The following is a 56483-nucleotide window of genomic DNA, read 5'->3' as shown; positions in this document are numbered from 1 at the left end:
GCCGAGCAGCCCGAGCCCGACCGTGATCATTCCGACCACACCGCCGGTACGGAAGGCGATTTTCGTCGCCCGGTGCGAAACGGCGGTGAGATCCTTCTCCGGTTCGCCCTCTCCCGGAGTCGCCTCACGCGCGGCGGCGGCCACCCGCACATTGCTCCGTACGGCGAGTCGCATACCGATGTATCCGGTCGCCGCCGAGAAAAGCGCACCGACCAGGAAGAAGAGCGAACGCCCTGCGCGCTGCGACCAGTTGTCGGCCGGCAGCACCAGCAACAGGAAGAACACGATCACGGCGAACACGCCGACCGTCCGCAGCTGCCGGGCCAGATAGGCGTTGGCGCCCTCTTGGACCGCCGCGGCGATCTCCTTCATACGCTCGGTGCCCTCGCCGGCCGCCAGCACCTGGCGTACCAGCAGCCTGGCGACGACGAGCGCGGCGACGGCGACGACCGCCACGATGATGACGATCAGCCGGTTGTCGTCGGTGAGGACCGCCGCCGCGAGGGAAGCGGGCCCGTCGGAAAGTGCGGATTCCTGCGTCGGTGCAGCCGATGCGGCCGGTGCAGCCATTGGGGTGGTGAAGAACTCCGCCATACGTCCTCCTTGACGCTCAGCGCTCAAGACGTGGACGGATTGTAGGGAGCGGAACGGGATCAAAACAGTGGTCCGGAAGAGAATTGATCGCTCTCCCCCCAACGCCGAAAGATCACCGGATAATTTTCCCCGAACGCAGTAACGGGACAGGCGCATTACGCCGATGCATTACCGGGGAAATCGCATGGGAAAGCGGCGCAAGGCCACAGCGAAAAGGCCCTGCTCAGCACGGCAGGGCCCGGAAAGGCGGCGCCGACAGGCACGCGGCGGGAGCCCAAGGCGTACGTACGCCTTGGGCTCGCGTCGCACGGGACGGAGCGGTTCCGTGCCGTACAGGGCGGGGCGGGGCGGGGCCCCGGGGCCTGTGCCGTACAGGACGGGGCGGGGCCTCGGGGGCCTGTGTCGTACGGAGGCGGGGTGAACTCACACGTACGGATAGCGCGGGCTTACGCCGTACGAGGCAGACCGGCCGGCCTGCCTCGCGACTCGCGCACCCCGCGTCCTACGCGCCGGCCACGCCTCAGGGGCGTACCCCGGCGAGAGCTGCCGGCCAGCTCATGCGGATGGTCCCGCCGTTCGCACCGGACCGGACCTCCACCTCGTCGACGAGGCCGCTGATGACCGCGAGACCCATCTCGTCCTCGCCGCCGTCGCTCCCATCGCTCTCGGGCTCGTCCGGCCCACCGGACGAGCCGCCGCGCGCTCCGGTCGCGGCGGAGCCGTTGCCGGGATCGGGGACGCTGTCCCCGACCTCGATGGAGAACGCCTTCTCCTCCTCGGTCAGCACCACGCTGACCGGCTCGGTGATGCCATGGCTGCGGTGCAGTCCCACGGCACGGCTGCAGGCCTCGCCGACGGCGAGCCTGACCTCGTCGAGCACCGCCTCGTCGACGCCGGCCCTGCGCGCCACGGCGGCCGCCACCAGGCGGGCCGTCCTGACATGTTCAGGCTGGGCACTGAAGCGGAGTTCAACGGTGGCCATGCGATCCCCCTGGAACGTTCGGGCGTACGCGTCAGAGGTTCCGGGCCTGAAGCCCGGCACCCCTGCTCTCCTCCTCCGGAGGCCGACAGGATCCACGGATCCGCAGATCCGCGGGATCGACGGAACCGACAGCCGACCCGAAGGCCGACCGTCCGCCCGTCGCGGCCCGGTCGCTGCCGGTCCGTCCACTGCCTGACGACCGGCCCGCGGGCCGGTCGGGAAGCCGACCTCAGTCGGTGGCGGCGACAGCCTCGTCGACCGTGGTGTGAATCGGGAACACCTTGGTCAGGCCCGTGATCCGGAAGATCTTGAGAATACGTTCCTGGTTGCAGACCAGGCGCAACGAGCCCTCATGGGCCCGGACACGCTTCAAGCCGCCCACGAGCACGCCGAGGCCGGTGGAGTCGAGGAAGTCGACACCTTCCATGTCGACAACCAGGTGGTAGCTGCCGTCATTCACCAACTCGACCAACTGCTCGCGCAGCTTGGGCGCGGTATACACATCAATCTCGCCACCGACCTCGACAACCGTACGGTCGCCAACATTGCGAGTCGACAGGGACAGGTCCACGGATCCTCCAGCACCTTGCTATCGAGCGGTCGCCCCTCGGTCTCCCCGACGGAGGCCAGGGGACGGATCGCCAGCCGCGATGGCATTCAATCACTTACCAGCAGCCATGCACGACGCCTTGGGACCATTGTCCGTCACGCCAGTGACACACTCGGTGCCGATGGCCAAGAATCACCGTCCCGGACGACCACCCGAGAGTGGGGACACGCGCCCCCCTCCCAGCATGATCCTCGACCGGCTCGCCACAGGGGCGGGCCGGGCCGCGCGCATCACTCATACGGAGCACCTGCCCCCTAGATCGGGAACCCATGCCATCTGGCCGGATCGCATCCGGCCAGAAGTGATCTCGGCGATCGAAAGAGCCGGAATCGACCATCCGTGGGCCCACCAGGCGGCCGCCGCGGAGCACGCGCTGGACGGCGAATCGGTCGTGATCGCCACCGGTACGGCGTCGGGCAAGTCGCTCGCGTACCTCGCCCCGGTCCTCAGCACCCTGCTGGAGGGCTCCGAGGCCCCCAACGGCCGCGGGGCGACCGCCCTGTACCTCGCGCCCACCAAGGCTCTGGCCGCCGACCAGCGGCGTTCGGTGAAGGGCCTGGCGGCCCCCCTCGGCAACGCGATCCGGCCCGCGGCCTACGACGGCGACACCCCGGTCGAGGAACGCGAGTGGGTGCGGCAGTACGCGAACTACGTCCTGACCAACCCCGACATGCTGCACCGCGGAATCCTGCCGTCCCACCCGCGGTGGTCCTCCTTCCTGCGCGCGCTGCGCTTCGTCGTGATCGACGAGTGCCACACGTACCGGGGCGTCTTCGGCTCCCACGTCGCCCAGGTCCTGCGCCGGCTACGCCGCCTCTGCGCCCGCTACGGGGCCGAGCCGGTCTTCCTCCTCGCCTCCGCCACCGCCGCCGACCCCTCGGTCGCCGCCGGGCGCCTGACGGGCCTGCCGGTCGAGGAGGTGTCCGACGACGCCTCCCCGCGCGGCGAGCTGGTCTTCGCCCTCTGGGAGCCGCCGCTGACCGACCTGCACGGCGAGAAGGGCGCCCCCGTACGCCGTACCGCGACGGCCGAGACCGCCGACCTGCTCACCGACCTGACCGTCCAGGGCGTCCGCTCGGTCGCCTTCGTACGCTCCCGGCGCGGCGCCGAACTGATCTCGGTCATCGCGAAGGAGCGCCTCGCGGAGGTGGACCGCTCGCTGCCGCAGCGGGTCGCCGCCTACCGCGGCGGCTACCTCCCGGAGGAGCGCCGAGCCCTGGAGCGCGCGCTGCACTCCGGTGAACTGCTCGGACTGGCGGCCACCACCGCCCTCGAACTCGGCATCGACGTCTCCGGTCTCGGCTCCGTCGTCATCTGCGGCTATCCGGGCACCCGGGCCTCCCTATGGCAGCAGGCGGGCCGCGCCGGCCGTTCGGGGCAGGGTGCCCTGGCCGTGCTCGTCGCCCGGGACGATCCGCTGGACACCTATCTGGTGCACCACCCGGAAGCGCTGTTCCGGCAGCCGGTGGAGTCGACCGTGCTGGACCCGGACAACCCCTACGTCCTGGCCCCCCACCTGTGCGCGGCCGCCGCCGAACTGCCGCTCACCGAGCCCGACATCGCACTCTTCGGCCCCGCCGTGCCAGAGCTGCTGCCGCAGCTGGAGGCCGCGAAGCTGTTGCGCAGGCGGGCATCGGGCTGGCACTGGACCCGCCGCGAACGGGCCGCCGACCTGACCGACATCCGGGGCGGCGGCGGGCGCCCCGTCCAGATCGTCGAGGAATCCACCGGGCGCCTGCTGGGCACGGTCGACGCGGCCGCCGCCCACACCGCCGTCCACGAGGGCGCCGTCCACCTCCACCAGGGCCGCACTCACCTGGTCCGGAAACTGGATCTGGAGGACTCTGTCGCCCTGGTCGAGCGCGCCGACCCGCCGTACTCCACCGTCGCCCGCGACACCACGGCCATCTCCGTCCTGGAGACCGACACCGAGATCCCGTGGGGCCGGGGGCGGCTCTGCTACGGCTCCGTCGAGGTGACCAACCAGGTCGTCTCCTTCCTCCGCCGCAAACTGATGACCGGCGAGGTCCTCGGCGAGACCAAGCTCGACCTGCCTCCCCGCACCCTGCGCACCCGCGCCGTCTGGTGGACGGTCACCGAGGACCAGCTCGACGCCGCCCGGATCAACCCGGAGATCCTCGGCGGCGCCCTCCACGCGGCCGAACACGCGTCGATCGGCCTGCTCCCGCTCTTCGCCACCTGCGACCGCTGGGACATCGGCGGCGTCTCGATACCGTTGCACCCGGACACCCTGCTGCCGACGGTCTTCGTCTACGACGGCCACCCGGGCGGCGCCGGTTTCGCGGAGCGCGCCTTCCACACCGCTCGTACGTGGCTGACGGCGACCCGTGAAGCCATCGCGTCCTGCGAGTGCGAGGCGGGTTGCCCCTCCTGCATCCAGTCCCCCAAATGCGGCAACGGCAACGAGCCCCTGCACAAACGCGGCGCCGTGCGCCTCCTCACCGAACTCCTCAAGGGAGCGCCATCGGACCCACCGCCGACCGAGCCACCGCCCGCGGAGAACGGGTCCGAGACCTGACAGCCAGGGCGAAGGCACGAGCCGGCGGCACGGCGACGCAGGTCAGGCCGGCAGCAACGGTGTGACCAGCTCCTTCAGTTCCGCTTCCCCGCCGGCTCCGGATCACCGGCTGGCCGGCAGGGGCGAAGGCGCCCTGCTCGAAGGCAATGGCTTTACCCGCCTGCCTGCTGGAGATCGGCGCTTCGAAGTCCTCCTCCATGAGAAACAAAAAGGCTGACCACTCGAACCCGGAGATGAACTCCGCCCCGCATCAGAGCTCTTGGAGAGGTCCCCATAAGGACAGCCGCCTCAAAGGGCAGCGGAATGACCCGCATTCAGAGCACTTGACCCCATGCCATAGCGTGTCGCACGACCACCTCTCCCGGAGCGGGAAGACGACTGCTGACCATGCCTGGCAAACGCACAACCCTCCCTCTGGCGGCGGCAGTCGTGGCCGTCGCCGCCGTACTGATCTTCGTCGTGTCCAAGGAGCCGCACTACAACGTCCGGCCGGGCGCCCAGGCCGACAACGCCCACTGCGGACGCATCACGGAGAACGCTCCCGGCAAGCTGGCAGGGCACCCCAAGCACGACACCGAGCTGGCCGGCGTCGCGCTCTGGGGTGACAGCAACATCGTCCTGCGCTGCGGTGTCACCGATACCGGGCCCACCGCGGACCCCTGCTTCGCGGCTGACGGCATCGACTGGGTCATCGACACCACGCGATCCAGCGACAACCAGAAGGTGATCATCACCTACGGCCGCACCCCGGCCACCGAGGTCACCGTCACCAACTCCCCCAAGACACCGGACGAGATCCTTGTCGAGCTCTCGCCCCTCATCACACCGATAGCGCAGACCTCACCGTGCCTCCGGTCGTAGAGGTATTCCGCCGCCCAGGGGTGAGTTCAGCCGTCCCAGCAGGTGAGTTCGGCTCCCTCGAGAACGGGTTCGGCCTGCTCGGGACCGAGTCCGGTCGGCCTACTCAGGACCGAGTTCGGTTCGGCCTGCTCGGGCGCAAGATCGACCGGCTCACCCTGGGAGCGCCGACCGTAAGGCGGCACCGACCGGGCGGTCCTGCGCCCGCCCCTGGTACGGAACCGGCGCAAGCCGCGCCGTCATGCGGCAGCAGGCCCCAAGGCGTCTCCACCACCTCGGACCGCGTGGTCATTCCCGGCCCTCCCTGATCCCCGCTCCCTCCAACAGACCTCCGTGGCACGGTGACGACAGAGATCGGTTTTCACCACACCGCCCGCCTCTGACATCGGCACAGCCGATTCAGTGCGCCCAAGGCCGCTCCGCACGCATCGCCTTTCCCTTTCGGACGGACACTCCCGGGCTATTTCCGAAGGAACGTCTTCCGCCCAACCAGTCCTCTCCCTATCGCCCCTGAGCAATCTCCCCATGCCCCATACAGGCCGGCCGACTGGCGCCGGACGATTGCCGGTGGCCGAATCGGCAGGCCGCCCGGCCCGCCACCGGACCGTCGGAGGGGCGGCCCGGGCCCTGACCGTCGGCGCGTAGCGACCGAGGCTCGACCGGGCGACCACATCGGCGATCTCCCCGTGCACGGCACAACGGACGAGCACCGCACCCTGCGCCGAGGCCACCCTCCGGGCCACCTCGCACGCGGCCTCCGGCCCCTCCAGCGCCCGGTCCGCGGCCGCCAGCGCCGCCAAATCCGCGGCACTACCTGCCCGATGACGTGCGGTCACCGCCTGACCCAGCTCCAGCACAAGGGCGAACACCGCGCACAGGGCCGCCGTGGTGACAGCCACCCACACCGTCGCCACTCCTCGGTCCGCACCCCGGGGCCACCCGCTGCCCGGTTGCCCGCGCCGGGCCCGCGTCCCGAGCCACCTCCTGTCCGCCCACCCGCGCCGGACCCGCGTCCGGAGCCGGTCCCAGGCCTCCGCCCCGTAGCCCGCCCGACGCCCGCGGACCCCGGGGTCCGTCACCTTCATGGCACAGCACCTCCCACCGTGTCCTCGGCCAGGGCAACCGCCTCGGCGCGCAGCGTCAGGGCCAGCGCCGCAGGGCCCGGGGTCGGTGTCTCCACCGTGACGCGCCACAACTCCCCCGCCCTGCCCACCTCGACCCGAGACCCACGAGGCGCGGCGTCGCGCGCGGCCGTCAGGACCGCCGCCTCCGGCTCCGAACGGGCCGCGGCCCTGGCCCCCGCCCGTGCCGCGTCCACGCACCGGATCTGAGCCGAGGCAGCCATCAGCGCCCAGAGCAGCACCATGACGAAGGCCACCAGCACCGGAATCATCACGGCCGCCTCCGCCGTGACCGCCCCACGGTCCCGAGGCCGATAGGTGCTCCGGCGCCCGCTCCCCGCTTCAGAGCCTCTGGTCCGGCGCCCGGGCCCGGCCTCAGAACTGCGCATCGAGCGCGCTTTCGATCATGGACTGCAGCGCCGACATCACCGGCCCGCTGTTGACCACCTTGTAGAGCACCGCGGCGAAGGCGCACGCGGCGATGGTGCCCACCGCGTACTCGGACGTGGTCATCCCCCGGTCGGACGACCGGCTCAGCCTGCGCATCACCCACGTCGCCCCGCGGGCACGGCAGAGCGCAGCAACCGCTCGTCCCGCACGTTCGGTTCGTTCCTCGAACTTCTTGTTCATCTCGTCCCCCGATGGGCATCGATCGATATCGAGCAGGCGTCCGCACGGAACGCCCATGTGTGTGGAAGAAGCGGCCTGGCCTAACCCGTGGTCAGCAGTCCGCCGGCCAGGCCGATGATCACCGGCGCCACTCCGACCGCCAGGAAGGCAGGGAGGAAGCACAGTCCGACCGGCGCGGTGATCAGGACGCCGGCCCGCTGGGCGCGTGCCACAGCCGCACCGGCCTGCTCGGCGCGCATCGCATCGGCCAGCCTGGAGACCGGCTCCGCCGCCGGAGCTCCGGTCGAACCGGCCCGGTGCAGACAGCGGGCCAGCGGTCCGGCGCCCGGTATCTCCCCGAGCCGCCCCCACGCCTCGTCAGGCTCTCCGCCGAGGCGGATCTCGGCAGCGACACGGGCAAGCCGGTCGCCCACCGGGCCGCCGATGGACTCGCCGACCGCCTCCGCCGCCTCGCGGGGCCCGGCACCGACGGCGACGCACGCCGCCAGCAGATCGGCGGCCAGTGGGAGCTGCCCAGCGATCGCGGCCCGCTCCTCACGTGACTCGCCCGGCCCGGACCGGGGCCGGGAACGCTGCCAGCGCCACGTCCCGTACGCCGCGGCCACCCCGACGGCAGACCCCACCAGCCCACCGACCAGGACCCACCCGGTCAGCCACACCCCCGCAGGAGCCGCCCACCGCAGGACCCCACCAGCTCTGTCGACACCGGCACCGCTGTCTGTGCGGACACGGCCTCCGGACCCGAGCCCACCGCTCGACCCGACGTCACCGCCCACCCCGACCCGCACGGCAGCCGCCCAACGCCACCAGCCGCCACCTGCGGCCGGCGCGACCTCCAGCAGCAGTGCGCCCCGCCCCCGCACCACCCGTCCCCGGCGGACCGAGGCCCCGGCGAGTGCCAACTGCGCCGCCGCGCCCGACAGCGCCGCCAGCATCCCCAGGCTGTGGAGAACTTCTGCCGTCACGCTCACGGCGCCTCCCCTCCCCGCACGATCCGGCAGGCCCAGAAGAGCCCGGCCGCTTCCAGCAACCCACCGACCACCAGGCAGAGCAGCCCGCCCGGCGTGTGGAGCAGCACCCGCAGCGGATCGGCCCCCAGCGCGGCGCCCAGCCCCAGACCCGCCACCGGCAGCAGCGCCAGGACCACGACGGTCGACCAGGCTCCCGCCAACTGGGCCCGCAACTCCTCCCGCCTGCGCCGGTCGGCCCGTAACGCCGTCTCCAGGCGGTCCAGGCCCGCCACGAGACCGGCCCCGCCGTCCACCGCCACCTGCCAGCACGCGGCCACCCCGGACAGGCCCTCCAGCCCCGGCCCGCCCGCCGCCTGCCGCAGCGCCCCGGGCACGTCGCCCCCGAAGCGCGCGGCCGCCAGCACAGCGGCCTCCGCCTCACCGAGCCACGCCTCACCGCCCGGCCCGCCCCTCACCCGCCGCTCCCCGTCCGCCGCGCACTCCCGCAACCCGGCCACCAGCGCCTGGCCCGGCTCCTGCCCAGCCCGCAGCTCTCCGACCACGGCCGCACACAGCGCCGCCACCGAGTCCGCCGCCCGCTCACGCTGCCGCCGCCGGGCACGGCCGCGCAGCCACCGCCGCACCAACGGCACCGCCACAGCTCCGGCGAGCAGCGGCAGCACCGACGCGCCGAGCACGGCCAGCAGCACCGCCACCGGAACGGACCACCACTCGCGCCGCTCCACGATCAACTCCCGGGCCTGCAGCAGAGGCGGCCACGATCGCCACCCCCGCCACCGATCCGCCGGCCCGTCCACGAACAGGACCCGCGCCCGTCGGGCCCCGGACCCCCGCATCGCGACCAGCCACACCGCCGCACCCGCGCAGAGCGCCGCCGCATGAGCCGCGTAACCCGCGTTACCCGCCGTCACAGCGCACCCCTGATCAGCGACTCCAGCCGCGCCCAGCCCCGCTCCGGGACGAACCCGTCCGCGCCCCAGCTCAGAGCGGGCACCGTGAACACCAGGCCGGCCGCGTCCCGTTCCAGCACGTGCACGTCGGCGATCCGGCGCCGGCCGGCCCGGTCCCGTACAAGATGGACGACCACCGAGAGCGCGGCCGCCAACTGGCTGTGCAGCGCGGTCCGGTCCAGGCCGGCGGCGGTGCCGAGCGCCTCCAGACGAGCGGGCACGTGCTCGGCGGCGTTCGCGTGGACCGTTCCGCAGCCTCCTTCGTGTCCGGTGTTCAAGGCGGCCAGCAGCTCTGTCACTTCGACCCCTCTGACCTCTCCCACCACCAGCCGGTCGGGCCGCATCCGCAGCGCCTGCCGCACCAGGTCGCGCAGGGTCACGCGGCCCGCGCCCTCCTGGTTGGCGGGGCGGGACTCCAGGCGCACCACATGCGGGTGGTCGGGGCGCAGTTCGGCGGAGTCCTCGGCGAGCACGATCCGTTCGTCCGCGCCGACGGCGCCGAGCAGGCTGGCGAGGAGGGTCGTCTTGCCCGCCCCGGTGCCTCCGCTGATCAGGTACGAGAGCCGGGCCTCCACCATGGCCCGCAGAATCCGGTCGCCTCCCGGTGGCACGGTGCCGGCCTCCACCAACTCGGCCAGGGAGAAGGCCCGCGGGCGCACCACCCGCAGGGAGAGGCAGGTCGAGCCGACGGAGACCGGAGGCAGCACGGCATGCATCCGCGTCCCGTCCGGCAGCCGCGCGTCCACCCACGGCCGGGCATCGTCCAGCCGCCTGCCCGCGACGGCGGCGAGCCGCTGAGCCAGCCTCCGGACCGCCGCGGCATCCGGGAAGGTGATCGCCGTCAGCTGGAGTCCACCGCCCCGGTCCACCCACACCCGGTCGGGCGCGGACACCAGCACGTCGGTCACCTCTGGGTCGGCGAGCAGCGGCTCCAGCACGCCGGTCCCGACGAGTTCGCCGCGCAGCTCGGCCGCTGCCCCGAGCACCTCAGCATCGCCGAGCAGCCGCCCCTGAGCCCGGAGCGCGGCCGCAACCCCCGCAGGTGTGGGCGCGTCACCACTGCGCGCCAGCCGCTGGCGTACGGCATCGAGCAGGGCGTCGGTCATGGTGCGCCTCCCCCGGCGGGAGCTCCGGCGGAACCGAGCTCTCCCGCCGCTGCCGCCGCCTGCTCCCAGAACTCCGCGCAGAAGCGCGCGAGCGGGCCTCGGGCATCGGCGCCCGGCGGCATTCCGGCGTCCTGAGCGGCCGGCAGGCCGGACTCCAGGGGCAGTTCACCGACGAGCGGCAGACCGATGGCCTGGGCGACCCAGCGCTCGTCCAGGCCGGCCGCATACGGTCCCCGAGCCACCACCCGTACGTCGTCGAGCACCATGCGAACCGTGGAGGCCACACGCTTGGCCGCCGCGACCGCCCGCAGCTCGCCCGGCACCACGAGCAGGCCCAGGTCGAGCTGGGCCAGGGCTTCCGCGACGCCCTCGTCCACCCGGCGCGGCAGATCGACGACCACCACACCGCCGAGCCTGCGCGCGGCGGCCAGGACCGCCTGCACGGCCTGCGGCGCGATGACCACCTCGTCGTCACGGCCCCAGCTCAGCACCCTCAGTCCGTGGAGCGCGGGCAGGGAGTCCTCCAGGGCACCCCCACCGAGGCGGCCCTTCGATTGGGCGAAATCCGGCCACCGCATACCTTCGGCTCGCTCGCCGCCCAGCAGGACGTCGATGCCTCCGCCCAAGGGGTCCGCGTCGATCAGCATCGTCCGTCGGCCCGACCGGGCCGCGCTGACGGCAAGGGCGCAGGCCAGCGTCGACGCGCCGGAGCCGCCCCGTCCACCCATCACCCCGACGGTGAGCGCCGGCCTGCCGACGCCTTCGGCGGCGTTGGCGATCTGGTCGACGAGCCAGCCCTCAGAATCCGGCAGCCGGAGCACGTATTCGGCCCCGATCTCGACCGCCCGACGCCAGACGTCCGGGTCGTCCTGATCCCGCCCGACCAGCATCACCCCCCGCCTGCGGGCGGCACCGCGGCACCGTGCGGCCGCATCGTCGCCGACCAGGACCATCGGTGCCCGCTCCCAGCCGCCCCGGCGCCCGGGAGGCCCGTGATGGACCTCCGGCTCCGCCCCGGCGGCGGCGCAGAGCCGCAGCAGGTCATCGAGCAGCTCCATGTCCTCCGTCACGATCAGCGGTCCGCCGCGTCGCCCTTCGGCGACCGTCAGCCCTTCTCGCGTGAGGGATCCAGCCACGATCTCCGCCCCCTTCTCACTGGTCCTTCGGTGCGGTTCGCGACGATCTCGGAGCGTTTCCGAGATGCGCGATTCCGGTACCCGCGGACTTCGCGGGAGGAATCAACGTGCAGCACCACGGAAAAACATGTGGATCTTGCTCGAAAACTGTGGACAACTTCGGCGTTGTGAATAACTCCGTCACCCGAACCAGCGACTTCCGGAGCGCAGCCTCGCTGCTACACACTGTGACGAGACGAAGCTCGCGCCGACGCCGCACATGAGCGGGCCCCGCAGGGTCCGGAAGGGAGGGGAGCACTGGGCCCGGGCGTCAGAAATGCATCCGGACATGCGACGACCCCCGCCGGGGGGGAGAGCGGGGGTCGTCCCCACGGCCGACTCGGGGGGGGAGGAGCCGGACCGGGGTTAGCACGGTCGCGAACGATCCGTGACTTCCATGGTGTACCCGAGGGCCTTCTCAGGCAAACCCACGCACCGGACTTTACGCCGAATGGCGGCCCCCTATGCTCAGCGTTGTGGAAAACTGCTTCTCGCCGCGCACAGCAGCCTTCTTTGACCTGGACAAGACGGTCATTGCGAAGTCTTCGACGCTGACCTTCAGCAAGTCCTTCTACCAAGGCGGACTGATCAACCGCCGCGCCGTACTGCGCACCGCGTACACACAGTTCGTGTTCCTGGCCGGGGGCGCCGATCACGAGCAGATGGAGAAGATGCGTGCCTACCTCTCCGCCCTCTGCAAAGGATGGAACGTCCAGCAGGTCAAGGAGATCGTCGCCGAGACCCTGCACGACCTGATCGACCCGATCATCTACGACGAGGCGGCCACCCTCATCGAGGAACACCACACGGCCGGCCGCGACGTGGTCATCGTCTCCACCTCCGGCGCGGAGGTCGTCGAACCGATCGGCGAACTGCTGGGCGCCGACCGTGTCGTCGCCACGCGCATGGTCGTCGGCGACGACGGCTGCTTCACCGGAGAGATCGAGTACTACGCCTACGGGCCGACCAAGGCCGAGGCGGTGAGGGCGCTCGCGGTCTCGGAGGGGTACGACCTTTCGCGCTGCTACGCCTACAGCGACTCGGCGACCGACGTACCGATGCTGGAAGCGGTCGGCCACCCGCACGCGGTCAACCCGGACCGCGCGCTGCGCCGCGAAGCGACCCTTCGCGAGTGGCCGATTCTCGTCTTCAACCGCCCGGTCCGGCTGAAACAACGGCTCCCCGACTTCTCCATGCCGCCACGCCCTGCCCTGGTGGCCGCCGCGGCGGTCGGAGCCGCAGCCGTCACGGCTGGGCTCGTCTGGTACGCCAGCCGCCGGCGTACCGCCACCTCGGCGCTGCCCGGCTGAGCCGGTCGGCGACGCCGAGAGGCGCCGCGAGGCCTACCGGCGGCCCGCCAGACCCGCGTGCCCGCCTGCGGGGCCGAGGCGGGCCGCGCGTCCGAGGGGCACAGCCACTGCCCCTCGGACGCCACCGCCGCCCGATTCGCCCTTGATTGAACCTAAAAGTAAAGAAGTGGGCCCAGGGGTTTCTCTTCCCACGGTCCTGGAGTACAAAGGATTCAACGGCCCGCGAGACCAAGGACATCCGTGAGGATGACCTGCAACGCAGTGACGGCCCCACGGACCGCGCACGAAAGCCGAGCACCCACGCGACGTCGACCCGTCGATTACGGGCCAGCCGCACCAGGTGACGGGCGAAGTACCCGACCTGATGGGCAACTTACGAGGACGCTTGGTAACTGGGCGGACGTGCCAGCGGCGGTACCGCATTCCGGTACCGCCGCAACCCTTTCCCGGACCGGTTCACGCCCGCCGCACTCCGGACTTGCGCGTCGGCGCAAGACCCCCGGGCGCCGCCTACGCCGCGCCGCGCTGCAGGGCCTCGCAGACCGCCGTCGACTCGCGGACTCCCAGCTCGACCGAGCGCCCGCAGTGCGCGATCCACGCGGCCACGCCTTCCGGGGTGCCCGTCGTGTAGCCCTCGAACGCCGCGACGTACGCCGCCCGCCCCTGTTCCGCATGGCCGACCTCGGCCGGGCAGATGGACTTCGGGTCCAGGCCGCTGCCGATCAGCACGATGCGCTCGGCGGTCCGGGCCACCAGGCCGTTGTGCGAGCCGAAGGGGCGCAGGGCCAGCAGTTCGCCGTGGACGACCGCGGCCGTCACCAGGGCCGGGGCGGCGGAGCCCGCGATGATCAGCTGCGAGAGCCCTTCGAGCCGTCCGGCCACCTCGTCGGCGCCGGGGAGCGGCGCCTCGATCAGCGGCTCGTCGACGGGCTCCCCGGCCAGTCGCGGGCGGCCGACCGCGTCGTCGGACACGGCCCCGCCGGCCGCCACCAGGTGCAGCCGCGCCAGCACCCGCAGCGGCGACTGCCGCCAGATGGAGAGCAGTTGCCCGGCCTCCGCGGTGAGCCGCAGCGCGGCTCCGACCGTGCGCGCCTCGTCCTCGCCGCTGAAGTCGGTGCGCCGGCGCACCTCCTCCAGGTTCCAGTCGGCACCGGCGAGCGCCGCCGACCCCCTGGAGCCCCGCAGTGCGGCCTCGGCCGTGACCTCGTTGCTGCGGCGGCGCATGACGCGGTGACCGTAGACCCGGTCGACGGCCTTGCGTACGGAGTCCACGGCGTCGGGCACTCCGGGCAGGGAACCGAGCGTGGCGAGGGGGTCTGAGGCAGTCGTACTCATAAGTAGCGAGGCTACGCGCCCCCTACACCCAGACCGCCCCCAAGTGGCCATCTTCACGAACATCGACAGCGCAGCGCGATCGACCCACTACCCTAGGTGAACATGAAGATCGCTTTCGTCGGGAAGGGCGGCAGCGGTAAGACCACGCTGTCCTCGCTCTTCATCCGCCACCTCGCTGCCAACGAAGCCCACGTCGTCGCCGTCGACGCCGACATCAACCAGCACCTGGGGGCCGCCCTAGGCCTCGACGAGGCGGAGGCGGCCGCGCTGCCCGCCATGGGGGCGCACCTCCCCCTCATCAAGGACTACCTGCGCGGCACGAACCCCCGGATCGCCTCCGCCGAGACGATGATCAAGACGACTCCGCCCGGCGAGGGCTCGCGACTGTTGCGGGTCTGCGAGGACAACCCGATCTACGACGCCTGTGCGCGTACGGTCCGGCTCGACGACGGGGACATCCGGCTGATGGCGACCGGCCCCTTCACGGAGTCCGACCTCGGCGTGGCCTGCTACCACTCCAAGGTCGGGGCCGTGGAGCTCTGCCTGAACCATCTCGTCGACGGCCCGGACGAGTACGTGGTGGTGGACATGACGGCGGGGTCGGACTCGTTCGCCTCGGGGATGTTCACGCGGTTCGACATGACGTTCCTGGTCGCGGAGCCGACCCGCAAGGGGGTGTCGGTGTACCGCCAGTACAAGGAGTACGCGCGGGACTTCGGCGTCGCGCTGAAGGTCGTCGGCAACAAGGTGCAGGGCCCGGACGACCTGGACTTCCTGCGCGCGGAGGTCGGCGACGACCTGTTGATCGGAGTCGGGCACTCCGACTGGGTGCGGTCGATGGAGAAGGGTCGGCCGTCCCGGTTCGAGCTGCTGGAGGCGGACAACCGGATGGCGCTGCAGGCCCTCCAGGACGCCGCCGAGGACTCGTACGAGCTGCGCGACTGGGAGCGCTACACCCGGCAGATGGTGCACTTCCACCTGAAGAACGCGGAGAGCTGGGGCAACGAGAAGACGGGCGCCGACCTGGCGGCCCAGGTCGACCCCTCCTTCGTCCTCGGCGAGCGGGAGGCGGGAGCGGGCGTCCCGGCACCCGCCTGACCCGCCGCGCCACACCTCCCGTCACCCCGACCGCCTACGAACGGGGTGACGGGAAGGGAGGCCGCTAGCCCGCGTTCCGGGGCGCCGGCTCTCCGCCCTCGAAGCCTGCCTGGGAGCCGCCCTCCGAGCCTGCCTCGGAGCCGGCGGCCCTGCCCTTCTCGGCCTTCGGGGCAGCGGCGGCCTGGGCGCCGAGGTAGGTCTTCCAGCCCCCCTTGGGCGCCTCGCCGACGCCGAGCGTGGTGAGCTTGGCCAGCGCCTGCGGGTCCTGCGCGTCCAGCCAGTCCGCGAGCTGCCGGAAGGAGACGCAGCGGACCTCCTCCTTGGTGCACACCTTCGCGATGGTCTCCTCGATGGCGCGCATGTAGGTGCCGCCGTTCCAGGACTCGAAGTGGTTGCCGATGATCAGCGGCGCCCGGTTGCCGTCGTACGAGCGGTCGAAGGCCTGGAGCAGGCCGTCACGCATCTGGTTGCCCCAGTACTCGTGCTGGGACGGGTCGCCCTGGGTCTTCGTACCGGACTGGTTGACCATGAAGTTGTAGTCCATCGAGAGCGTCTCGAAGGCGCGGCCGGGCATCGGGACGAGCTGGAGCGGAATGTCCCAGACGCCGTCCTTCTTCTTGGGCCAGACCTGGTTGCCGACGCCGCTGGAGTCGTAGCGGAAGCCCATGTCACGGGCCGCGGCGACCATGTTCTTCTGCCCTTCGAGGCAGGGGGTGCGGGCGCCGATCAGCTCCTGGTCGTAGTCGAAGGGGAGCGGGGCCTCGCCCTTCAGCTCCGGCGCGTTGGTCTTCCAGTTCTTGACGAAAGCCTTCGCCTGGCCGATCTCGCTCTTCCAGTCCTCGACGGACCAGGTGCCCACACCGCGGTCCGGGCCGCAGAAGTGGCCGTTGAAGTGGGTGCCGATCTCGTTGCCGTCCTTCCAGGCGGCGCGCACCTCGGCGAGGGTGTCGCGGATGCCCTCGGTGTCGTTGAAGCCGATGTCCGAGCGGCCGGCGGAGTGCTGCGGCGGAGCGTAGAGGGATCGTTTCTCCTCAGGCAGGAGATACACACCGCTGAGGAAGTACGTCATGGTGGCGTTGTACTTCTTCGCGACGCCGCGGAAGTGCGAGAAGAGCTTCTGGCTGTCCTCTCCGGCGCCGTCCCAGGAGAACACCACGAACTGTGGCGGCTTCTGACCGGGCGCCAGGCGCTGGGCGGCCGGCACCTTCGGCTGGACTCCGGTGAAGGCGGTGGAGCCGTCCCCGATGAGCTTGACGGCGCCCTTCGGTGCGGCGGCCTCCGGAGCGTTCTCCTTCGCACCGTGGGCCCCCTTCTCCGCGCCGGCACCGGCCCCGCCCGGCTCGGAACCTCCGGATCCCATACCGGAGCAGCCCGCGAGTACGGCGACCAGCGCCGTGGTCATGACGCCTGAGGCGATCCTCTTCGTGGCGGCCATCATCCGCCCACCCTCTTCCTTGCAGGTCCTTGCAGGTCATCTGCGTTGAGTGCCGACACGGCGCGGCCAAACTCGCACGGGGTCCACAGGAAGGAGAGCGACATACCGAATGAAAAGCTGCCTATTCACTGGAATGGGCGCGGAATTGCCCCGAATGCTGCACAGGCGATGCACAGACGAAGCGCACGCGGAGCCCCGACCCGAGGAGCCCGGCCCCCGACGGCTCTGAACCGGACAGCCCCCGGAACCGTGAGACCTGATGACCCCACTCCGCGCAGCGACTTTGCGCCAAACACCACCAACACGCGTCGTAAAGCCGTCCTGACCAGCGGAGCGGGATCATGCTTCCATACACGAAGACACAGGTCTAAACCAATTCCCGGCAGACACTTGTCACCCGGCCCCGCGCCTGATGAGCTATGCCCCGGGACACAACGGACACCCTGGGACTGGGAGAAGTCGTGAGTAACGAGAGCCTGGCCAACCTGCTTCGGGAAGAGCGGAAGTTCGCTCCTCCTGCCGCTCTGGCCGCCAATGCCAACGTCACCGCAGAGGCGTACGAGCAGGCCGAGGCGGACCGGCTGGGCTTCTGGGCCGAGCAGGCCCGCCGCCTGACGTGGGCCACCGAGCCGACCGAGACCCTCGACTGGAGCAACCCGCCCTTCGCGAAGTGGTTCGCGGACGGCAAGCTGAACGTCGCGTACAACTGCGTGGACCGGCACGTCGAGGCGGGCAACGGGGACCGGGTCGCCATCCACTTCGAGGGCGAGCCCGGCGACAGCCGCGCCATCACCTACGCGGAGCTGAAGGACGAGGTCTCCCGCGCCGCCAACGCGCTGACCGAACTGGGCGTCAGCAAGGGTGACCGGGTCGCCGTCTACCTGCCGATGATCCCCGAGGCCGCCGTCGCGATGCTGGCCTGCGCCCGCATCGGCGCCACGCACTCGGTGGTCTTCGGCGGCTTCTCCGCCGACGCCATCGCCACCCGCATCCAGGACGCGGACGCCAAGGTCGTCATCACCGCCGACGGCGGTTACCGCCGCGGCAAGCCCTCCGCGCTCAAGCCCGCGGTCGACGACGCCGTCTCCCGTGTCGAGAGCGTCGAGCACGTCCTCGTGGTCCGCCGCACCGGTGAGGACACCGCGTGGACCGAGGGCCGCGACGTCTGGTGGCACGAGATCACCGCGCGCCAGTCCGCCGAGCACACCCCCGAGGCGTTCGAGGCGGAGCAGCCGCTCTTCATCCTCTACACCTCGGGCACGACGGGTAAGCCGAAGGGCATCCTGCACACCTCCGGCGGCTACCTCACCCAGGCGGCCTACACGCACCACGCGGTCTTCGACCTCAAGCCTTCGAGCGACGTCTACTGGTGCACCGCCGACGTCGGCTGGGTGACCGGCCACTCGTACATCGTCTACGGGCCGCTGGCCAACGGCGCGACCCAGGTCATGTACGAGGGCACCCCGGACACCCCGCACCAGGGCCGGTTCTGGGAGATCGTGCAGAAGTACGGCGTCACGATCCTCTACACCGCGCCGACCGCGATCCGTACGTTCATGAAGTGGGGTGACGACATCCCCGCCAAGTTCGACCTGAGCAGCCTCCGGGTCCTCGGTTCGGTCGGTGAGCCGATCAACCCCGAGGCGTGGATGTGGTACCGCAAGCACATCGGCGCCGACCGGTGCCCGATCGTGGACACCTGGTGGCAGACCGAGACCGGCGCGATGATGATCTCGCCGCTGCCGGGCGTCACCGAGACCAAGCCGGGGTCCGCCCAGCGCGCCCTGCCGGGCATCGCCGCCACCGTCGTGGACGACGAGGCGAACGAGGTACCGAACGGCGGTGGCGGCTACCTGGTCCTCACCGAGCCGTGGCCCTCCATGCTCCGCACCATCTGGGGCGACGACCAGCGGTTCCTCGACACCTACTGGTCGCGCTTCGAGGGCAAGTACTTCGCGGGCGACGGCGCCAAGAAGGACGAGGACGGCGACGTCTGGCTGCTCGGCCGGGTCGACGACGTCATGCTCGTGTCGGGCCACAACATCTCGACCACCGAGGTCGAGTCGGCGCTCGTCTCCCACCCGTCGGTCGCCGAGGCGGCCGTGGTCGGTGCGAACGACGAGACGACCGGACAGGCCATCGTCGCGTTCGTGATCCTGCGCGGCAGCGCGACCGCCTCCGACGAGCTGGTGGCGGAGCTGCGCAACCACGTCGGCGCCACCCTCGGCCCCATCGCGAAACCGAAGCGCGTGCTGCCGGTCGCCGAGCTGCCCAAGACCCGCTCCGGCAAGATCATGCGCCGCCTGCTGCGCGATGTCGCCGAGAACCGCGAACTGGGCGACGTCACCACCCTCACCGACTCCTCGGTGATGGACCTGATCACCACCCAGCTGCCCTCCTCACCCTCCGAGGACTGACCAGGGACTGACCAGAAGATCTTCCTGTACGGCTCCGATGGGCATCCGGCACCGCGCCGGATGCCCATCGGTGCTCCCGTACAGTGAAGGACGTGCCGCCCGCGAGTCGTAGCGGCACGAAACCGCCGTAGTGGCGGAAAAAACCTCACAGGGGCGCCGGGAAGTCTGGTCGGCAGGTCCATCTGCCGTGGCATCATGCCGTTCCCCACCCGGAGGTTTCCCCCGTGGCACCGCCCACCCCTGCCTCACCCACCCCTGCCCCGCCGCCCCCCACACCGCCCCGCCGCACGCTGCTCGGCATGCTTCCGCTCCCCGAGCGCACCTACGTGGCGGACGCGCTCCGCACCGAGACCGTCGGCGGCCTGATCCTGCTGGCCGCCGCCGTCGCCGCCCTGATCTGGGCGAACACCTTCGGCGGCTCGTACGCGGACGTCAGCGGCTTCCACTTCGGACCCGCCTCGCTCGGCCTGGACCTCTCCGTGGCGCACTGGGCGGCCGACGGGCTTCTCGCGGTCTTCTTCTTCGTCGTCGGCGCCGAGCTGAAACGGGAACTGGTCGCGGGCCAGCTCCGCGATCCGCGAGCGGCCGCCCTGCCGATCGTGGCGGCGCTGTGCGGCATGGCGGTACCGGCGCTCGTCTACACGGTCACCAACGTCGTCGGCGGCGGTTCCCTGGCCGGCTGGGCCGTGCCCACCGCCACCGACATCGCCTTCGCTCTCGCCGTCCTCGCGGTGATCGGCACCTCGCTGCCCGCCGCGCTGCGCGCCTTCCTGCTCACGCTCGCCGTCGTCGACGACCTCTTCGCCATCCTGATCATCGCGGTCTTCTTCACCGACGACCTCGACTTCCTGGCGCTCGGCGGAGCCGCTCTCGGCCTGGCGCTCTTCTTCCTGCTCCTCCGCCTCGGCGTCCGGGGCTGGTACATCTACGTACCGCTCGCCCTGGTCATCTGGGGCCTGATGTACAACAGCGGCGTCCACGCCACCATCGCCGGTGTCGCCATGGGGCTGATGCTGCGCTGCACCCGGCGCGAGGGCGAGGAGCACTCCCCCGGTGAGCACATCGAGCACCTGGTCCGCCCGCTGTCGGCCGGTATCGCCGTGCCGCTGTTCGCGCTCTTCGCCGCCGGTGTCCCGCTCAAGGGCGAGGCGCTGGCGGACGTCTTCACGCGGCCCGAGACCCTCGGTGTGGTGCTCGGACTCGTCGTCGGCAAGACCGTCGGGATCTTCGGCGGTACCTACCTCGCCGCCCGCTTCACCAAGGCGGAGCTGAACAAGGACCTGGCCTGGGCGGACGTCTTCGCGGTCGCCTCGCTCGCCGGTATCGGGTTCACCGTCTCGCTGCTCATCGGCGAGCTGTCCTTCGGCGGCGAAGCGGACATGGTCAACGAGATCAAGGCCGCCGTCCTGCTCGGATCGCTGATCGCGGCCGTACTCTCCGGTGTACTGCTCCGGCTCCGGGTCCGCAGGTATCGCGAGCTGTACGAGGCCGAGGAGCGGGACGAGGACGGTTCCGGGGTGCCCGACGTCTATGAACAGGACGATCCGGGGTACCACCTGCGGATGGCCGCGATCTACGAGAAGAAGGCGGCCGAACACCGCCGTCGCGCCGAACAGGCGGGGGCAACGGGCAACGAGCCGGACAGTCCGGCATGATCTGACATCAGGTGTGTCGAAGACGGAGAGGGAGTCAGGGATGAGCGACCCCGGCAACTACGTGGGCAGCGCGGATCGCAGTATCGGGCAACTGGTCGCCGCGGCGACGGCCGAGATGTCCGCGCTGGTGCACGACGAGATCGCCCTGGCGAAGGCGGAGGTGCGCCAGGACGTCAAGCGCGGGGCGATCGGCAGCGCGGCGTTCATCGCGGCGGGGGTGCTGCTCCTCTTCACGATGCCGATGCTGAGCTTCGCCGCCGCGTACGGGATCCACAACCTGGGTCTCGGCCTGGCGTGGTCGTTCCTGATCGTGGCCGGAGCCTTCATCCTGCTGGCCGCCCTGATCGGGTTCATCGGCCTGCGGAAGTTCAAGAAGATCAAGCCGCCGGAGAAGTCCATCGCCTCCGCCAAGCAGACCGCCGCCGTCCTGCAGAAGGCGAAGCCGCACCCGCGTCCGGCCGTCGAGGCCGACGCGATCCTCCGGCGCTCCGGCTCCAGCCTCGCGGCCGGTACGGGCGTGGAGGCCCTGCCGACGGGCAAGGACACGGCCTCCGCTGTGGCACGCTCGTCCACATGACGGTTCCCGATTCCAGCGCATCCGGTCCGGCGGGCTCGGCGAGCCCGGCCGGTGCCGGAGGCCCCGTAAGGCTCGACGGCCCCTGGACCCACCGCGATGTGGCCGCCAACGGGGCACGGTTCCACATCGCCGAGATGGGCGAGGGGCCGCTGGTCCTCCTGCTGCACGGGTTCCCGCAGTTCTGGTGGACCTGGCGCCACCAGCTGCCCGCGCTCGCCGACGCGGGCTTCCGGGCCGTCGCGATGGATCTGCGCGGGGTGGGCGGCAGCGACCGGACACCGCGCGGTTACGACCCAGCCAACCTGGCGCTCGACGTCACCGGGGTGATCCGCTCCCTCGGCGAGCCGGACGCGGCCCTGGTCGGCCACGACCTGGGCGGCTACCTCGCCTGGACGGCCGCCGTGATGCGGCCCAAGCTGGTGCGGCGGCTCGCCGTCTCCTCCATGCCGCACCCGCGCCGCTGGCGCTCGTCGATGCTGTCCGACTTCGCGCAGTCGCGGGCGGGCTCGTACGTCTGGGGCTTCCAGCGGCCCTGGCTGCCGGAGCGTCAACTCGTCGCAGACGGCGCCGACCTGGTGGGACGGCTGGTCCAGGAGTGGGCCGGGCCGCGGACCCCGGAGTTCCCGGACGAGGAGACCCTGGCCGTCTACCGGCGGGCCATGAGCATCCCGTCGACCGCCCACTGCTCGATCGAGCCGTACCGCTGGATGGTCCGCTCGATGGCGCGTCCCGACGGGGTCCAGTTCAACCGGCGGATGAAGCGGCCCGTCCGCGTACCCACGCTGCACCTGCACGGGTCACTCGATCCGGCGGTCCGGACGCGGAGTTCGGCGGGGTCCGGCCAGTACGTCGAGGCGCCCTACCGGTGGCGACTTTTCGACGGTGTCGGCCACTTCCCGCACGAGGAGGATCCGATCGGCTTCTCCACCGAACTCATCAACTGGCTCAAGGATCCTGAGCCCGACCGGTAGCCGCGCGCCCGCCAAAGGCACACTTGTCCGACGAACAGCCACTTGCCTGCCGCATAAGCCAATTGGCTGACGTGCGCACGATTACCGACCTTGGGTCACGGGCAGACGTCGGGGTATGGGCTGGACGCACGACTTCACTGACGAAGCACGCAACCGCCGCTCCACCGCGACAGCCGGTGCGAGCATTCATGAGGGGGGCGGCCCTCTGGGCCGGGTGCACGATGTGCAGGACCTTCACCACCACCGGCTCGGGAACCACCGGCTCGGGATCTCGCGCATTCTCCGCCGTCGGGCCCGCTGGGTCTCGGCGCGGCTGCGCCATCCCCGTAGCTGACCTCCCCGGACTCTCCTGACGCTCTTTTCCGACCACCTCACCCCCGCCGATCCGCATGCGCTGACCGGCGGGGGTCTTTCAGGGCCTGACCCGGTTCAGAGGGCGCAGTCCTGGCTGTCACGTCTCAGAGGGCGCAGCCCTGGCTGTCGACCTGCTGGTTGGCCGCGCGGCCGATCTCGATGTCCTCGCGGATCTCGTCGGCCGTCAGCGCGTAGCCGGTGTCGGGGTCGTCGAGCGACTTGGCGAACACCACTCCGTACACCTTGCCGTCCGGAGTGAGCAGCGGGCCGCCCGAATTGCCCTGGCGCACGGTCGCGTAGAGGGAGTAGACGTCGCGGAGCACCGTGCCGCGCTGGTAGATGTCGGGGCCGTTGGCGTCGATACGGGCGCGGACGCGGGCGGAGCGTACGTCGTAGGCGCCGTTCTCCGGGAAGCCGGCGACGATCGCGCTGTCGCCGGTGCGGGCGTCGTCGTCCGTGAACTCCAGAGGCGTGGCCTTGAGGTCGGGGACGTCCAGGACCGCGATGTCGCGCTGCCAGTCGTAGAGGACCACCTTGGCGTCGTAGAGCCGGCCCTCGCCGCCGATCTGGACGGTCGGCTCGTCGACGCCGCCCACGACGTGGGCGTTGGTCATCACACGGCGGTCGGAGAAGACGAAGCCGGTGCCTTCGAGGACCTTGCCGCAGCTCGGAGCCGTACCGACGACCTTGACGATCGACTTCTTGGCGCGGGCGGCGACCGGGCTGCCGACCAGTGCCGGGTCCGGCGGCTTGACGTCGGTGATCGGCTCGTTGTCGAAGGGGCTGAAGACCTGCGGGAAGCCGTTCTGCGCGAGGACGGAGGAGAAGTCCCGGAACCAGGGAGGCGCCTGTTGGGGCATCACCCGGGAGATCCCGAGGAGGACCGAGGAGTTACGGACCTCCTTGCCGAGGGTCGGCAGCGAGGTACGGGCCAGTGGCAGGGCGATCAGCCAGGCGACCAGCAGCATGGCCACCACGTTGACCAGAGCGCCGCCGGTGGCGTCCAGCGCGCGGGCGGGCGACCAGGTGATGTGCCGGCGGAGCTTGTTGCCGAGGTGCGTGGTGAAGGCCTGGCCGATCGAGGCGCAGACGATGACGATGACGACCGCGCCGATGGCGGTCGCGGTCGAGACCTCCGCTCCCTCGGTCACCCGGTCCCAGATGATCGGCAGCAGATAGACGGCGGCGAGGCCGCCGCCGAGGAAGCCGATCACCGACAGGATGCCGACGACGAAACCCTGTCGGTAGCCGATGACCGCGAACCATACGGCGGCGAGCAGCAGCAGGATGTCCAGCACGTTCACCGTCGATAGCCTCGCAGTTTCGTCACCTGGCCCGTCGGGGGTGACGGGGTCCGGGCCGGGCCCGGTACAGCGCAGCAGGACAGCCAGCGTGTCATGCGCGCCAGTCGAGCGGCACCTGTCTCGCCCGGTCCCACGGGCATTCCCAGCCCGCGTAGTGCAGGATCCGGTCGATCACTCCGGCCGTGAATCCCCAGACCAGGGCCGATTCGACCAGGAAGGCCGGGCCGCTGTGGCCGCTCGGATGGACGGCCATGGCCCGGTTGGCCGGGTCGGTGAGATCCGCCACGGGCACGGTGAAGACCCTGGCCGTCTCCGCCGGATCCACTACCCCGACCGGGCTGGGCGCACGCCACCAGCCGAGGACGGGCGTCACGACGAAGCTGCTGACCGGGATGTAGAGCCGGGGCAGCACGCCGAAGAGCTGGACGCCTCGGGGATCGAGGCCGGTCTCCTCCTCGGCCTCCCGCAGCGCGGCCCGCAGCGGCCCGGTGGTGGCCTGGTCGCCGTCCTCGGGGTCGAGCGAGCCGCCGGGGAAGGAGGGCTGTCCGGCGTGGGAGCGCAGGGTTCCGGAACGCTCCGTCAGCAGCAGCTCCGGGCCGCGCGCGCCTTCGCCGAAGAGGACGAGGACGGCGGACTGCCGGCCCGCACCGCTCTCGGGCGGCAGGAAGCGGCTGAGCTGGTGCGGACGGACGCTGCGGGCGGCCTCGGCCACGGGGTCGAGCCAGGCGGGCAGACCGGCGGTGGTCACGTCGACGGCCGCACGGCCGACCGCCGCCAGGGGATCGGCCGCACAGGGATCGACCGCGTGGGGATCGGCCGCGTGGGCGCCCGTGCGAGGGTCGGCCTGGTGGCCGCGCGCATCGGTGTCCGCGTGTGTGTCCATGTCCGTGTGCGTGTTCTCGGTGTGCGTGTGCGTCATCGGCACCCCCCTCGTTCGCCTGGTTTCACAACGCCTGTCGTCGGCCATTTCGTTCCGAGCCATTTCGTGGTCCGTCGGGAGAGGGCTCGCCGCGGCGCTCCCTCATGCGGCTCCCAGAGCGGGAGCGGGCTTGCCCGGGAAGTCGGCGGGCGGGCTGAGCCGCTGGCCCGGATAGCCGCCCATCTCGTACTTCAGCAGCTTCCTGGCCTTCTCGGGATCGGTCTCGCCCTCACCGTACGAAGGACAGAGCGGCGCGATCGGACAGGCGCCGCAGGCCGGTTTCCGGGCGTGGCAGATGCGGCGTCCGTGGAAGATCACCCGGTGCGAGAGCATCGTCCACTCACTCTTCGGGAAGATGTCGGCGATCACCGCCTCGACCTTCACCGGGTCCTCCTCGTCCGTCCACTTCCAGCGCCTCACCAGGCGGCCGAAGTGCGTGTCCACGGTGATGCCGGGAACACCGAAGGCGTTGCCCAGCACCACGTTGGCGGTCTTGCGGCCGACGCCGGGCAGCTTGACCAGGTCCTCCAGGCGGCCCGGCACCTCGCCGCCGAAGTCGTCCCGCAGCGCGGCGGAGAGGCCGAGGAGCGACCTGGTCTTGGCCCGGAAGAAGCCGGTCGGCCGGATCAGCTCCTCCATCTCCTCCGGGACGGCCGCCGCCATGTCCTCGGGCGTCGGATAGGCGGCGAAGAGCGCCGGGGTGGTCTGGTTGACCCTCAGGTCGGTGGTCTGGGCGGAGAGGACCGTGGCGACGAGCAGTTCGAAGGGGTTGCGGAAGTCCAGCTCGGGATGGGCGTACGGATAGACCTCGGCGAGCTCACGGTTGATCCGGCGGGCGCGGCGGACCAGCGCGAGGTGCGACTCGCCCTTGGGGATCTTCGGCGCCTTGGGTGCCGAAGACGCCTTCGGTGCCGTCGACGCCTTGGTGGCCCGGGGCTTCTTCGGCGCGGCCGAGGTCCTGGGCGTCGTACCGGACTCTGACGATGTCACTGCGGACCTCCTGGCCGACTTCGGGACCGGTTTCCCCGGCCCTCCCGGGGAGCCATTCGCTCCACTCTCCGAGCCAACCGGGGGGTGTTCGCCCACGGCGGAATCGCGCCTTTCCGACACCCCATCAGCCCCCTCGGACCGCGTACTCCCCGGCATTCTGGACACCCGGCCAGCCTAGAGCCAGCCACTGACAACCGCCCCGGTCACCGCGTATCCACCCCCGATCGGCCCCCTGCCGTAGGGAACGGCGCGCCCGTGCGTCAAACTGGTTTGTGATTGATCGCACTGTTTTACCGTCCGGCATGATGGGGACCACGGTTCCCTGAACAGGCCGACAAGGAGAGAACTCGTGGACGACGTTCTGCGGCGCGCCCCGCTTTTCGCGGCGCTCGATGACGAGCAGGCCGCGGAGCTCCGCGCCTCGATGAGTGAGGTGACCCTCGCGCGCGGCGACGCGCTTTTCCACGAGGGCGACCAGGGTGACCGCCTGTACGTGGTCACCGAGGGCAAGGTGAAGCTCCACCGCACCTCGCCCGACGGGCGCGAGAACATGCTGGCCGTGCTCGGCCCCGGCGAGCTGATCGGTGAGCTCTCGCTCTTCGACCCCGGCCCGCGTACGGCGACCGCCTCCGCGCTGACCGAGGTCAAGCTCCTCGGCCTCGGCCACGGCGACCTGCAGCCCTGGCTCAACGCCCGGCCCGAGGTCGCCACCGCGCTCCTGCGCGCGGTCGCCCGGCGCCTGCGCAAGACCAACGACCAGATGTCCGACCTGGTCTTCTCCGATGTGCCGGGCCGGGTCGCCCGCGCCCTCCTGGACCTGTCGCGCCGCTTCGGCGTCCAGTCGGAGGAAGGCATCCACGTCGTGCACGACCTCACACAGGAGGAGCTGGCCCAGCTGGTCGGCGCCTCCCGCGAGACGGTCAACAAGGCCCTCGCGGACTTCGCGGGCCGTGGCTGGCTGCGGCTGGAGGCCCGCGCGGTCATCCTGCTGGACGTGGAGCGCCTCGCGAAGCGCTCGCGCTGACCTGACGCGAAGGGCCCCGGGCCGACCGGAGTACGTCCGGCCGGCCCGGGGCCCTTGCGCATCCGCGGGGCCCTACGACGTTCACACGGCCGCTCTAGATGAGCCCGTGCCCGGCGAGGTACTCCAGCTGCGCCCGTACCGACAGCTCGGCGGCCGGCCACAGGGAGCGGTCCACGTCGGCGTAGACCCGGGCCACCACCTCCGACGGCGTACGGAGGCCCGCCTCCACCGCCGTCTCGACCTGGGCCAGCCGGTTCGCGCGGTGGGCCAGATAGAACTCCACGGCCCCCTGAGCGTCCTCCAGGACCGGCCCGTGGCCCGGCAGCACCGTGTGCACGCCGTCGTCCACCGTCAGCGAGCGCAGCCGCCGCAGCGTGTCCAGGTAGTCGCCGAGCCGCCCGTCCGGGTGCGCGACCACCGTCGTACCGCGGCCGAGGATCGTGTCGCCCGTCAGCACCGCCCGGTCGGCGGGCAGATGGAACGAGAGAGAGTCGGCGGTGTGGCCCGGCGTCGGCACCACCCGCAGCTCCAGACCGCCCGTGGTGATCACATCGCCCGCGCCCAGGCCCTCGTCCCCGAGCCGCAGCGCCGGATCCAGGGCCCGTACCTTCGTCCGCGTCAGCTCGGCGAACCGCCCCGCGCCCTCCGCGTGATCAGGGTGGCCGTGCGTGAGCAGAGTGAGGGCGACGCGGCGCCCGGACCGCTCCACCGCGTCGATCACCGCCCTCAGGTGCCCGTCGTCGAGCGGCCCGGGATCGATGACCACCGCGAGATCGGAGTCGGGCTCGGCGACGATCCAGGTGTTCGTGCCGTCCAGCGTCATCGCGGACGGGTTCGGCGCGAGGACGTTGACCGTACGGGCGGTCGCGGGCCCGGAGGACACGTTTCCGCGCGGTTGTCCCGGCAGGGCGGCCGCGTCGCTCATCCCGCACCGCCGCTCTCGCCCGTGGAGCGCTCGGCCGCCGTGGGTACGTGCTTGGTGAACTCGTCGTGCCCCGGCCAGCTCAGCACCAGCTCCTCCCCCTCCAGACGCGCCTGCGCGAGTACGGGAGTCAGGTCCTGGACATCAGCCGCCCCGAGCGCCTCGGCGGCCGTCCTGTACGGCGTCAGGGCCCGCAGCGTCGACACGGTGGGCGGCATCATCAGCAGCTCGCCGAGGTCGTAGCGGCGGGCCGCCTCCGCCGGCGCGATCCACACCGTACGGTCCGCCTCGGTGGAGACGGCCCGAGTGCGCTGGCCTTCGGGGAGTGCGGCGAGGAAGAACCAGGTGTCGTACCGCCTCGGTTCGAACTCCGGCGTGATCCAGCGTGCCCAGGCGGCCAGCAGGTCCGAGCGGAGCAGCAGCCCGCGCCGGTCCAGGAACTCCGCGAAGGACAGATCCCGGGCGACCAGCGCCTCACGGTCGGCCTCCCAGTCGGCCCCGGTCGTATCGCCGACCACCGTCCCGGCGCTCTCTCCGGCGAGCAGGACGCCCGCCTCCTCGAAGGTCTCGCGCACCGCAGCACAGACGACGGCCTGCGCCTCGGTCACCGTAGCCACGCCGAGCCGGGCGGCCCAGCGCTCCAGGGAGGGCCCGGCCCACCCGATCAGCCGGTCGTCGTCGCGCGGATCGACGCCGCCACCCGGATAGGCGTACGCGCCTCCGGCGAACGCCATGGAGGTGCGCCGGCGCAGCATGTGCACCACAGGGCCGGACGTCGCGGCCCGGGGCGCCGGATCGCGGAGCAGCATCACGGTGGCGGCCCGCCTGGGTGTCGCGGCCGTCAGCTCACCGGCGGCGAGCGCCCGGATCCGGTCGGGCCATTCCGGTGGGTACCACTGACCTTGGGACATGGCCGGAGGCTATCCGGAACCGCGCCGATGTTCGAGGGCTCCGTGATCACCACAGGGAGCCGACATGCCCCGTACACACGCGCATGTCCCGTGGACACGGGCGGGTCCCGTAGACACGCGCGTGCCCATACACACACGCATGCCCATACACACACGCATGCCCGTACACACGCGATCCCGCCCGGTCGGTGACCGGACGGGATCGGGAGGAACGCCGAGAAGGGGGTTCGTACGGCTCAGGCCTCGTCGAGTTCGACCTGGATCTCGATCTCGACCGGCGCGTCCAGCGGCAGCACGACGACGCCCACGGCGCTGCGCGCGTGCACGCCCTTGTCGCCGAGGACCTCGCCCAGCAGCTCGCTAGCACCGTTGATGACGGCGGGCTGCCCGGTGAAGTCGGCGGCCGAGGCGACGAAGCCCACGACCTTCACGACGCGCTTGATCCGGTCCAGGTCACCGGCGACCGACTTCACTGCGGCCAGGGCGTTGAGCGCGCAGGTCCGCGACAGCTCCTTCGCCTCGTCCGGCGTCACCTCTGCGCCGACCTTGCCGGTGACCGGGAGCTTGCCTTCGACCATCGGGAGCTGGCCCGAGGTGTAGACGTACACACCGGACTGCACGGCCGGCTGGTAGGTGGCCAGCGGCGGCACGACACCGGGCAGGGTCAGTCCGAGCTCGGCGAGACGAGCCTCGACGGCGCCCGCCATCAGGCCTTCTCCCGCTTCAGGTAGGCCACGAGCTGCTCGGGGTTGTTCGGGCCGGGAACGACCTGGACCAGCTCCCAGCCGTCCTCGCCCCAGGTGTCCAGAATCTGCTTCGTCGCGTGCACGAGAAGGGGCACGGTCGCGTATTCCCACTTGGTCATGGGCCTGACTGTAACGCCTGGCACGTACGGTCCCGTGCGTAGGCCGGGGCCTGACTGGTTAGGCTCGAATACGTGAGCAGGTTCCAGGTCGTCAGCGGCAAGGGCGGTACCGGTAAGACCACGGTCGCCGCCGCCCTCGCGCTCGCCCTCGCCACCGAGGGCAGGCGTACCCTCCTCGTCGAGGTCGAGGGCAGACAGGGCATCGCGCAGCTCTTCGGTGCCGACGCGTTGCCCTATGAGGAGCGCAGGATCGCCGTCGCGCCCGGCGGCGGCGAGGTGCACGCCCTGGCGATCGACGCCGAGCAGGCCCTCCTCGACTACCTCCAGATGTTCTACAAGCTCGGCGGCGCGGGCCGGGCGCTCAAGAAGCTCGGCGCGATCGACTTCGCCACCACCATCGCGCCCGGGGTCCGGGACGTCCTGCTGACCGGCAAGGCGTGCGAGGCCGTACGCCGCAAGGACAAGCAGGGCCGGTTCATCTACGACTACGTGATCATGGACGCCCCGCCGACCGGCCGCGTCACCCGCTTCCTCAACGTCAACGACGAGGTGGCCGGGCTGGCCAGGATCGGCCCGATACACAACCAGGCCCAGGCCGTGATGCGGGTCCTGAAGTCCCCGCAGACCGCGGTCCACCTGGTGACCCTCCTGGAGGAGATGCCGGTCCAGGAGACGGCGGACGGCATCGCCGAACTGCGCGCCGCCGAGCTGCCTGTGGGCCGCGTCATCGTGAACATGGTTCGCCCGCACCTGGTCGACGAGGAGACCCTGCGCACCGCCGCGACCGGCCGCCGCAAGGAGATCGCCAAGACGCTGACCCGTGCCGGCGTGACCGGCTCCGCCGCCCTCGTACGGCCCCTGATCGAGCAGGCCTCCGAACACGCCCAGCGCGTCGGTCTGGAGCGCGAGCAGCGCGCCGTACTGGCCGGACTCGGCCTGCCGACCGCCGAGCTGCCGCTGATCGGCGACGGGGTGGATCTGGCCGCACTGCACGACCTGGCCACGGAGCTCCGTAAACAGGGCGTAGGGGAAGGGGCGGATTCATGAGTACGGATGGGTCCAGGGGGACGGACGAGTCGAGGAGTACGGGCGGGTCCAGGCGTACGGTCGCGGTCGCGGAGGAGCTTCCCGGGCTGGACACCGACGCGCTGCTCGACGACCCGGCCATCCGGATCATCGTCTGCTGCGGCTCCGGCGGCGTCGGCAAGACGACGACGGCCGCGGCCCTCGGCGTACGGGCGGCCGAGCGCGGCCGGAAGGCCGTCGTCCTCACCATCGACCCGGCCCGCCGGCTCGCGCAGTCCATGGGCATCGACCAGCTGGACAACGTTCCGCGCCGGGTCGACGGCGTCGCGGGCGAGGGCGAACTGCACGCCATGATGCTCGACATGAAGCGCACCTTCGACGAGACCGTCGAGGCGCACGCGGATCCGGAGAGGGCCCGCGCGATCCTGGAGAACCCCTTCTACCAGTCGCTGTCGGCCGGGTTCGCCGGTACGCAGGAGTACATGGCGATGGAGAAGCTCGGGCAGCTGCGGGGGCGCGACGAGTGGGACCTGATCGTCGTCGACACCCCTCCCTCCCGCTCCGCGCTGGACTTCCTGGACGCGCCGAAGCGGCTCGGCTCGTTCCTGGACGGGAAGTTCATCCGGCTGCTGATGGCGCCCGCGAAGGTGGGCGGCCGGGCCGGGATGAAGTTCCTCAATGTCGGTATGTCGATGATGACCGGGACGCTGGGCAAGCTGCTGGGCGGCCAGTTCCTGCGGGACGTGCAGACGTTCGTCGCCGCGATGGACACCATGTTCGGCGGCTTCCGCAGCCGCGCGGACGCCACGTACAAGCTGCTCCAGGCCCCCGGGACCGCGTTCCTCGTGGTCGCGACGCCGGAGCGGGACGCGCTGCGCGAGGCCGCCTACTTCGTGGAGCGGCTGGCCGCGGAGGACATGCCGCTCGCCGGTCTCGTCCTCAACCGGGCGCACGGCAGCGAGGCTTCCCGGCTCTCCGCCGAGCAGGCGCTGACCGCCGCAGAAAATCTTGACGACGCCCGCATTGTGGATCAGACGGCCGGGAAAGCTGGTCTTGTTGACCGGAAGGCCTCCGCCCCCGAAGCCACCGCGCCGCCGCTCTCCCCCGAGCCCGAGAACACCGGAGAAGACGACCACGACCACGGCAACAGCCCCGAGGACAAGCACGAGTCGCATGCGAGGAACACGGCGGACGGCAGCGCCGAAACTCCTCTGGACGTCGATGAACTGACGGCAGGTCTGCTGCGGCTGCACGCCGAGCGGATGCAGGTCGTCGCGCGCGAACAGCACACACGTGACCGCTTCACCGAACTGCACCCCGAGGTCCCGGTGACCGCGGTGGCCGCGCTGCCCGGCGATGTGCACGACCTGGACGGCCTGCGGGCCATCGGCGACCGCCTGGCGTCCGGCTCAGCCCCGGACACTCCGTCCGGAGCCGCGTAAACCTCCGCAGCGCGCCGCCCGACGAGCACCCTGCTTCATGAGGCCGGCCCCGCGGCCGCCCTACCCCACAGCGGCGTACGTCTCCTGCAGTTCGTCGTCCTCCAGCCCGATCACCCCGGGCAGCATGCCGGTGGACCGCTCGTACTCACTGCGTGCGGTTTCCAGCAGACGGCGCCAGGACGTGACGGTGGGCCGGCGGCGCAGCAGTGCGCGGCGCTCCCGCTCCGTCATTCCGCCCCACACGCCGAACTCGACGCGATTGTCCAGCGCGTCGGCCAGGCACTCGGTCCGCACCGGGCATCCGGTGCACACCGCCTTGGCCCTGTTCTGCGCTGCCCCTTGTACGAACAGTTCATCCGGATCGGTAGTGCGGCAGGCTGCCTGCGCACTCCAGTCGGTTACCCAGCCCATGCCGGCGCCGTCCTCTCCCGAATCGAGGCTCCCCCACGGCGGTAGCGGCATATTCACCGCTGCCAGTTGAGGACGTTACGGAAGGTGGGGACAGCACAACACCCCCTTCGGGCCCAATCTTGAATGGTCCGAACGGACTATGCGTATGCGGCAGATCACCCAGGGGAGTGAGGGGAAGACATGCGCGACTAACTCCGCGAAACCGGGACAGTACACCTGAACGGCAACGGACGTTCAGTGACACACGGGGCGTTTTCGGGAGCGCCGCGATGTGCGATTCAGCTGTGCGCCGGCCGGGAGAAGAATGACCAGAAGAGGTGCATGGGGTTGCAGGGGGGTTGATACGGAACCGGACTGCTGTGACAGTTGAGAGCAGCTTAGGCCAAGGCCTGTGCGCCTGTCCGGCGAATGAGAACGTAGGCGCCCCCTGTGGGTGTGCCGTTTCCCTTAGAGGCTGCTTCCTGCGCGGGCCGTTTCCCGTGCGGGGGGACTGTTCCCTGCGGGTCGGCTGTTTCCTGTGGATGGGCTGTTTCCCGCAGGTGGGCCGTTCACCGCCTCTTCCGCCGTGCCGTCCTCCGTACCGGGTCCGCGAGCGCTTCCGCGACCCCGTAACCGCGTAACCACACCTGGATGCCTCCGCAGCCGCACCCTGATGTCACGGCTTGGTACGCGAACGCTCCGAGAGGCCCACGTTCCTACAGAACGCTCATAACTACGGATTAGGCTGCCCTCATGCCAAAGAAGCGCTCGGGCGGGGGTCTCACCACGACCCAGCAGGCCGCCAAGTTCCTCGGTGTCGCCGCACTCTCCGGAGCTGTCCTGGCAGGCATCGCGCTGCCCGCAGCCGGAGCGTTGGGGCTCGCCGCCAAGGGGACGGTCGAAGGGTTCGACGAGATCCCCTCCAACCTCAAGACTCCGCCGCTCAGCCAGCGGACCACGATCCTGGACCGCGACGGCGGGGCGATCGCGACGGTCTACTCGCGCGACCGCACGGTGGTCCCGCTCAAGGAAATCTCCCCGTACATGCAGGACGCGATCATCGCGATCGAGGATTCCCGCTTCTACGAGCACGGGGCGGTCGACCTCAAGGGCATCCTGCGCGCGATGAACCGCAACGTACAGACGGGCGGGACCGCGCAGGGCGCGTCGACCCTCACCCAGCAGTACGTGAAGAACGTGTTCGTCGAGGAGGCGGGCGACGACCAGGAGAAGGTCGCGCAGGCCACCCAGCAGACACTCGGCCGCAAGGTCCGTGAGCTGAAGTACGCGATCCAGGTCGAGGAAGAGCTCGGCAAGAAGAAGATCCTGGAGAACTACCTCAACATCACCTTCTTCGGTCAGCAGGCGTACGGCGTCGAGGCCGCGTCCCAGCGGTACTTCTCCAAGCACGCCAAGGACCTGAAGGTGGAGGAGGCCGCGCTGCTCGCCGGCATCGTCCAGTCGCCGACCCGCTACGACCCGGTCAACGACACGGAGGAGGCCACCAAGCGGCGTAACACCGTGCTCACCCGGATGGCCGCCACCCGCGCGATCACGCAGGCCGAGGCCGACAAGGCCATGGAGACGCCGATCAAGCTGAAGGTCAGCAAGCCGAAGAACGGCTGCATCACGGCCGTCAGCGGCTCCGGCTTCTTCTGCGACTACGTACGCAAGACGATCCTGACCGACCGGGCGTTCGGCAAGACCGAGGAGGAGCGCTCCAAGCTCTGGAACCTCGGCGGGCTCACCGTCAGGACCACGCTCGACCCGCGCGCCCAGAAGGCCGCCAACGAGGCCGCGACCGCGAAGGTCAACAAGGACGACAAGTTCGCCGCCTCCGTGGTGCAGGTGCAGCCTGGCAGCGGCAAGATCCTCTCCATGGGCCAGTCCCGCCCCTACGGACTGGACCAGAAACAGAACGAGACCGTGCTCAACCTGTCCGTCAGCAACAAGATGGGCGGCAGCACCTACGGCTTCCAGGTCGGCTCGACCTTCAAGCCGTTCACCGCGGCGGCGGCGCTGGAGAAGGGCATCAGTCCCGCGACGTCGTTCGCGACGGACTGGAAGATCACCCTCCAGGAGCAGGACTTCCGGAACTGCACCGGCTCCCCGGCGGGCTATGCGGAGTGGGCCCTCCAGAACGAGCTGGAGTCCGAGGCCGGCCGCTGGGACATGACGAGCGCGCTCGGCAAGTCCATCAACACCTACTTCGCGCTGCTGGAGCAGAAGGCCGGCCTGTGCGAGACGGTGGAGCTGGCGAAGAAGGTCGGTTACGAGCGCGGTGACGGCAAGAAGATCGTCGAGGCCCCCTCGATCACCCTCGGCAGTGAGGTGAGCACCCCGCTCTCCATGGCCGGCGCGTACGCCGCGTTCGCCAACCGGGGCACGTACTGCACGCCGATCGCCATCGAGTCGATCACCGACCCGAACGGCAAGAAGCTCAAGGTCCCCCAGTCGAAGTGCTCGCGGGCGATGAGCGAGAAGACCGCGGACACCATCAATCAGATGCTCAAGGGCGTCGTCGAGGACGGCACCGGCCAGCAGGCGGGCCTGAGCGACCGGGACAACGCGGGCAAGACCGGTACGACGAACGACCGCAAGGACGCCTGGTTCGTCGGGTACACGCCAAACCTGTCCACCGCGGTGTGGGTCGGTGACGACATCGGCGACAAGAGCTCGATGTTCGACGTCACCATCGGCGGCCAGTACTACGACAAGGTCTGCGGTGGCTGCCTCCCCGGTCCGATCTGGAGGATCGCGATGACCGGCGCGCTGGATGCCTCCGAAACTCCGCAGTTCAACCCCGTCTCCGTCCCCCGGATGAAGGAGAAGGAGGACAAGGAGAAGGGCGACCGCGACGGTGACCGTGGCGGTGACGAGGACCGCGAGGACGGCAAGCCCGGCTCCGACCGCCCCGGCGGCGATGACAACCAGCGGGGCGGCGGCAGGTCCGGGCCCTGACCTGCACGTACGGCATACGAAGGGTGGGGCGCCCCGGTCCGTCGACCGGGGCGCCCCACCCTTTTGTACGTCGGTACGGTCAGCCCGCGAGAAGCTTCTTCACCGCGGTGGCCACGCGGCCCCCCTCGGCGAGACCGGCCACCTTGGGGTTGACGATCTTCATGACGGCACCCATGGCGCGCGGCCCCTCGGCGCCGGCGGCCCTGGCCTCCTCGACGGCGGACGCCACGATCGCGTTCAGCTCGTCGTCGGTGAGCTGCTTGGGGAGGTAGCCGTCCAGCAGCTCGCCCTCCGCCTTCTCCCGCTCCGCCTGCTCGGTCCGGCCGCCCTGGGCGAACGCCTCGGCCGCCTCGCGGCGCTTCTTCGCCTCCTTGGCGATCACCTTCAGCACCTCGTCGTCGGAGAGCTCGCGCGCAGACGTACCGCTGACCTCTTCCTTGGTGATCGCGGTGAGGGTGAGCCGAAGGGTGGACGAGGTCAGCTCGTCACGCGCCTTCATAGCCGTGTGGAGGTCTTCCTTGAGCTTGGACTTGAGCGTGGTCATGCCGTGATTGTGACAGGTACGGGGCGCTCGCCGCCCTCCGGTTTCCCGCTCGCCGCACCGCGTCTGCGACGATGGACCCATGCGCGCACGCTACGGAGTACCCCTGAAAGTCACGGCAGTCGGCGCAGCGGTGGGTGCCGCGGGACTGGCCTACGCCGCCGGATTCGAGGCCCGCTCGTTCCGCCTGCGACGGGTCACCGTTCCGGTGCTCCCGCACGGTGCCCGTCCGGTGCGCGTCCTCCAGGTGTCCGACATCCACATGGTGAGCGGGCAGCGCAAGAAGCGCGCCTGGCTCCAGTCGCTGGCCGGCCTGCGCCCCGACTTCGTGGTGAACACCGGCGACAACCTCTCCGACCCGGAGGCGGTGCCCGAGGTGCTGGACGCGCTGGGGCCGCTGATGGAGTTCCCGGGGGTGTACGTCTTCGGCTCCAACGACTACTACGGGCCCAAACTGCGCAACCCGGGCCGCTACCTCCTGGAGAAGGTCCAGGGCAAGCACGGCCTCAACGGCAACGCACCCGCGGTCGGCGTGGTGCACAACCCGTGGGAGCCGATGCGGGACGCCTTCGACGAGGCGGGCTGGCTGAACCTGTCGAACACCCGCGGCCGGCTGAAGCTGGACGGCATGGAGATCGCGTTCACGGGCCTGGACGACCCGCACATCAAGCGCGACCGGTACGCCGAGGTCCAGGGCGGCCCGGAGACCGGCGCCGACCTCTCCATCGGCGTGGTCCACGCCCCGTACCTGCGCTCCCTGGACGCCTTCACGGCCGACGGCTACCCCCTGATCCTGGCGGGCCACACCCACGGCGGCCAGCTGTGCATCCCCTTCTACGGGGCCCTGGTCACCAACTGCGACCTGGACACCGACCGGGTCAAGGGCCTGTCCACCCACACGTCGGGCGGCCACCGCGCCTACCTGCATGTCTCCGCAGGCTGCGGCACCAACCGCTACACCCCGGTCCGCTTCGCCTGCCCACCGGAGGTCACCCTGCTGACGCTGACGGGGCGGGAGTGACGCTCTCGCGGGGCGGAGGCCGAGCCCGGAGAAAGCGGATTTCGCCTCCGGGCGCAGGTGGGCTAAAGTAATCGATGTCGCCGGGAGACCGGTGGACATCGGGGTGTAGCGCAGCTTGGCAGCGCGCTTCGTTCGGGACGAAGAGGTCGTGGGTTCAAATCCCGCCACCCCGACAGCTAAGCACCAGGTCAGAGGGCCCTTACCGAATCGGTAAGGGCCCTCTGGCGTTGCTGTGTGTCTATCTGCGTGACTATCGCTTTCTGCGTGCCTACGGCTTCCGTGGGTCCGCGCCGAAGATGCCGTCCATGACGACGGCGCCCGTCTGGATCACCGGCCTGATCTGTTTCCGGTAGACCTCCTCGGTCACGGCCGTCCCCGAGTGACCGACGAGTCGGGAGATCTCCTCCAGCGGGACGCCACGGTCGGAGAGCAGTGACACGAAGCTGTGCCGAAGCTCCCGGGGTGTCCACTCGGCAGCGTCGACCCCGTCGACGTCCTTGAGCGCCTGGCGGAAGGCGCGGCGGACGTTGGCGGCGTCGAGCGGCTTGCCGACCGCCGAGGAGAAGACGAGCCCGTGTTCCTCCCACTCGTCGCCGGCGGCGAGCCGGTCCCAGCCCTGATCCTCGTACTGCCGCCAGAGCGCATCGATACAGCGTGACGGCAGGGCGAGCGTGCGCCGGGACTTGCGGGTCTTGGTGTCGCCGCTCCGCCGGACCGACCGCCACACGGCGATGTGCGGAGGCTGCGGCGGGACCAGGTCGGGCCGTCCCTTGAGGAAGACGTGGTCCCAGGTGAGGGCCCGCAGTTCCTCGGTGCGGGCACCGGTCAGGAGGGCGACGACGATGTACGCGTACATCGAGGTCCCCTCAGCTCCCCGGAGAACGGCCTCGGCCTGGGCGAAGGTGAGGGCTTTCGAGGGGCGCCCGGACTGCCCCTGGGGTACCGAGCACAGCTCCACGACGTTCCGCTTGACCTTGTCCCGGGCCATAGCTCGCTTGACCGCCCGGTTCAGGCAGGAGTGAAGGCCCTGGAGGGTGCGGGTGCTGAGTGTCCTGGACTTCTTGGCCAGCCAGCGGTCAACGTCCTCCGCGCTGAGATCGCGGAGCTTGCGGGCACCAAGCGACGGAATGACGTGCTTCTCGCTAAGGAGCGTGGTCGTTGCGACGGTGCTCGGGTCGAGGCCGGCCAGGCCGTAAGCGAGCCAGTCCGTGATGGCGTCCTTAACGGTGTAGTTGGTCGGCGCGATGGCCAGACCGTCTTCGTGGTCGCGCAGCACCTCCTTGAGCTTGTTCTTCGCCTCGGTCTTGGTCCTGCCACTCCCCCGCTTCACGATCCGCTTGCCGCTCGGGTCGAAGCCGAGGTTCGCCGTGGCGATCCACCGTTGCCGCTTCTCGTCCCAGTGCAGGCCGCCGTCACCACGACTACGTCGTTTCGTCATCAGGCCGCCCGCCCCATCTCGTCCGCGATGAACTGACGCAGGGCGACGGCAGGAATCCGACGGCAGCGCCCGATGGTGACCGAAGGCAGGCGCCGCGTGCGAATCAGGTCGTAGACGGTGGACCGGCCGAGCCGGAGACGCTTCGTCACCTCGGCCACGGTGAGCAGTTCGTCATCACGCATGGTGGGGCTCTCCTGTCTTGTCGGGTGACTGCGGTCGTAAGGCGCTGAACAGGGCTTCGGCATCGGTCAGGCCCATCCCGGCGAAGCGCCAGTGGGAGAAGACGAGGACCGTGTCCGGCTCCGGAAGCGGGTGGCCGGCCGCGATGGCGCGTTCGCGGGTGAGAGCTTCGTTGTGGTCGGCGCGTTCCTGGCGGAGGGCGCCCAACGTGACGGAGTAGGCGCGGGACTTGGTGGAGAAGTGGCCGCGGAAGCCGAGCATGTGGGCCCACTTTCGCAAGCGGAGGTCTTCCAGTTCGGGCAGGGCACCGAGGCGCCAGCAGGTGAGGATCATGCGCCGTGCGTGCTCGCCGACATCGGCGCCGATGAGATCGGTGACGGGATTGCGAAGGGGCCGGTCCAGGGTGCCGGTCGCGGCCTCGGCGCCCTTGGTGGCGTACTTGGCGATGTAGGCCGCGACAGCACGGCTGGTGAGGTTCGTGGTACCGGTGAAGTCGGCCGACCGGATCGGACGGATGTCGAGCTGCTCACCGAACCGGAAGGTATGGGCGCGCCCCTCCAGCACCGGCCCCGGAGCCTCGGCCAGGCGGACGGCGGACCGGATGGCGTCGGTGAGCAGCCCGGTCGTGGCCCATCCGGGCGGGGCGTCCTCGGCGCCCTCCGGGCCGTCGAGGCGGATCACGGCATGGAAGTGCACGGCTCCGCGCCGCTGGTACTCCGCGACCTTGGCGTACGAGACCTTGAGGCACTGCCCCAGGGCGGTACGCGTGATTCCCGCGCGGGCTGCGAGCTGCTGGCGCAGGTAGGTGGTGAAGCGCGCCCAGAGGGCACCTGCGTGGGCGTTCCAGAGGACGGCGGCGCGGTAGTCGTAGCGGTCGGGGTTGAGCGGCGTACCGAGGGCGGGGTCCCCTTCCCTGTGCAGGCGTCCGCAGCGGCAGCGGCCGGTTCCGGGGCGGTTGTGGACAGGCCCGAAGGAAGGGGCGGTGAAAGTTGCGAAGACGAGAGGGTGATGGGCGACATCCGGGCCGATGCCCTTTCCTCCGGTGAGACCGGCCGTGATGAGGTGGAAGGTGTCCTTGCGGTACGTCTCCGCGCAGGCCGCGCACCGGGTGGTACGGCGGTTGTTGCAACGGACGAGGAGCTGACCGGCGGGAAGTGTGGCGCCGGTGATCTCCCGCACGACCTCACCGGTCGTGGTGAGGACGTCGAGGCGGTGGCCTTCCAACCGGACGGGCCGCGCACAGCCGCCGAGGTGCTGGATCTGCCGGGCGTGAGCGCCGAGGTCGCCGTACCGGGCGAGGGTGGCCAGCTGGCGGAGTGCCCCGGCATCGAGAGCCTGGGGGGTCACGTGAGGTTCCTCCTTGGTGGGGGCCAAGGCCCGCCCATACCGTCCAGGGGGCTAGACAGCAAGGGCAGGCCAAGGCGTCGAGAAAGCGGGGATCAGCGGGGGCCGCTCTGGAGGATCGAGCGGACGACGACGGCGCAGACGGCGACGGACGCAGCGGTGACCGCGACCGCCAGCAGCAGGGAGACCAGGACCGTACCGACGACCAGGACCAGGGCGCCGCCGCCGGCTACCAGAGTGAGGACGCCTCCGGGAGTGAGCCGCACGGCCGGTCGAGCCGGGGCCGCCTGGAGCGGGGACGGGATGTACGGAGCCGGGACGTGGGCGGGCGGAGTGTCCGGGGTCGGGTACTTCGGCGAGAACATACGGGGTCCCTTCTTCAGGTCAGCCGAGGAGACCGGCGACGGCGGGGGCGAGGAAGCTGTTGGCGACGAGGTAGCCGCCGAGCAGGAGCAGCAGGACCAGCCACCACGGCGGGCGGGCGAGCTGGATGCCGAGGACGGCGACGACGAGCACGACGAACCACAGCGGCACGTGCATGGGGACGACCTCCTGTCAGGCCTTGCAGCGGTGGGTACGGGCGGCCAGTTCGGCGGCGGGGCGACTGTCGTACTCGGCGGAGAAGTCACAGCGGGGCGCGGTGCAGGCGGCGAGGTGCCGGTTGCGGCCACGGGCGAGGAACGTGGCGACCTGGACGGGGCCGATGCGACGGACGTTGCGGAAGCGCGGGGTCATGGGGCGGGGTCCCTTCTCAGAGGTGGGCGGCGACGGACGGCGTCATGGATGCGGGGAGGCCGAGCCGGGTCCGTACGGTGTCGGCATCGGCCGCCCTTCCGGTGGAGGCCCGGTACTCCGCCGCCAGCGACTGGACGCGGTCCACGAGGGCGGGCGGCAGAGGCGATACGGGAGCGGGAACGGACGTCGATTTCTCGGAGGCCTCAGCGTCGGGGAGTTGAGGAGGCGAACTGACCGGCCCCGACTCGTCGTCCACCACCGCAGCAGCGGGCGGTTCCGGGGTAGGCGGCTCCGGGATCGGGTTCGTACGAACCGCTGTTGGGCGGGGAGCGTGAGCGAGGAGCGTGCCGCCGAAGAAGGCGACGGCGGGCCAGCCGGCCACCACCACGCGGAGCGGGGCGGAGACGTGCTCCAGGTCGAGGAGTCCTGCCGTCGCGACGTTGGCTCCGAGGGAAGCAGCCAGGGCGATGAGGAACCAGAGACGCGGCCCTCCGGCAGGTTGTCCGGCGCGCTGCTGTTCGCGCATCCGACGCCAGGCCGCGACAAGCAGCAGGTCGACGCTGACCGGGTAGGCCCACGCCTTCCATCCGCCCTGCCCTGCGGCTTCGGCAAGGTCGTGCAGGTGGGAGAAGGAGAGGGCTCCCGCGATGGCGGCTTGCACGAGCACGGGATCGAAGCGGGCGAGGTGGGCGCGCATCGGTACGGTTCCCTTCCGGTGCGAGGCATGGGCGGGGTAGGGACATGACGTGAGGCGGTCACGCCGACCGTGGGGAGCGGTGAGCTAGTCGGTCGCCGGTCGGGCGACGGGCCCCGTGGAGGGGGCGGCTTCCACAGCGACGGTGGAGGCCGCCGGGCGGAACGCGTCGAGGCGCGGCAGTTCCGGTACCAGGCCGGAGGTGGCACGGCATACGGCCGCCGCGTCGTCCAACGTGAGGTGTGGGGAGCGAGCGCGCGACCAACCACCGGAGGCATCACCGACGATCGCGACGCCCGGAAGGTCAGCGGGAATGGCAGTTGCGGCCAGGGCTGCTTCGGCTGAGATGTCGGCCAGTGCCATGTTCGCGGACGACTCGTCGTTGACCCGGTGGCAGACCCGGCCGGTGAGCTGCGCCCGGAGCATGGTGGCGCCCTTGCCCAGTTCCGATCCGAAGCGCTGACCACACACTTCCAGATAGATGCCGGCGGCACGGCCGAGCTGCGCCATGCGGATGAGCTTGGTGACCATGGCGTCCCGGCGCTTCTCGTCATCCCGGTTCGCCGCGAGGAACAGTTCCGCCACCTCATCCACGACGACTACGACCGGCACCGGACGATCGCTGTCCGGCAGCCCCCACACATCCGAGGTGAGTACGGCGTCCGCGCCGAGGACGGAGGTCATTCCGATCAGCCGGAATCGGGCCTCCATCTCGTCCAACAGGGCATCCAGCAGAGCGTTCGCCCGGTCCTGTGTATCGGCCAGCGCCGACAACCGGGGTGCGAACGGAGCCAGCTCCACACCCCACTTGCAGTCGATCCCGACGAGAACGACCGGCTGCCGGGCGAGGCCACAGAGCAGGTTGCGGAGGTAGACGGACTTCCCGGACTGCGTGGCGCCGAGGATGAGTTCATGAGGCACGGTGCGGAAGTCCCGTACGTGCCAGCGACCGTCGTCCCGTAGCGCCAGGGGCAGAGACAGCAGGCCGCCGCCATCCGGCTTACGCCGAGGACGCCTCACGTCCGCGAGCACGTCCCAGCCGATCAGGCGCAGTTCGAGCCAGCCCGGACGGGTCGGGCGGATATGGACAGCGTGTGCGGCCCAGGCGTGCCGCAGGCGGTCGGCAGAGGCGAAGAAGTCCTCCGGCGCCTGTCCGGTCGCCATGCGGAGCTTCATCACGAGGCCGGACCCGGTCGGCCGTGGCAGTGAGCGGTGCGGGGGTACGGGTGCGGCTTCCCGTCCGACGAGACGGGCCGTGGCCCGGCGGACGGCGGAGGCCGGAACCGTCAGTCCGCAGGCGTCCATGGTGGCCCGGTAGGTCGCCAGGACGCGCAGAGCGACGATGGGAAAGCCGACGAGCCACCAGAAGGCGACCGGCGTACGACGGCGCAGCACCAGCAGCGCGGCAACGGCAGCCAGGCAGAGCGTTAATGCCCATACGGCGTCGGACATGGCACTCAACCCCTTGCCGGTGCAGCGGCGTTGACCATGACCGCGTCGGCCCGGTAGGCGATGCCGTGACGCATCCGACCACCGAACTCGCTCTCCCACGGCCGCGCGACGAGCCCGGACAGGATGACGGGCACGCCCATCACCAGGCCCTCACCGATGCCCGGCTCCGGGACGGTCACCTTGATCATGTCCGAACCACCCTGTGCGATGAACACCAGCTCCAGCACCATGAGTCGCTGGTTCGTCGTCGGGTCGACGGCGACTTCGCCGGTCTGGCGGTCCTTCACCTTCACCTCGGGCAACTTGGTGACGAGGAGGGTGGCGGCGGAGACGTCTACGGGGATGACACGCATCTTCTGAACCTCACTGGTTGATGGAGCCGCAAGCGACTCGACGGCTGCATACCCCCCTAGACAGCGAGGGGCGACCCACCCGAACTGTCTAGGGGGGTTGACGCTCACAGTAAACCGACGCGCCATCAACTGTCTAGGGGGGTATTCAGAGTGGCGTGGCGCCGGTGCTCCGAGCTAGGCCAGCACCCAGTGCAGAACGGTGGCGTCATCATGCGCTTTGCCGCGAGGCCAGCGCCGCCCGTCAGGGTCATCGGCCTCAGCCGCCCGGACGCTTCGAATCAGCTCCTCGGGCCCGGACGAGCCGATGACGCCCAACGCCTGACGCCAGGAGGCAAGTTCGAAGCGATCCACGAGCCGTGTCGCGCCGTCGCTGAGCAGCGTCACCGAAGCCAGGGCACTCCGGGGAAGAGTGCCAGCGAAGGCATGTTCAGCAGCCGAGGAGTCGGGCCCAGCGATCCAGAAGCCATCGGGCCGATTGCGACGGCCGGTGAGAGCGTCACGGTACTCAGCAAGTGCGCGAGCGTGTTCAGGCGTACCCGTCGGCAAGGAGTCGAGCGGCCCGCGCAGCTGCCGACCGACCTCATCCAGCCGCCGGTCACTGACTGCCGTCACGGCTCCGCCCTTGTCCGCCAGAAGGAGGGACGAGTCCCCGAGAACCAGGTACTCGACAACTTCCGCACCGACGCGGACGGCGACGACCGTACTGGTCGGACTGGCCCGGTGCACCAGGTCGCAGGTGTCCTCATGCAGGCGCCTGACGCGGCCGATCGCATCGGCAAGGCAGTCCGTCAGCGGCTGGGCAGGGCGGGAGGTAACACAGCTCAACAGCAGGCCACCGAGAGTCGCGGAGAACCAGGCGACGCCGTGCGAACAGCCGGTCTCTGCTCCTGCGACCCCTGCGCCGTCGAGCAAGACTGCCGCGCCAGGTGCAGCGGCGGCGAAGTCTTCGTTTTCGTGGTCGGCATCGGCCGCCAGCGTGGCTAGGGCCGCTCTCACACCGACGTCACCTCGTCGTGCCGGTACAGCGGGCAGAGCAGTTCGGCCGACAGAGGCTCACTGGTGTCCGGGTCGTACTCGACACCCACGAGCGTCGAGAACCGCTGATCGCCCACCTGCCCCCACAAGGTGTTCAGATCATTGGTGAGCAGTTGCACGACGCCCAGAGAGCCTTGCGTGTGGATACCCGCGATGGCGAGGAGCGTCCCTTGTCCGTCCGGCCGTGGCAGCCTCCCGAGATATCCGACGTCGTACGGCCGGGCCGGCGCATTGTCCTGCCCCGAGCGGTGAACGAGGCCGGTCTTCCGGTCGACCACGGTCCACGGACCGTCTTCCGCTCGCTCCCATGCGAGGACGGGGTCCTGCGCGTACGTGTCCCACATTTCCTGGGACATGCGAGGGCCACAGACGACGACCAGGCCGTCACGGTCGAGGTTGATCGCTCCCGTGACCGGGACGTGCTCCGAGGTCACGTCGAGCCCGTACGACCGGGCCAGCTCTTCCAGCCGCTTGCCGGAGCTGACATCGTCGACCGCGACGACCGTACGACCACGCTCGTCGTCCCGTCGCAGCGGTGTTGCGACGGTGACACTGCCCCGGCCGAGGAACGCGCCTTCGGGGGCGGGGCCCGTATGCCGGATCTGGTGGATACGCCCACGGCTGAGGCCCGCCTTCGCGGCGATCTGCGCGTAGGACAGCCCCTGAGCGTGGAGGTCCTGCACCACGCGACGGCGGAGACGGGCCAGCTCGGTCACCTCCTGCTGCGCGTCGGCCAACCGCGTCGTGACCTCACGCAGGAGCAGGTACGGATCATCAATGGCCACGATGCGCCGCAACTCGTCCGACATGACCTCACCTCCTAGCCCGTGCCAGGAGTCTAGCCCTCTAGACAAAACGGGCGGGAGGCGCCGTCCCGTACGAACGCTGACGACATAGAAGCCGCTACGCCTCCGAGGCACACCCCGAGGGCTCACCGCCGACCGCTCAGCGCACCGAGGGAGAAGTACTCGATCACGCGCTCCCCCGCGCCAGGTCCGCCCACACGGAGCGCCGGTCAGCCGAGTTCACGACTCCCCAGTCCTTGGCGCACCCCGCGACCAACGAGAGACCGCGACCGCCTTCCTCCTGCTCGGTCGCCTCACACAGACGCGGTTCGCACTCAGCACCCTGATCGATCACCTCGATCCGCACGAGATCGTCCCCGAAACCGACGACTACCAGGAACCACCCGCCGTCCGCTCCGCTCAGGGAGTGCCGGACCGCGTTCGTCGCCAGTTCGCTCACGACCAGAACGGCATCATCGACAGGGGCATGGCCTTCCACCAGTGAAGCCACGAAGTGACGGGCCTCGGCCACCTCCCCGGCCAGACCAGGGAAAGCACGGCACCACTCGGTACGCATGAACACTCCTCGTCATCGTCTAGGGGACTAGACATCCCGAAGGCAGAGTATTCCCATGCGCAAGCTCAAGCCAGGCATCTTGAGGAATTATTCCTCTACGAGTGAGTGGCCGGACCCAAACCCCGGAACTCCTTCATCACACGCAACAGGAGTTCCCTCGCTTCACCACCGAAGACCGCCGCGCCCTCGAAGCGCTCGAACTCCTCCTCGTACGTGGCCAGTTCGCCCGAATCGACGGTCATCCGCTCTCGATCGAAAGTCTCGATCACCACGGCTTCCTGATCGCACAGAGTGAACCCATGCCGAGGCATGAGCGGCACTGGTCGAGGCCAGGGGACGATGCCGAGGCGGACCGTGGTCAGGCTCTCAACGGCCAACAGCCGATCGAACTGGGCAAGCATCAGGTCCGGCGTTCCCGGCCAGGTCCGCAGTACGGCTTCAGTGATCACGAAGACCGACTCCCGCTGGGGCTCGTACAGCACGCTCTGCCGCTCCACCCGAGCAGCGACCGCACTTCCCACGGCTTCCGGAGTGGCGTTCGGCGCGCTGCTGAACACGTGCCGGGCGTACTCGGCGCTCTGCAACATGGCCGGCAGAACCACGCACTGGAACGAACGCACCAGCCGAGCCGACCGCACGGCGTCATCAACGGTCAGGCCGAGAGGTGGGGTGGCCACTGTCGCCCGGTCCGAGGCACTCTCAACGGCGGTCAAGAGGTCCCGCACCTCACGCGAAGTGGCCTCATCGAGAAGGAGAGCGCGAGCCAGGCGCTCCAAGACGTCGGAGCTGGGGACCATGCGCCCGTTCTCCACCTTGGACACGGTGGGCTGCCCGACCCCGGCTCCCTGGGCCAGCGCTGCACCGGACAGGCCGGCCTCAGCACGCAATGCCCGAAGGCGCGCACCGAGCACCTTCATCCGCTCCTGCCGCTCACTCCCCATACCCAGGGTTCTACACCACAGGACGGAGACGGCGCCCAGGCCGACGAGAGCAGCGGCCTCAAAGGCCCGCCATGATTCAAACTTTCTCTACTGGTTCAAGGCGGCTCGCTCCGCTCCCCGCGCGCTCCCCGGCTCACCGCCGGGGCCTGACGCTCCTGCCTTCGGCCCGCTCTGGCCCCGGCTACGCCGGTCGCGCGGCTGGAGCGAGCACCACGGTGGGGAGAAACCCACTGTGGCTGGGGCGGTCGGCTCCACGGCTTTAGCCACCTCCCCCGTTCGGGTCCCGCGTCGAGCAAGACCAGGGGGCCACTCGTTCAAATTCCGGGCAGGATCACAGCCTGCCCGAGTTGCCCGCCAGCGTACGGCCCCCTGATCATGCTCGCCCCCAAACCGGGCAGGCCACCGGCCAAACCCGCTCCGCCGACCTACTCGTTACGCTTTGTTCTTGTCGATCAAGCTTGGATCGAAAGCATCCCGTGAATCGCGCTGCGCCATCCGAGAAAGCAACGCTGATCGGTATGGTTCCCGAAGGCGCCCGATCCTCCTAACACCGTAATTGATCGCTGAATGCGACAGCGAAATAAGCGCTTCCAGCCTGTTAGACGCCACAGTTCCAGTCATCGCTTCTGTGATCTGATCGGCCGCCTTGCCTGGCATCCTGTGCGGTTCCATGGCCCCGTAAGCAGTCACCTGCTTGGCAACCCAGGTCTGTAAATTCTTGAAGCGCTCTTGCCAGTTCGGCAAGACATGGTCGGGCATCTCCTGAGTGGCCAGCATGAAGCCTTCACCCGTCGGGCTCAGGACACACATGTCTAGAGCTGTCAGCGGGACGTAGTGCTGCTGACTCAGCTTCACTTCGACTCCCGCCCCCGACTCTTCAAAGAAGAACGGAAGGTCAAATGATGTCGCCACTCCTCCCCCTGGATGAGTAATCACCCTCCCCCCGCCGGGGCTTTTCAAAGGTGCCAGCCTGACGTATTCCAGACCGTTACCTCTCTTACCATCTGCTCGAATGGCCAGATCGCAGGGTTGAGCCAGAAGGATCATGTAGTGCTCGTCACCTATACGGCGGAGATTAAGACTACCGATACCGGAAACCGAAGGAGACCCCATCCGCTGCTGTTCGAACTTATGAGGTTTTTCGGCGAACTTCTGAAATGCGAAAACGTCACCAACTTCCAGCGGGAAGTGAAGCTCAGTCAGATGATCAGCTGACTCAAAGTACTCAAGTCGTTCAATCTCTGCGAGCTCCTGACGCACGCGGTCTGGGTTTGCCGCACTTGGCATCTTGACTCTGCTCAAGCTGGTAACCAACTCGCTCGACACGTGAACCGTGCGATCAGCCCGAAGCTTGGCTCGGACAGAGTCCTGCGTAAACGCCGTAGCGATGCGTAGCAACGTCTCGGGGCCCCAGGTGCCATCGGTGAGGCGGTCGCCGCTAAGCGCGGCTTCGAGCGTGTAGGGGTCAATCCGACCAACTTTATCGATTGCCTCCGCCCAGGTCCCATTCACAGCCTCAGCAAGACCACCTTGCAATCGCTCAAGGGCTGGCGCCAGCAGGGTTAGTTTCAGCATTCGCGGAAACCCATCAGAGCTCACTGAAAGGCGACCCTTAGCGATCACGAGGAAGCGGGAAGAGTCGGCTTCGAACTGTTGCGAAAGCGCCTTCCACGTTTCGACCTCAGCGTCATCTGGAGACACTGTGTGAGTTAGAAGGCCAATCCTCCAATTATCAGGAGCGTCCTGAAGCAACCCGGAGATCTCTTCTTCTCCGGCGGTCTCCGACGCACCCTCTCGACTGAAGTCCCGATCAAAAAGGATCAACGTGCTCTTACCGTCCGCCAGCAATGCCGCTCTTTGCCTGCGCCAGTCATAAAGTGAGCGCGTCAGAAATTCCCTCGAACCGGCCAGGAGCTCACGCAAGCAAGCAGCGGCCGGCTCATCTTCTTCCCCGGGGAGCCCAACCCCGTCTGGTCCCAGCCGGTCGTCCACGATTTTGCGTACCGACTCACGCTCATGCTCATCCAGAGACACCCACCTGTCTCTCACCTCGTCTAAAAGTAGTTCCAGAGGGGTTGACGAGTCTTTTAAAAGCGCAACTCCAGGGATGACCTTGGCGATCTTTTCCCAGTCGGATACCAGCAATGCCTCTTCTGCCAGGGCCGCGAGGATATTCTCCCCGTCATCCTCTTTAGCGGCGTACCAATCATCGACACAGATGACGCGCTCTACCGCAGCAAGTTCGAGTAGCTCAGCCGAAGCTGCTTTGGCGTCGAAGGCTGGCGCTACACTCATGTCCGCCTGAACTGGAACACGAGTCAAACCCGCAGATGTCGCCGCGTCGCTCGTAACACTCTGATCATGCGTCAACACGCATCCCCCCCAGGTCCACTTGGAACATGTAAAAGCGGCCGTTATCGTTTCGCTCATGGGCCAAATCGATACCGCAGCCCTCAGAATCAAGTAGCTGCGTAACAACGTATAGACCCAGCCCTCTGCCTTCACCGCGTTTTTTGAATGACACGAACGGCTCAAATAGCGTCGACTCTACGCTCCGATCGATTCCCCTACCGTTGTCACTCGTGAACAGATACGGTGCTCTAACTAGAAGTGACACTTCGGGAGAGCTCTGGAGGCCAAGTCTATGATCTTGCAGGAGCCAGTACTCGCTGTTCAGCAACAGGTTATCGAGAACTTGAGTTAGCTTTCCTCTATTGACCTCAACGGTAAAGTCGCGATCCACCTCAATGTTAATTGAGATCGGACCTTTACTCCATCTGTCGCGATGATACTCGGCAATATCTTGACAGAAGTCGCCAAGGGCGATCCGCTCCCGTCGTTCACGCATGTAGCGGAGCGACGGGTTGAGGTGCGCCAGTTGTCGTTTCAACGCGCTCGCTGATGACTGCACGTATTGGATGTAGTTCGAAAGCCGCCTATCGACCGTCGACGAATCAGTAAGATGTCGTCGGATCTGAGCGCTTCTGACCGCAATGCCCTCAGCCACATGGGCTACCTCGTGAGAAACTGCCTCAGCCGTGAGTCCGAGCGAGACGGTCTCCCAGGTCTGAGAGAGCTGTTCACGGAGTCGATCGGATTGTTCTCGCAGCAACTGGAGGACAGCTCGTTCAGAGTCGAGGGCATCGAGCATTTCCTCGATCTCGGCGAAGGACTGTCCTCTTCGCTTGTTCGCAGCCTGCAGATTGGATAGCTCGTGCGTAATCGCAGGGTCCACTGCGTCCGCGAAGAGCGAGCGCTGATTGCCATCCAACTCATTCGCCACACGCTCGTGACTCTTGGCTGTAGCCTCGGCGTCCTCTCGGAGCGCAGCAAGCCGCTTCTTCGCAGTTACGATCGTACGCACTCGAGTGTCCTCGACGTGCTGGATCAGGACTTCTGAACTCGCTGCGGGATCAATACCGGCCTCAACGGCTTTTCTCTCCTGGCGATAATCATTGTAAGAGCGCCGAATGAAAGCCTGGAATTTATCCGTAAAGGAATGCCAACCCTGCAAGAGAGCCAAAAAATTGCGATAATGAGCCGTGTCGGCAAAGCCTTCGCGGTCGGTGGTCTCGACGAGCTGAGCATTATGGCGTGCCGAGATATCAATAAAACCCAGAGTATTCATGGGCCGCAAGCCGTAGAAGGAAGAGCCGCTGGTTTGCGACTTCCGCAGACCTAGCCAGTCTTCATCCATCCGAACACCGAAGCCATCACGATAAACTCGGATTCCTGCAAGACTTCTCAGGTAGTTTCGAAATTCGCGTCGGCTGCTGAATGCCTCAGAGTGCCCCTGCCCATGGGTCACATAGTCGACTTCCCCACGGAAGGGTCCTGGATCCGCAATGGTCGGCTCACCATTTTCCGGCTGTTGCTTCGCGATATTATCAAGTTCACTCAAAGCAATAGTTCTATGGGCGCGCAGAACGTATGGGGCGTCAGCAGCACGGCAGCCGAAAGCTTGCATATGCTTAGCGCGGTGTGTCTGTAGCCATTCCACGAAGGCAGCACCGGAATCTCCCTCTAGAAGAGAGGAAAATTCAGATCGCTTCCCTTCTTCAGGCCTGTCTTCTTGCGGCGCCCAATAGGACAGCGAAGCTTCCCCAACAATGTCAAGCTTTCCGTCTGCATATTTGAGGACGTACCTGACTTCGGCGGCCTTGCGAATGCGTGACGGCAGATCGTAAAGGTCAATACGCTCTTCATCAACCTTTACAAGAATTCTGAGTCCCCGCTCACCACCATATGGCGAGATCAGAACGGAGAGATCTTTCTGTAGAACAGACGCACCATCCTCCGACCCATTACTTGAAGCGGCACGCCACTGCTCTGGCTCGCGTAGTTGCGTGATAGTCAAGGTAGTCCCGGCCGGCTCTTGAGTTGGACGGGTCACTAGTGTCAGGTCGACTTCCTGCAGCGATGATCGACTCTGAAAAGCGCGCCAGTCAATCGAAAGCTCGTGCTCTACCCCAGCGTCCACCGGCCTAGTGATGATCGATACGACGTCACCAAGACGCTGCGCCCCCAGGCGCCCGAGACCTTTATCTCCGAGAGGCGTCCTGCCGCGATGGGTAGTGAGCCCCTGCGCCTTCATCTCACGCTTCATAGAGTTGCTGATCGTGAGCCATCCGCGCCTGATTTGCTCGACAGACATGCCCGTGCCATTATCTCGAATGACAATCGAGGGATTGGCAGAATTATCTGTCTCGGCAATCCCGGTATTGATTAAAACCTCTGCCCACGTCGCATCAGCGTCATAGCAATTCTTCACAAGCTCGATTAGAGCTTGCATAGAATCCGTGATCAGATCTTCTCCCAGCTTGAAGACCACAGAGGGGTGCACCTCAAGGTGCAGAGTCTCAGTCGGCTCACGTCCCTCGTAATACCGAGACACCATTCTCTCCCTTTACGAGCAAGAACCTAGGCAGTGTGACGAGGTCCACGCATAACGAGGATGCTTTCTGTGTTCATGGTCTCTACGCTGGCATTCCTGTATGCCATGCGCTTCGCTCCGCCTGGAATTTTACGTTCCAGTGTCTCAATATGTCGGGAGCCGCGAGAAATTAGCAAATCGCGAACAATAGCCACCGTTGGCACCGAGATTCCGCTGATCTTGCGCTCGCCTAGTGTCCAAAACATCCAGGCGTCGTTTCGCAGGCGGGCCGTGATGGCGTCCAATGATTCATCCAGATCTCGAATGAATCCAACAAATCTCAATTGGGCGTTCCTTGGATGCATCTTGAGTTGATCCAAGCAATACGCGAAAGCCGGAGATTTATCACTCAGATCATCAGCCGAGGCGAGAACACCTTTAAGCTTCCCTCCGAGACTTATTGAGTCAATGGAGCGGGTGTTCTCCAAAAGCTCTTGCCGCATACCTGGTACGTCTGTGGTATCAATCCATTGAAGCGGCAGGTAGCTGTGCTGGCCGTATGTAACGGTGGTGACATTGTCTCCGTAAGGCGGCGATGTCATCAAAATGTCGGCGTATGCGCGATTCTTCTTTGTCGGCGTACTTCTAGCGTCACCGACGGCGCATAGGATTTGCAGGGTTGGATTCTTTTCGAACCCGCGAGACAATGTCCGGGCTTGATCTCTGAGCTGTTCAATCTGTGATGCCGAAATGCGCAGAAAAGTCTCAACTGTATCGATCTGTCGGCATTCGATCTCGTCAGCACTGTAAGAATGCAATTTGACGGTTGAAGTTCGACTGTTACTCACTAGACGGATCGTCTCGGCCATAGCAACCCAAAAGACCTGACGAACCACTTTTCCACGCTCGGCCGTGATAGCCCTTCTGATCCTCGACAAATCTTGAGAGACGTCAGGCCGAAACCATTTATTCCGGTTATGAAACTGAACTTCAATCTTTTCTGCAGTGTCCTCAGTAACACGCAGTGCGATCCTCTGGCGAGCCTTTACTAATTTCTCAGAATCATGCACCTGGGATTTTACCGTAGCCAGCAGGACTGCTAAAGGATTGATATCGGTACCCAAAAAAGAAAGCCCTCGACTTACCGATTCCAGCATTACAGTTCCCGACCCCATAAAAGGGTCCATGACTGAGGACACAGAAGGATCTACTGCCTGCAAGTCCTCCAAAAGTGCGCCCTGCAGTTGAGGAACCATCATCGCTGGGTATGCAAAGATGCCGTGCCCGGCCTCACGGCGGGAGCGCCCCGAGAACGACCAGAACTCCGGCGTCGACGTGGCCCGTTCCCGCAGCTTGGACGCCAAAGCCTCCTCCAGCTCGCCCGCTGACCTCACAAGTGCCGCTCGAGCTGCTGTAGACGTGCCTCCACCACAGGCTTCGTCTTCGGGGGCATCGGACACGGGTGGGCGAACCATCGCACTCTCCATCGAGGCGAACCCCGTTTCGTACTCGTCCAACGAGGCCCCCCGCCAGCCTAGTTCGATCTACAGATGCATAGATTGAATCAGATGGCTGGCTATCGCGTCACCAGTACGTGAGACGAGCCCAGTTGATCCCGCAGGTCAACTCGTCTGGGTGTGCAGTGCGCAAGTCGCGAACTCGTCAACCGACACGCCTAACGCGGGGCGCCGAGGCGCCCCAGAGTCTTCACCTGCCGTCCCGACGGCACCGACCAGGCCGCCGGCGGCCGTACCGACGAGGGTTTAGAACTGTTCACTCGCGTCTAGAGATTCAGCGTCCGTCTGCAGACCATGCAGGTGGGCGATTGACGGCACTCTGAGTCGCCTGCAACGTCAAGATCGGTGACAGACCGTCGCGGCTGGCCATACACCCCCGAGCCGCAGATGCCCATCTCCGACCTCTCAGTGGACGCCACCGATCTGCACAGGGGAAAGTACCGGCTGAGTGTCTAACTGCGTGACAACGCCCGCGAACGGCGGCAAGCGAGCGTGGACGTAGGTGGACCGTCAGCGCACGTCAGATGCCCAGAGACACAAGTCCCAGCTCCCACCCAAGTTGCTTCGGGACGAAGAGGTCGTGGGTTCAAATCCCGCCACCCCGACAGCTGAAACACCAGGTCAGGGGCCTGATCCACTAAGTGGATCAGGCCCCTGAGTGGTTTCCGGGGGCGTCTTGGGAGCCGTTTGGGAGCCGATCCCGGAATCCGGCTCCCATCGGCTCCCGAAGTGGTTCGGCGTTTCGATGATTCGGCGAGACAGCTCCCGGGGGCGGTCCCGTCCGCGTACGCTCTGGGCGTCCGACGCACCGCGCCGGGCGCACGAGGGGGCACCGTGGATCATCTCTTCACCGTCGACGGGCGGACGGCCACGCCGATATCGCGCACCGGGCTCGCCGCCGAGAGCCTGCTGGAGCGGCAGCACCTCCAGGAGTGGGTGATCGCCCATCCCCAGGTACTCGGGGAGTCGGTGCTCGTGATCACCGCGGAGTACGACCGGTGGGCCGACACCGACGGGGTGCCGGCCCGCGACCGGCTGGATGTGCTGGGGCTGGACGCGACCGGACGCCTCGTCGTGGTCGAGCTGAAGCGGGGGACGGCCGATCGGGACGTGCACCTCCAGGCGATCACCTACGCCGCCCTGGTGTCCCGCTTCGACCTCGACACCCTCACCCAGGCGCACCGTGACTTCCTGTCCCGCAGGGGGCAAACCCTCGACATCGAGGCGTGCAAGCAGCGGCTGCTCGACCACGTGGACGGCGAGTGGAGCCCAGCGTTGCTCCAGCGACCCCGGCAGGTGATCATCGCCGCCGACTTCCCCAAGCAGGTCACCCACTCCGTGGTCTGGCTGTCGGAGATGGGCATCGACATCGACCTTGTCCAGGTCGGCCTGTGGCGGGTGGAAGGACACCTCGTCGCCGGGTTCACCAAGGTCTACCCGACCCCGGAGGCCGAGGAGTTCACGCTCACCCCGGCCCGGGTCGAAGGCGAGGCGGCGGCCAAGAAGCTGCAGGAACGCTCGCGTTCACGCAACGCCGTCCACGTGCTCGTCGGTGCGGGCCTGCTGCCCGACGGGACGAGGCTGCTGATGACACCACGTCACGGTGTGACGGAGGCCATCCGCGCCGAGATCCGGTCCTGGGTGGCGCAGGACGCCGACCGGGGGGCTGTCACCTGGACCAATGACACCGAGAAGCCACTGGTCTGGAACGCGGACGGAGATTCATACTCCCCTACCGGGCTGGCCAAGCACATCTTCACGAGCGTGACCGGTCGGAGCCTGGACGTCGTACAGGGAACGACGTGGTGGGACGTGGACACCACCCACGTGCCCGACGGCGTCGACCCTGGGGAATGGGCCACGCTGGCAGGGTCCGACCTGACCGGTCTGGCCAGGCAGCTCAGCGGCACTCGCAAGGACTGGACCGGGCTGCACACTCTGCTGAGCGGTGTCCCGGCTGGGCGGTGGACCACCTACGGCGACCTGGCGGCGGTGGTCGGGAGCCATGCTGTCCCCATAGGTCAGCACCTCGGCACCTGCGGTCGATGCCCCAACCCCTGGCGCGTCCTCACGGCCGCCGGGAAGGTCAGCCCCGGCTTCCAATGGCCCGACCCCTCGCGCACGGACACTGCCGCAACCGTCCTGATCGGGGAAGGCGTGCGCTTCAACGGAGAAACCGCCGACCCTGACCAGCGCCTGCACGAGGACGAGCTCCGGCAACTCCTCGACGGCTGAGAGCCCTTCGAAGCCCTCAGCCCATCGTGACCGGTCCCTGGCTCAGGCGTCAGCGCCGCCGAAGCGCTCGCGGTAGGACTCCAGATCCTCCTCCGTGATCTTCGCGAAGAGCACCGGCGGCACGGTGAACGGCGTGCCGGCCGGGACAGCGTCCAGGGACTTCGTTTGCTCGGCGGTCACCCAGGTCGCGGTGTCGTTCTCCAGGGCGAATGCACCGCGCATGGCGGCGGCCGAGGCCGGGATGAAGGGCTCGGAGACGATCGCGTAGAGGTGGATGAGGTTCATCGCCGTGCGCAGGGTCAGGGCCGCGCCCTCCGGGTCAGTCTTGATCTCCAGCCAAGGGGCCTTCTCCTCCAGGTAGGAGTTGCCCGCCGACCACAGAGCCCTGAGCGCCGCGCCAGCCTTGCGGTACTGGAGTGTGTCCATGTGCTCCTCGTACTCGGCCAGGAGGCGGGCGATCTCCTCACCGAGTCGGGTCTCCGCCTCGTCGGCCGCCGTGCCTGCGGGAACCTCGTCGCCGAAGCGCTTGCGGGAGAAGGAGAGCACGCGGTTGACGAAGTTGCCGAGGGTGTCGGCCAGGTCCTTGTTGACCGTGGCGGCGAAGTGCTCCCAGGTGAAGGAGGAGTCGTCGGACTCGGGGGCGTTGGCGATGAGGAAGTAGCGCCAGTAGTCGGCCGGGAGCGTCTCCAGCGCGGCGTCAGTAAAGATGCCGCGCTTCTGAGAGGTGGAGAACTTGCCGCCGTAGTACGTCAGCCAGTTGAAGCCCTTGACGACGTCGACCTTCTTCCACGGCTCGCGCACGCCGAGCTCGGTGGCGGGGAACATCACCGTGTGGAACGGGACGTTGTCCTTCGCCATGAACTGGGTATAGCGGACGGTTTCGTCGGCCTCGTACCACCACGACTTCCAGTCGCGACTCTCGCCAGCGGGGGCGGCGTCCGACCACTCCTTCGTCGCGCCGATGTACTCGATCGGGGCGTCGAACCAGACGTAGAAGACCTTGCCCTCGGCCGCCAGCTCCGGCCAGGTGTCCGCCGGGACCGGCACGCCCCAGTCCAGGTCGCGGGTGATCGCCCGGTCGTGCAGACCCTCGGTCAGCCACTTGCGGGCGATGGAGGACGACAGCTGCGGCCACTCGGCCTCGTGCCGGGCCACCCACGCCTCGACCTCGTGCTGAAGCTTCGACTGGAGCAGGAAAAGATGCTTCGTCTCGCGGACCTCCAGCTCCGTGGAGCCGCTGATCGCCGAACGCGGCTCCAGCAGGTCGGTCGGGTCCAGGACACGGGTGCAGTTCTCGCACTGGTCGCCGCGCGCCTTGTC

The 56483-nt window shown here is 68.6% G+C and carries 53 protein-coding genes and 1 tRNA gene (2 of these 54 running past the window's edge); 16 read left to right on the top strand and 38 right to left on the bottom strand.

The window, feature by feature from the left end; translation table 11 throughout:
- The 3 genes from ACIRR8_RS11745 to bldG all read right to left on the bottom strand — a co-directional run.
- Positions 1–594, bottom strand: partial view of a sodium-translocating pyrophosphatase gene (locus ACIRR8_RS11745; RefSeq protein WP_404062226.1) — the 5' portion only. It extends 1860 nt beyond the left edge of the window; 594 of the gene's 2454 nt are visible here — the first part of the coding sequence; its start codon is at positions 592–594; its stop codon lies off the left edge, out of view.
- Positions 595–1114: 520 nt separating this feature from the next.
- Positions 1115–1576: an ATP-binding protein gene (locus ACIRR8_RS11740; protein ID WP_404062223.1), complete on the bottom strand. Its 462-nt coding sequence runs from the start codon at positions 1574–1576 to the stop codon at positions 1115–1117.
- A 229-nt stretch (positions 1577–1805) separates the two neighbouring features.
- Positions 1806–2147, bottom strand: coding sequence for an anti-sigma factor antagonist BldG (bldG, locus tag ACIRR8_RS11735; protein ID WP_093690221.1), 342 nt, complete (start codon positions 2145–2147; stop codon positions 1806–1808).
- A gap of 79 nt (positions 2148–2226) precedes the next feature.
- Here bldG and ACIRR8_RS11730 point away from each other — a divergent pair, with 79 nt between their 5' ends.
- On the top strand, positions 2227–4725 hold the full coding sequence (locus tag ACIRR8_RS11730; protein ID WP_404062221.1) for a DEAD/DEAH box helicase: 2499 nt from the start codon (positions 2227–2229) through the stop codon (positions 4723–4725).
- A gap of 387 nt (positions 4726–5112) precedes the next feature.
- Entirely contained in the window at positions 5113–5586 is a 474-nt protein-coding gene (locus ACIRR8_RS11725) for a DUF3515 family protein (RefSeq protein WP_404062219.1), read from the top strand.
- Positions 5587–5822: 236 nt separating this feature from the next.
- Here the strand turns inward: ACIRR8_RS11725 and ACIRR8_RS11720 are convergent, their stop codons facing one another.
- From ACIRR8_RS11720 to ssd, 7 genes are all read right to left on the bottom strand, one after another.
- Complete coding sequence (locus ACIRR8_RS11720) at positions 5823–6668, bottom strand: Rv3654c family TadE-like protein (RefSeq protein ID WP_404062216.1); 846 nt, start codon at positions 6666–6668, stop codon at positions 5823–5825.
- The gene (locus ACIRR8_RS11715) at positions 6665–7093 is read right to left on the bottom strand and encodes a TadE family type IV pilus minor pilin (RefSeq protein ID WP_404062214.1); all 429 of its coding nucleotides are present in this window, start codon (positions 7091–7093) and stop codon (positions 6665–6667) included. Before ACIRR8_RS11715 ends, ACIRR8_RS11720 begins: the two co-directional genes overlap by 4 nt.
- Positions 7080–7250, bottom strand: coding sequence for a DUF4244 domain-containing protein (locus tag ACIRR8_RS11710; RefSeq protein WP_404062592.1), 171 nt, complete (start codon positions 7248–7250; stop codon positions 7080–7082). Before ACIRR8_RS11710 ends, ACIRR8_RS11715 begins: the two co-directional genes overlap by 14 nt.
- 164 nt (positions 7251–7414) lie before the next feature.
- Positions 7415–8269, bottom strand: coding sequence for a type II secretion system F family protein (locus ACIRR8_RS11705; RefSeq protein WP_404062590.1), 855 nt, complete (start codon positions 8267–8269; stop codon positions 7415–7417).
- 32 nt (positions 8270–8301) lie between these two features.
- Positions 8302–9216: a type II secretion system F family protein gene (locus tag ACIRR8_RS11700; RefSeq protein WP_404062211.1), complete on the bottom strand. Its 915-nt coding sequence runs from the start codon at positions 9214–9216 to the stop codon at positions 8302–8304.
- The gene (locus ACIRR8_RS11695) at positions 9213–10361 is read right to left on the bottom strand and encodes a TadA family conjugal transfer-associated ATPase (protein ID WP_404062209.1); all 1149 of its coding nucleotides are present in this window, start codon (positions 10359–10361) and stop codon (positions 9213–9215) included. The genes ACIRR8_RS11700 and ACIRR8_RS11695 overlap by 4 nt, the downstream gene beginning before the upstream one ends.
- On the bottom strand, positions 10358–11497 hold the full coding sequence (gene ssd, locus ACIRR8_RS11690; RefSeq protein WP_404062206.1) for a septum site-determining protein Ssd: 1140 nt from the start codon (positions 11495–11497) through the stop codon (positions 10358–10360). Before ssd ends, ACIRR8_RS11695 begins: the two co-directional genes overlap by 4 nt.
- A 503-nt stretch (positions 11498–12000) precedes the next feature.
- Here ssd and ACIRR8_RS11685 point away from each other — a divergent pair.
- Positions 12001–12846 carry an HAD family hydrolase gene (locus tag ACIRR8_RS11685; RefSeq protein WP_404062203.1) on the top strand — a complete coding sequence of 282 codons (846 nt, stop codon included), beginning with the start codon at positions 12001–12003 and terminating at the stop codon, positions 12844–12846.
- Positions 12847–13356: 510 nt separating this feature from the next.
- Here ACIRR8_RS11685 and ACIRR8_RS11680 read toward each other — a convergent pair.
- Complete coding sequence (locus ACIRR8_RS11680; protein WP_404062200.1) at positions 13357–14181, bottom strand: oxidoreductase; 825 nt, start codon at positions 14179–14181, stop codon at positions 13357–13359.
- Between the two features lie 102 nt (positions 14182–14283).
- Here ACIRR8_RS11680 and ACIRR8_RS11675 point away from each other — a divergent pair, with 102 nt between their 5' ends.
- Entirely contained in the window at positions 14284–15279 is a 996-nt protein-coding gene (locus ACIRR8_RS11675; RefSeq protein WP_404062198.1) for an ATP-binding protein, read from the top strand.
- A gap of 64 nt (positions 15280–15343) precedes the next feature.
- On the opposite strand, the gene ACIRR8_RS11670 is transcribed toward ACIRR8_RS11675, so the two are convergent.
- Complete coding sequence (locus tag ACIRR8_RS11670; protein ID WP_404062195.1) at positions 15344–16717, bottom strand: hypothetical protein; 1374 nt, start codon at positions 16715–16717, stop codon at positions 15344–15346.
- A 416-nt stretch (positions 16718–17133) separates the two neighbouring features.
- Here ACIRR8_RS11670 and acs point away from each other — a divergent pair, with 416 nt between their 5' ends.
- From acs to ACIRR8_RS11645, 5 genes are all read left to right on the top strand, one after another.
- Positions 17134–19131 carry an acetate--CoA ligase gene (gene acs / locus ACIRR8_RS11665; protein ID WP_404062192.1) on the top strand — a complete coding sequence of 666 codons (1998 nt, stop codon included), beginning with the start codon at positions 17134–17136 and terminating at the stop codon, positions 19129–19131.
- A 299-nt stretch (positions 19132–19430) separates the two neighbouring features.
- Positions 19431–20786: a Na+/H+ antiporter NhaA gene (nhaA, locus tag ACIRR8_RS11660; RefSeq protein ID WP_404062189.1), complete on the top strand. Its 1356-nt coding sequence runs from the start codon at positions 19431–19433 to the stop codon at positions 20784–20786.
- Between the two features lie 40 nt (positions 20787–20826).
- The gene (locus ACIRR8_RS11655) at positions 20827–21363 is read left to right on the top strand and encodes a phage holin family protein (protein ID WP_404062186.1); all 537 of its coding nucleotides are present in this window, start codon (positions 20827–20829) and stop codon (positions 21361–21363) included.
- Positions 21360–22334 (top strand): alpha/beta fold hydrolase, encoded by a 975-nt coding sequence (locus ACIRR8_RS11650; RefSeq protein WP_404062183.1) that lies wholly within the window; start codon positions 21360–21362, stop codon positions 22332–22334. The genes ACIRR8_RS11655 and ACIRR8_RS11650 overlap by 4 nt, the downstream gene beginning before the upstream one ends.
- 115 nt (positions 22335–22449) lie before the next feature.
- Positions 22450–22668, top strand: a complete 219-nt coding sequence (locus ACIRR8_RS11645; RefSeq protein ID WP_404062181.1) for a hypothetical protein — start codon at positions 22450–22452, stop codon at positions 22666–22668.
- Between the two features lie 124 nt (positions 22669–22792).
- On the opposite strand, the gene ACIRR8_RS11640 is transcribed toward ACIRR8_RS11645, so the two are convergent.
- The 3 genes from ACIRR8_RS11640 to nth form a co-directional block, all read right to left on the bottom strand.
- Positions 22793–23992, bottom strand: coding sequence for a MarP family serine protease (locus ACIRR8_RS11640; protein ID WP_404062178.1), 1200 nt, complete (start codon positions 23990–23992; stop codon positions 22793–22795).
- Between the two features lie 91 nt (positions 23993–24083).
- Positions 24084–24911, bottom strand: a complete 828-nt coding sequence (locus ACIRR8_RS11635) for an NUDIX hydrolase (RefSeq protein WP_404062176.1) — start codon at positions 24909–24911, stop codon at positions 24084–24086.
- Positions 24912–25013: 102 nt separating this feature from the next.
- Positions 25014–25901, bottom strand: a complete 888-nt coding sequence (gene nth / locus ACIRR8_RS11630) for an endonuclease III (RefSeq protein WP_404062173.1) — start codon at positions 25899–25901, stop codon at positions 25014–25016.
- 349 nt (positions 25902–26250) lie between these two features.
- On the opposite strand from nth, the gene ACIRR8_RS11625 reads away from it, so the two are divergent.
- Positions 26251–26925, top strand: a complete 675-nt coding sequence (locus ACIRR8_RS11625; RefSeq protein ID WP_003967450.1) for a Crp/Fnr family transcriptional regulator — start codon at positions 26251–26253, stop codon at positions 26923–26925.
- A gap of 94 nt (positions 26926–27019) precedes the next feature.
- Here the strand turns inward: ACIRR8_RS11625 and ACIRR8_RS11620 are convergent, their stop codons facing one another.
- The 4 genes from ACIRR8_RS11620 to ACIRR8_RS11605 all read right to left on the bottom strand — a co-directional run bounded on the left by ACIRR8_RS11620 (position 27020) and on the right by ACIRR8_RS11605 (position 29623).
- Positions 27020–27850, bottom strand: a complete 831-nt coding sequence (locus ACIRR8_RS11620) for an MBL fold metallo-hydrolase (RefSeq protein WP_404062171.1) — start codon at positions 27848–27850, stop codon at positions 27020–27022.
- Positions 27847–28758 (bottom strand): NUDIX hydrolase, encoded by a 912-nt coding sequence (locus tag ACIRR8_RS11615; RefSeq protein WP_404062168.1) that lies wholly within the window; start codon positions 28756–28758, stop codon positions 27847–27849. Before ACIRR8_RS11615 ends, ACIRR8_RS11620 begins: the two co-directional genes overlap by 4 nt.
- Positions 28759–28994: 236 nt before the next feature.
- Positions 28995–29465: a RidA family protein gene (locus ACIRR8_RS11610; protein WP_404062165.1), complete on the bottom strand. Its 471-nt coding sequence runs from the start codon at positions 29463–29465 to the stop codon at positions 28995–28997.
- Positions 29465–29623, bottom strand: a complete 159-nt coding sequence (locus ACIRR8_RS11605) for a DUF4177 domain-containing protein (protein ID WP_003967454.1) — start codon at positions 29621–29623, stop codon at positions 29465–29467. Before ACIRR8_RS11605 ends, ACIRR8_RS11610 begins: the two co-directional genes overlap by 1 nt.
- A gap of 72 nt (positions 29624–29695) precedes the next feature.
- On the opposite strand from ACIRR8_RS11605, the gene ACIRR8_RS11600 reads away from it, so the two are divergent.
- Positions 29696–30670 (top strand): ArsA family ATPase, encoded by a 975-nt coding sequence (locus ACIRR8_RS11600; RefSeq protein WP_404062163.1) that lies wholly within the window; start codon positions 29696–29698, stop codon positions 30668–30670.
- On the top strand, positions 30667–32091 hold the full coding sequence (locus tag ACIRR8_RS11595; protein ID WP_404062160.1) for an ArsA family ATPase: 1425 nt from the start codon (positions 30667–30669) through the stop codon (positions 32089–32091). The genes ACIRR8_RS11600 and ACIRR8_RS11595 overlap by 4 nt, the downstream gene beginning before the upstream one ends.
- Positions 32092–32151: 60 nt before the next feature.
- Here the strand turns inward: ACIRR8_RS11595 and ACIRR8_RS11590 are convergent, their stop codons facing one another.
- Entirely contained in the window at positions 32152–32502 is a 351-nt protein-coding gene (locus ACIRR8_RS11590; protein ID WP_404062157.1) for a WhiB family transcriptional regulator, read from the bottom strand.
- A gap of 732 nt (positions 32503–33234) precedes the next feature.
- On the opposite strand from ACIRR8_RS11590, the gene ACIRR8_RS11585 reads away from it, so the two are divergent.
- Positions 33235–35442, top strand: a complete 2208-nt coding sequence (locus ACIRR8_RS11585; RefSeq protein ID WP_404062155.1) for a transglycosylase domain-containing protein — start codon at positions 33235–33237, stop codon at positions 35440–35442.
- Positions 35443–35521: 79 nt separating this feature from the next.
- On the opposite strand, the gene ACIRR8_RS11580 is transcribed toward ACIRR8_RS11585, so the two are convergent.
- A complete protein-coding gene (locus ACIRR8_RS11580; RefSeq protein WP_404062152.1) occupies positions 35522–35986 on the bottom strand; it encodes a GatB/YqeY domain-containing protein in 465 nt (154 codons plus the stop codon).
- Between the two features lie 79 nt (positions 35987–36065).
- On the opposite strand from ACIRR8_RS11580, the gene ACIRR8_RS11575 reads away from it, so the two are divergent.
- Entirely contained in the window at positions 36066–37004 is a 939-nt protein-coding gene (locus tag ACIRR8_RS11575) for a metallophosphoesterase (RefSeq protein ID WP_404062149.1), read from the top strand.
- A 99-nt stretch (positions 37005–37103) separates the two neighbouring features.
- Positions 37104–37177, top strand: a tRNA-Pro gene (locus ACIRR8_RS11570).
- Between the two features lie 95 nt (positions 37178–37272).
- On the opposite strand, the gene xerC is transcribed toward ACIRR8_RS11570, so the two are convergent.
- The 16 genes from xerC to ACIRR8_RS11490 form a co-directional block, all read right to left on the bottom strand.
- The gene (xerC, locus tag ACIRR8_RS11565; protein ID WP_404062146.1) at positions 37273–38442 is read right to left on the bottom strand and encodes a tyrosine recombinase XerC; all 1170 of its coding nucleotides are present in this window, start codon (positions 38440–38442) and stop codon (positions 37273–37275) included.
- Positions 38442–38624, bottom strand: a complete 183-nt coding sequence (locus ACIRR8_RS11560; RefSeq protein WP_010064779.1) for a helix-turn-helix domain-containing protein — start codon at positions 38622–38624, stop codon at positions 38442–38444. The genes xerC and ACIRR8_RS11560 overlap by 1 nt, the downstream gene beginning before the upstream one ends.
- Positions 38617–39969 carry a replication initiator gene (locus ACIRR8_RS11555; protein WP_404062143.1) on the bottom strand — a complete coding sequence of 451 codons (1353 nt, stop codon included), beginning with the start codon at positions 39967–39969 and terminating at the stop codon, positions 38617–38619. The genes ACIRR8_RS11560 and ACIRR8_RS11555 overlap by 8 nt, the downstream gene beginning before the upstream one ends.
- 92 nt (positions 39970–40061) lie before the next feature.
- Entirely contained in the window at positions 40062–40331 is a 270-nt protein-coding gene (locus ACIRR8_RS11550) for a SpdD protein (protein ID WP_404062141.1), read from the bottom strand.
- A gap of 19 nt (positions 40332–40350) precedes the next feature.
- On the bottom strand, positions 40351–40506 hold the full coding sequence (locus ACIRR8_RS11545) for a hypothetical protein (RefSeq protein ID WP_169748528.1): 156 nt from the start codon (positions 40504–40506) through the stop codon (positions 40351–40353).
- Between the two features lie 15 nt (positions 40507–40521).
- Positions 40522–40701, bottom strand: a complete 180-nt coding sequence (locus tag ACIRR8_RS11540) for a mobile element transfer protein (protein ID WP_019762649.1) — start codon at positions 40699–40701, stop codon at positions 40522–40524.
- Between the two features lie 16 nt (positions 40702–40717).
- Complete coding sequence (locus tag ACIRR8_RS11535) at positions 40718–41398, bottom strand: DUF2637 domain-containing protein (protein WP_404062137.1); 681 nt, start codon at positions 41396–41398, stop codon at positions 40718–40720.
- 84 nt (positions 41399–41482) lie between these two features.
- Positions 41483–42847: an FtsK/SpoIIIE domain-containing protein gene (locus ACIRR8_RS11530; RefSeq protein ID WP_404062135.1), complete on the bottom strand. Its 1365-nt coding sequence runs from the start codon at positions 42845–42847 to the stop codon at positions 41483–41485.
- Positions 42848–42852: 5 nt separating this feature from the next.
- Positions 42853–43200, bottom strand: a complete 348-nt coding sequence (locus ACIRR8_RS11525; RefSeq protein ID WP_030565063.1) for a hypothetical protein — start codon at positions 43198–43200, stop codon at positions 42853–42855.
- A 174-nt stretch (positions 43201–43374) separates the two neighbouring features.
- A complete protein-coding gene (locus ACIRR8_RS11520; protein WP_404062133.1) occupies positions 43375–44196 on the bottom strand; it encodes an integrase in 822 nt (273 codons plus the stop codon).
- On the bottom strand, positions 44193–45044 hold the full coding sequence (locus ACIRR8_RS11515) for a sigma-70 family RNA polymerase sigma factor (protein WP_404062131.1): 852 nt from the start codon (positions 45042–45044) through the stop codon (positions 44193–44195). The genes ACIRR8_RS11520 and ACIRR8_RS11515 overlap by 4 nt, the downstream gene beginning before the upstream one ends.
- A gap of 163 nt (positions 45045–45207) precedes the next feature.
- A complete protein-coding gene (locus ACIRR8_RS11510; RefSeq protein WP_030565069.1) occupies positions 45208–45597 on the bottom strand; it encodes an ATP-binding protein in 390 nt (129 codons plus the stop codon).
- Between the two features lie 95 nt (positions 45598–45692).
- The gene (locus ACIRR8_RS11505; protein ID WP_404062128.1) at positions 45693–46514 is read right to left on the bottom strand and encodes a helix-turn-helix domain-containing protein; all 822 of its coding nucleotides are present in this window, start codon (positions 46512–46514) and stop codon (positions 45693–45695) included.
- Between the two features lie 456 nt (positions 46515–46970).
- Positions 46971–48911 carry a hypothetical protein gene (locus tag ACIRR8_RS11500; protein ID WP_404062126.1) on the bottom strand — a complete coding sequence of 647 codons (1941 nt, stop codon included), beginning with the start codon at positions 48909–48911 and terminating at the stop codon, positions 46971–46973.
- The gene (locus ACIRR8_RS11495) at positions 48898–51369 is read right to left on the bottom strand and encodes an ATP-binding protein (RefSeq protein WP_404062123.1); all 2472 of its coding nucleotides are present in this window, start codon (positions 51367–51369) and stop codon (positions 48898–48900) included. The genes ACIRR8_RS11500 and ACIRR8_RS11495 overlap by 14 nt, the downstream gene beginning before the upstream one ends.
- 89 nt (positions 51370–51458) lie before the next feature.
- Positions 51459–52928 carry a hypothetical protein gene (locus ACIRR8_RS11490; protein WP_404062121.1) on the bottom strand — a complete coding sequence of 490 codons (1470 nt, stop codon included), beginning with the start codon at positions 52926–52928 and terminating at the stop codon, positions 51459–51461.
- A gap of 834 nt (positions 52929–53762) precedes the next feature.
- On the opposite strand from ACIRR8_RS11490, the gene ACIRR8_RS11485 reads away from it, so the two are divergent.
- Positions 53763–55163, top strand: coding sequence for a DNA-binding protein (locus ACIRR8_RS11485; RefSeq protein ID WP_404062118.1), 1401 nt, complete (start codon positions 53763–53765; stop codon positions 55161–55163).
- 42 nt (positions 55164–55205) lie between these two features.
- On the opposite strand, the gene metG is transcribed toward ACIRR8_RS11485, so the two are convergent.
- Positions 55206–56483, bottom strand: partial view of a methionine--tRNA ligase gene (gene metG, locus ACIRR8_RS11480; RefSeq protein WP_404062115.1) — the 3' portion only. Its footprint extends 444 nt past the window's final position; only the last 1278 of its 1722 coding nucleotides appear in the window; its start codon lies off the right edge, out of view — the gene reads right to left on this strand; it ends in the stop codon at positions 55206–55208.

It is taken from the genome of Streptomyces sp. NPDC101178, assembly GCF_044767965.1.
Taxonomy (GTDB): domain Bacteria; phylum Actinomycetota; class Actinomycetes; order Streptomycetales; family Streptomycetaceae; genus Streptomyces.
This window is presented reverse-complemented; position numbering and strand designations above follow the sequence as displayed.

What these genes read in the sequence shown, in the direction of transcription:
- ACIRR8_RS11740 (WP_404062223.1), bottom strand. Translation starts at nt 1,576, where the DNA reads ATGGCCACCGTTGAACTCCGCTTCAGTGCCCAGCCTGAACATGTCAGG.
- ACIRR8_RS11730 (WP_404062221.1), top strand. Translation starts at nt 2,227, where the DNA reads ATGGCATTCAATCACTTACCAGCAGCCATGCACGACGCCTTGGGACCA.
- ACIRR8_RS11725 (WP_404062219.1), top strand. Translation starts at nt 5,113, where the DNA reads ATGCCTGGCAAACGCACAACCCTCCCTCTGGCGGCGGCAGTCGTGGCC.
- ACIRR8_RS11720 (WP_404062216.1), bottom strand. Translation starts at nt 6,668, where the DNA reads ATGAAGGTGACGGACCCCGGGGTCCGCGGGCGTCGGGCGGGCTACGGG.
- ACIRR8_RS11715 (WP_404062214.1), bottom strand. Translation starts at nt 7,093, where the DNA reads ATGCGCAGTTCTGAGGCCGGGCCCGGGCGCCGGACCAGAGGCTCTGAA.
- ACIRR8_RS11710 (WP_404062592.1), bottom strand. Translation starts at nt 7,250, where the DNA reads ATGCGCAGGCTGAGCCGGTCGTCCGACCGGGGGATGACCACGTCCGAG.
- ACIRR8_RS11705 (WP_404062590.1), bottom strand. Translation starts at nt 8,269, where the DNA reads ATGCTGGCGGCGCTGTCGGGCGCGGCGGCGCAGTTGGCACTCGCCGGG.
- ACIRR8_RS11695 (WP_404062209.1), bottom strand. Translation starts at nt 10,361, where the DNA reads ATGACCGACGCCCTGCTCGATGCCGTACGCCAGCGGCTGGCGCGCAGT.
- ACIRR8_RS11685 (WP_404062203.1), top strand. Translation starts at nt 12,001, where the DNA reads ATGCTCAGCGTTGTGGAAAACTGCTTCTCGCCGCGCACAGCAGCCTTC.
- ACIRR8_RS11680 (WP_404062200.1), bottom strand. Translation starts at nt 14,181, where the DNA reads ATGAGTACGACTGCCTCAGACCCCCTCGCCACGCTCGGTTCCCTGCCC.
- ACIRR8_RS11675 (WP_404062198.1), top strand. Translation starts at nt 14,284, where the DNA reads ATGAAGATCGCTTTCGTCGGGAAGGGCGGCAGCGGTAAGACCACGCTG.
- ACIRR8_RS11670 (WP_404062195.1), bottom strand. Translation starts at nt 16,717, where the DNA reads ATGATGGCCGCCACGAAGAGGATCGCCTCAGGCGTCATGACCACGGCG.
- acs (WP_404062192.1), top strand. Translation starts at nt 17,134, where the DNA reads ATGCCCCGGGACACAACGGACACCCTGGGACTGGGAGAAGTCGTGAGT.
- nhaA (WP_404062189.1), top strand. Translation starts at nt 19,431, where the DNA reads ATGCTTCCGCTCCCCGAGCGCACCTACGTGGCGGACGCGCTCCGCACC.
- ACIRR8_RS11655 (WP_404062186.1), top strand. Translation starts at nt 20,827, where the DNA reads ATGAGCGACCCCGGCAACTACGTGGGCAGCGCGGATCGCAGTATCGGG.
- ACIRR8_RS11650 (WP_404062183.1), top strand. Translation starts at nt 21,360, where the DNA reads ATGACGGTTCCCGATTCCAGCGCATCCGGTCCGGCGGGCTCGGCGAGC.
- ACIRR8_RS11645 (WP_404062181.1), top strand. Translation starts at nt 22,450, where the DNA reads ATGGGCTGGACGCACGACTTCACTGACGAAGCACGCAACCGCCGCTCC.
- ACIRR8_RS11635 (WP_404062176.1), bottom strand. Translation starts at nt 24,911, where the DNA reads ATGACGCACACGCACACCGAGAACACGCACACGGACATGGACACACAC.
- ACIRR8_RS11620 (WP_404062171.1), bottom strand. Translation starts at nt 27,850, where the DNA reads ATGAGCGACGCGGCCGCCCTGCCGGGACAACCGCGCGGAAACGTGTCC.
- ACIRR8_RS11615 (WP_404062168.1), bottom strand. Translation starts at nt 28,758, where the DNA reads ATGTCCCAAGGTCAGTGGTACCCACCGGAATGGCCCGACCGGATCCGG.
- ACIRR8_RS11610 (WP_404062165.1), bottom strand. Translation starts at nt 29,465, where the DNA reads ATGGCGGGCGCCGTCGAGGCTCGTCTCGCCGAGCTCGGACTGACCCTG.
- ACIRR8_RS11605 (WP_003967454.1), bottom strand. Translation starts at nt 29,623, where the DNA reads ATGACCAAGTGGGAATACGCGACCGTGCCCCTTCTCGTGCACGCGACG.
- ACIRR8_RS11595 (WP_404062160.1), top strand. Translation starts at nt 30,667, where the DNA reads ATGAGTACGGATGGGTCCAGGGGGACGGACGAGTCGAGGAGTACGGGC.
- ACIRR8_RS11590 (WP_404062157.1), bottom strand. Translation starts at nt 32,502, where the DNA reads ATGGGCTGGGTAACCGACTGGAGTGCGCAGGCAGCCTGCCGCACTACC.
- ACIRR8_RS11585 (WP_404062155.1), top strand. Translation starts at nt 33,235, where the DNA reads ATGCCAAAGAAGCGCTCGGGCGGGGGTCTCACCACGACCCAGCAGGCC.
- ACIRR8_RS11580 (WP_404062152.1), bottom strand. Translation starts at nt 35,986, where the DNA reads ATGACCACGCTCAAGTCCAAGCTCAAGGAAGACCTCCACACGGCTATG.
- ACIRR8_RS11575 (WP_404062149.1), top strand. Translation starts at nt 36,066, where the DNA reads ATGCGCGCACGCTACGGAGTACCCCTGAAAGTCACGGCAGTCGGCGCA.
- xerC (WP_404062146.1), bottom strand. Translation starts at nt 38,442, where the DNA reads ATGACGAAACGACGTAGTCGTGGTGACGGCGGCCTGCACTGGGACGAG.
- ACIRR8_RS11560 (WP_010064779.1), bottom strand. Translation starts at nt 38,624, where the DNA reads ATGCGTGATGACGAACTGCTCACCGTGGCCGAGGTGACGAAGCGTCTC.
- ACIRR8_RS11550 (WP_404062141.1), bottom strand. Translation starts at nt 40,331, where the DNA reads ATGTTCTCGCCGAAGTACCCGACCCCGGACACTCCGCCCGCCCACGTC.
- ACIRR8_RS11545 (WP_169748528.1), bottom strand. Translation starts at nt 40,506, where the DNA reads ATGCACGTGCCGCTGTGGTTCGTCGTGCTCGTCGTCGCCGTCCTCGGC.
- ACIRR8_RS11540 (WP_019762649.1), bottom strand. Translation starts at nt 40,701, where the DNA reads ATGACCCCGCGCTTCCGCAACGTCCGTCGCATCGGCCCCGTCCAGGTC.
- ACIRR8_RS11535 (WP_404062137.1), bottom strand. Translation starts at nt 41,398, where the DNA reads ATGCGCGCCCACCTCGCCCGCTTCGATCCCGTGCTCGTGCAAGCCGCC.
- ACIRR8_RS11530 (WP_404062135.1), bottom strand. Translation starts at nt 42,847, where the DNA reads ATGTCCGACGCCGTATGGGCATTAACGCTCTGCCTGGCTGCCGTTGCC.
- ACIRR8_RS11525 (WP_030565063.1), bottom strand. Translation starts at nt 43,200, where the DNA reads ATGCGTGTCATCCCCGTAGACGTCTCCGCCGCCACCCTCCTCGTCACC.
- ACIRR8_RS11515 (WP_404062131.1), bottom strand. Translation starts at nt 45,044, where the DNA reads ATGTCGGACGAGTTGCGGCGCATCGTGGCCATTGATGATCCGTACCTG.
- ACIRR8_RS11510 (WP_030565069.1), bottom strand. Translation starts at nt 45,597, where the DNA reads ATGCGTACCGAGTGGTGCCGTGCTTTCCCTGGTCTGGCCGGGGAGGTG.
- ACIRR8_RS11505 (WP_404062128.1), bottom strand. Translation starts at nt 46,514, where the DNA reads ATGAAGGTGCTCGGTGCGCGCCTTCGGGCATTGCGTGCTGAGGCCGGC.